We start from the raw sequence: 51,871 nt of genomic DNA, 5'->3' as shown, positions 1-51,871 counted from the left end.
CGCCGGCGGCGGCCCTGCCGCTCCTGGCGGTGGCGGTGGCGCGCGCGGACCGCGTCCGGCACCGCCGCACCGCTCGGGCGGCCGCGGACGATAAGTAAAAAAGCCGGGTTCGCCCGGTTTTTTTTCGTCCCAACACATGCTGGGCGAGCGTGAAAACAGTGTCGGATGTGCTTGACTTGCCAAATAAATAATATATGCTTGACTGGTCAAGCATATATTCATCATAAACAGGGAGTCCAGCATGGTCGCCGCACACGCCACCCCTTCCACCGATTTCTGCCTGCGCCTGGCGCGCGCCCACGCTGTGCTGATCCGGCGCTTCGACAGCGCGCTCGGCAGCTTCCACGGCCTTAGCTTCGGCGACTTCCAGGTGCTCAACCACCTGAGCCGAGCCCCGGGCGGGCGCCTGCGCCGCGTCGACCTGGCCGAGCGGCTCGGCTTGACCGCCTCGGGCGTGACGCGCACCCTGCTGCCGCTGGAGAAAATCGGCCTCGTCACGCGCCAGCCGGATCCGCGCGATGCCCGGGTCGGCTACGCCGCGGTAACGCCAACCGGCGAACAGCTGCTGCAGGACGCTACCGCCACGGTCGACCTGGTCAGCAGCGACCTGCTCGCCCGCGTGCCGCCGGACGCGTTGGCGGGCATGGCCGGGCTGCTCAGCCAGCTGGCCGGCGTCACCGCCTCGAACGCCTAAGACGATGTCCACCCCAGTTATGCACGACCCGCGCGCCGCCCGCGCCGCCTTGCTGCGCGATACCAATTTCCGCTGGATGATGGTTGGGGGCGCCATTTCGATGCTGGGCGACCAGTTCACCCTGATCGCACTGCCGTGGCTGGTCTTGCAGCTGACGGGGGACGCGCTCACGCTGGGCCTGACCATAGCGCTGATGGGCGTGCCCCGCGCCATCTTCATCCTGGTCGGCGGCGCGCTGGTCGACCGTTACTCCCCCAAGCGCGTATTGATGCTGACAAAGTACGCCAATGCCTTTCTTCTCGGCCTGCTCGCGGCGCTGGTACTTACCCATCAGGTGACGATGCCGCTGGTCTACGCTTTGGCGCTTGGCATTGGCCTGGCGTCCGCCTTCAGCATCCCGTCCGGCTCGTCGATGCTGCCGAACGTGGTGGCGCCGCACCAGTTGCAAATGGCCAATGGCATGATGATGAGCATGCGCGTGCTGACCGCGCTGGCCGGCCCGCTGCTGGCCGGCCTGTTGATCGCGTTTTCAAGCCATGACCCGGCTCCGGCGGGCGGCGCCGGCATGACCGATGCACGCGGCCTTGGCATCGCGTTCGCTCTCGATGCGGTCAGTTTCGCCGTCACGGTGTGGACGCTGCACCAAGTGCAGATGCATCCGGGCGCCGTGCGCGCCGCGCCGCAACGGGTGCTCGCCGCCGTCGGCGACGGCCTGGCGATGGTCTGGCGCGACGTCGAGATGCGCAGCGCTTTTATCTACTGGGGCGTGATGTCATTTGTTGTCGGCGGCGCCATGCAGGTGGCAATGCCGCTGCTGGCCAGCAGCCGCCTCGGCGGCGTGGCTGCGCTCGGCCTGGTGATGGGCGCTCACGCGGCCGGCAACCTGGCTGGCATGGGCTTGTCTTCGCTGAAGGGCGACTTTCGTATCGGCACGTTCGGTACCACCTTGCTGCTGCTTGACGCCGTGGCCGGTGTGGTGCTGATGTGCATGGGCAGCGTTGGCGCGGCCTGGCAGGCTGCGGCGCTGATGTTATTGCTGGGCCTGCTCTCCGGCTTTACGCAGGTAGCGGTGTTCACCTGGATCCAGCGGCGCGTGGCGCGCGAGATGCTGGGCCGCACCATGAGCATTTTCATGTTCATCCTGATGGGACTGGCGCCGCTGGCCGCCTCGCTGACCGGGCTGTCCATGCAGTACCTGGACCTGACGCAGCTGTTCGTCGGCGCCGGCCTGTTCCTGCTGGCGGGCACCCTGGCCGCGTTCGCCCTCACACCAATGCGCGTGATGAACGACTCGAAATCGGCTACGATATCGGCATTGACTCCCGACGCCTGACCGACATGCCAAAATTTGCAGCAAACCTGAGTATGATGTTTGGAGAAGTGAGCTTCATCGATCGCTTCGCTTGCGCCAGCGCGGCCGGCTTCGATGCGGTCGAGTTCTTGTTCCCGTATGCGTTTGAATCCGAGCAGATCGCCCTGCGCCTGGCGCGCAACGGGTTGCAGCTGGTACTGTTCAACCTGCCCGCCGGCGACTGGACCGCCGGCGAGCGCGGCATCGCCTGCGATCCGCGCCGCATCGGCGAGTTCCAGGACAGCGTCGAGCTGGCCCTCGATTACGCTGGCGAGCTTGGCGTCGGCCAGTTGCACTGCCTGGCCGGCAAGGTGCCGCCGAACGTGCCGCACGAGCGCGCCCACGAGACCTACATCGCCAACCTGAAGTTCGCCGCCGCCGCCCTCGCCAAGCACAGCCTGCGCCTGTTGATCGAGCCGATCAATACCTTTGACGTCCCCGGCTATTTCCTTACTGGCACGAAGCAGGCACAAGCCATCATCGACGAATGCGGCGTCGACAACCTGTTCATGCAGTACGACATCTATCACATGCAGCGGATGGAGGGCGAACTGGCCAACACGATGCGTACCAACCTGGCGCGCATCGGCCACATCCAGCTAGCCGACAATCCCGGGCGGCACCAGCCGGGCACCGGCGAGATCAACTTTCCCTACCTGTTCGGCCTGTTAGATGAGATCGGCTATGATGGCTTTGTCGGCTGCGAATACCTTCCCAGCGGTCCGACCGTGGACAGCCTGGCATGGCGCGATCAGTGGCTGGCCAGCCAACAACAACAATAATAATAACTGGAACAATCATGATCCTCGGCCTGCGCACCGTCATTTACCCCGTCGCTGACATTGCCGACGCCACCGCGTGGTATTCGGGCGTGTTCGAGCGCGCGCCGTATTTCAGCGAGCCCTACTACGTCGGCTTCGAGGTCGGCGGCTTCGAACTGGGCCTGGTCCCGGACGGCGTGCCTGGCGCCACCGGCGCCACCGCCTACTGGGGCACGGCCGACATCGAAACCGAAATGCGGCGCCTGCTTGAACTGGGGGCGTCGATCGATTCGCCGGTGACCGAAGTCGGCGGCGGCATCCTCGCTGCGGTGCTGAAGGACCCATACGGCAATCTGTTCGGCCTGATCCAGAATCCGCACTTCGACGCTGCCAAGGTCGGCTGAACTTGATATCGAGCAAGATGCAGATGGGATAGAGGGGCAAGAATGTCTCTTTCCGGCTCGCCCTCCCGCGCGGCTAGAAAGGACCCATGACCGCCCGTCACCACCTTCCCGCCCTGTTCGCACTATGCATCAGCCTGCTGCTTGGAGGCTGTGCCACGACCAACGTCAGTTGGCAGGAAGTACGCGACTTTGCCGACCAGTCCGCCAAACTGGGCGGCTATGCCGAATTGTCGACCCGCTTCCGCGACACTTATGCCCGCGAACAGTTGTACCTGCCGCCCGCCGCCGAACGGATCGGCAAGGAAACCGACGTCAAGCGACGCGCGCTGTATGAGGATTTTATCAGCGCCCAGAAAGCGGTAGTGCTGTACATGCAAACGCTGAGCCTGCTGGCAGGCGACGCCAGGTACGACCTCACTGACAAGCTCGACGATCTCGGCAATGGCATCAAGGCCAATCTCGAAAGCGGGCTCGAGCAGAAGCACGTGGTCGCCTATATCGGCATGACGCGCATGCTGACGCGGGTGATTGCTTCCGGCTACCAGGGCCGCAGTGTCGAAACGATGGTGCGCGACGGCGACCGCGACCTGCAGACCCTGCTCGACGCGATGCTGACCCTGACCCGGTTTTACGCCAAGACCAACGAGAACGAAAAGAAAACCATTCTAGGCATCTTCGACGTCGAGATCCCGTTCGCCACCCGGCCGCAAGACCGCATGCTGGTCACGCTGGCGAAGGTGCATTACCTCAACAAGTCGGCTGAATACAAGATCCTCGACAAACGTTACGAGTTGGCGGTGCAAGGCTTGACGAAAGTGTCGCTGGGTCACCAGAAGCTGCGCGAAAACCTGGGCAACCTGCGTGGCGAGGAAGTCAGGAGCATCCTGGCGAGCTACGTGCGCGACTTGCAGATAATCCGCACCGGTCTTTCCGCCAATCCAAACTGAACGGAGGCACGCAATGAGCAAAGGCATTGAGGGAAACGCTGGGCAAATCGCTGAGAAGCACATTGGGCAAAACGGTTTGGCGACGGTGCCGCAGATCGAGGCGCTGGCCGACCAGTTGTCGGTTTGCGCCGATCAGATCCACGCGCGCGTGATGAAGGACATCAAGGCCTACAATGGCAAGCCGGTTGGCGATGCCGAGCAAGCCACCGCGCGCGCCTTGCTCGACGACGAACTGCTGCTGCGCCAGCGCGCCAACAGTCTGTATGCGGACGCCGCCACCTACGTCGTCAAGACGCTCGGCAAGCCGCAGCAGCACGTGATGGAACTGACGACGGCAGCGGCCGAAAAGATTCGCAAGATCAAGATGATCGGCGACGTCGTCGGGCTGGTCGGCGGCCTGCTGTCGCTGGCCGGCGCCGCCGCCACCGGCCAACCGGTGCCGATCCTCGCCGCGCTCGACAAGATCCGCCTCCAGGTCAAGACGGTGGAGGCAACCATGCCGAAGAAGCCGCCGCTTACGCCTGCATAAACCGGTTGCCCGGCTCCCTGGCCAAAATTCGCATCAAGCCTGGCGTGCGCCCATGTTCATCGCGCCCCGATCGCGCTACACTTATCCCAGCCCAGCCACCGGCTCGGCCCTCCCTCCACGGTCCGGAAAGGGTTTCCGATGAACGGCTTGATGAATGGCCTTGAGCAGGAGCAGCTCGTACTCCTGAAATCGATGCTCGACCAGCGCCGCGCCGCGCTTGCGACCCAAAACGATGCCGACCACCACGGTACGCGCGACCGCGCGGTCGAGGAAGTGGAAACCTCGCCCGCCGACAAGGCCACGGTGCGCCTGCTCAACGATATGGCGCTGGAGGCCGCCGGCCACAACGCCGCCCAGATGCTGGTGCTTAAACGTGCGCTGATCAAGTTCGACGACGGCAGCTATGGCGAATGCGAGGAATGCGGCAACCAGATCGGCTTTTCGCGGCTGCAGGCGCGTCCCGAAGCGCCGCTGTGCATAACTTGCCAGACCATGGCGGAAAAACACAAAAGCTGAATCGTTAGCACATATGCTGGCCGCCATTGATCGCAATGTTGGCGCCGGTGACGAATCCGGCTTCTTCCGACGCCAGGTAAGCCACCAGCGCGGCGACCTCTTCGGGTTCGCCGAGCCTGCCGACAGGAATATTCGGCAAGATTTTCGACTGCATGATCTCGTCCGGCACCTGCAGCGTCATCTTGGTGCGCAGGTAGCCCGGCGACACCGTGTTGACAGTAATCCCATGACGCGCCACTTCCAGCGCCAGCGCCTTGGCAAAACCGTGCATGCCGGCCTTGGCCGCGGCGTAATTGACCTGGCCGAAGCTGCCCTGTTGCGCGTTCACCGAAGAAATATTGATGATGCGCCCCGAACGCTGCGCCATCATTGGCTCGAGTGCCTGCCGGGTTACGTTGAATACACTGTCGAGGTTGGTCTGCATGACGCTGGTCCAGTCTTCCAGCGCCATCATGCGCAGGCTGCGGTCGCGCTGAATGCCGGCATTGTTGACCAGCACATCGAGCCGCCCCATCTCGGCCAGCAGCTTTTGCATCATCCACTCAGTGTCGGCGAAATTGCCGACATCGACCTTGTAGGCGGTAAAGCGGCAGCCTTCATCGCGTTGCGCGGCAAGCCAGCCTTCCGGGGCACGATTGGCCGGCGAATACGTCGTTGCCACCTTGAACCCGGCGGCGTCAAGCCGCCTGCACAAGGCCGTTCCCAGTCCGCCCATGCCCCCCGTCACCAGCGCTACCTTGCGACTTTCCATGCTGCGCCCGCCCCATAAAAGTTGTATATTAGACAGCACGCCCGCGGCGTGAGGAACCAATTCTAGGGGGCTTACGAGGGGCGATGTTGATAAATATCAAAGATGATGACAAGCAGAAAACTTTTAAATAAGCATTGGATGGGTCAGGCACGCCGGGGCCAGCCTGCCCCGTCGGATTCCCCGTGCGAGCGGATCAAGGCCGGCCCAGCCGGGCCCGGCCAGGTCAGCGGATCAGTGCCGGTATGCTGAGCGGGTCGAAATCAACCCAGTCGCGATCAACGATACTTCCTTCGGCCCGCTCGAGGTGATGGACGCCGAGGTCGCGCAGCACCGTCAAGGCGCGATTTTCCCGCTCCTGGCCGTCATCGATCGCGACGGCCAGCAGCATGCCGGCCAGGCGCAGCTCGGCCAGGTTTTCGCCGCCCTCTTCTGGCTCGCCCTTGTCTTTCATTTTTGAAAAGCTGAACAGCGTGCCGACATGGGCACCGACCAGGCCGCCGACAATCGGCCCGACGGGACCGGTCACCACCGAGGTCGCCGCACCGACCGCGACGCCGACCGCCCCCCCCACGGAGGCGCCTTTGATTACGCCTTCCGGGGTCTCCTTGGCGCCGGCCGATTGCAGGTGGTCGCCGCCGATCGGGGTCATGTCATGCTGGCCCGGCTGGTTGACGAAAAAAGCGCTGATGTGCTCGTCGCGAAAACCGGCGTTGACCAGTTCGCGCCGCGCCTGGTCAACGTCTTCCTGGAGTTGAAAATGGCCTGCGATAATGGTGGACATGCTCTCTTCCTCCTGCATTTGATAATGTGCCAAGTATGCGCCGCGTGGCTGCCGCGCACTGTACGCCAGCGCACGTATTTAAACGGAAGTCGCGCCGCCCCTGCTTGGCCGCTTACACTTCTAGCGCCACTGGCCGTATCCGCCCGCCTCCACCGGTTGCGACGCCGGCACCGGCGCATCCTGCCATTCGCGCGGATCGATCCGGTAATATTTGCCGAACTCGGCAAACAGGGCCGGATGGCGTTCTGCCATCTGGTAGGGTTTTTCGAAGAAGGTTTCGGTGGCGACCGCAAAAAACTCCGCCGGGCTGGTCGCGCCGTAATGGTCGAGCACGCTCTGCTGATGGTAAATCGCGTCGGCGCGCAGGTCGGCGAAGTCGCGCGACAGCACCTGTGACCAGTTGCGGTAGCTCTCCCGGCTGCCCAGGTAAGGCGCGCCGTTGTTGCTGCCTGATTCGCTGTCGAGCTGGTGGGCGAACTCGTGCAGCACCACGTTCTGGCCATCGGTCCAGTCATGAGAACCGCGCCGCACATGGTCCCATGCCAGCACCACCCTGCCGTCGCCCCACGATTCGCCCAGCAGGTCCTGGCGCGTTTCGGTGACCACGCCGGCAGCGTCGACCTGATTGCGCGGCGCCAGGAACGCGGTCGGATAGATCAGCACCGTGTCGAGCCCCGGGTAGACGCGGCTGGGCCGGTTCAGCAGCAGCAGGCAAGCCTGGCCGGCAATCGTCACCCGCATCTCGTCGTCGATATCGAGTCCGTCGCAACCGATAAATTTTTTCTGGTGCAAAAATTGCTGCACCAGCCGGTGCAGTTGTTGCCGCAACTGCTCGGGAATGCGTGCATAGACCGGGATATTGCGGGCGAGGATATCGGTAAAACCGGCCGGCATCGGCCGTCCCAGCGCGCGCCGCAGCCGCCAGCCAGGCGCCAGCATTGCTGCGGCGATGACAAGCATGCCAGCGATGCTCCAGAGCAGCTCTTGCATAGGGACCGCCCTTTTTCTGTTCTTTCTGTTAACAATAATCAAACGAACCGCGCTTTGACTTACCCACAGCAAGTGGGGATAGTTATTCGCTTTTCAATTGCAGGCGACGATAGGAGGACGGAACAAAAAAAGCGCCGCTAACATGAGCGGCGCAGGTCGGTAGGGTGGGGAGCACAAAGCCGGCAAGCCAGCCCCTGGCAAGCTTAAACGTGGTCCTTGTTGGCCGATGGCGCGGCGCCAAACAAGGCGGCCACCAGCGGATCGCGGGCGACAGGGCTGCGGTTCACGCGGATCGCGTAATGCGTGTCGTCGGCCAGGATGTGGAAGTGGCGACCGGTACCGGCCATGCTCTGCTCGCGCAGGCCTGGGCGCTCCTTGCGCGGGGCAGCGCCTTCGCGTTTCGGTTGCACGATGGCGGCCAGGAAGGCCTTGACCCGGTCCGGATCGGGCGAGATCTGGTACACCGCCTTGCCCAGGTAAGTGGCGGTGCCCTCAATGTAGCGCGCCAGTTCGATGACACCGGCTTCGCGCAGGTCGCGGATATACTTGCGCGCGCCAGACGGTGAAAATTTGAGGAACCAGGCGATCTCGTCGGCCAGCATTTCGTGGGTGGACAATTCACCGATCAGCTTTTGCATGTTTTCGATGCGGCGCTGGGTGGCGGAAGTCGAGCGAACCCGCTCGATCGGCGCCATCGAAATCGGAGCACGTTCCGCCGGCTGTGGTGCGACGCGTTCGATCAGCGCCGAATTGCCAGAATTGTACGTTGCGCCCATGTCGCCTTGTCCTGCGTTGCGGTGTGTCGGTGCATGCATTTTCGAGTACTCCGTAAAAAGAGATAATCATTGGTCGGGGTCGCATGGTTGTTTGACTGCATAACAACTTTGCGGTTCCCTTTAGCTTGACGCCAGCTTGCCTGTGTCATGGACAGTGGTCTGTGCGCCATCGAACGTTTCACGACACTCTTATGCGGATGGGGTAATAAAGTCCCGGGAGTATTGTGCGTTGGCGTACAGATCAGCCGTACTTACCTCGTTATGCTGGGTCCGTTCGCGTAAAGTTGCATGCGTATCGATAACGACGTAGAAATATGCACTAACCTTCTAAAAGGAAACCACCATGAAAACCACTATTTTTGTTGCAATGCTTGCCATCGTCGGCCTGGCCGCCTGCGAAAAAACCACGGTGAACCCACCAGCGACCTCGACCACCGTTGTCACCCCGACCGTCGAGACACAGGTTGCTGTTCCTGGCCCTGCCGGCGCTACTGGCGCTACCGGCGCCGCTGGCGACACCGGCAACACTGGCAACACTGGCGCAGTCGGTGCAACTGGCGATGTCGGCGCAACTGGCGCAACTGGCAATACCGGTAGCACTGGCAAGACTGGCGACACCGTGATCGTGGTGCCAGAGAAGCGCTAATCAGTCACCAAGCACTGCGCTGTTGCATTACGGGGCGCAGCAAGGCATCAAACATTGCGCCGCACCGGGCCACCAGGCTCGTGCGGCGCGATTTTTTTTGCAAGTTCCCGCATCTGTTGATCCGGAGGGCAATCCGCTACACTTGCGCTCCTTTCGCTCAGCTTTCAAACAAATGCGCTTCAAATTCGTTTTCCTGTCGCTGATGCTGCCGCTGGCCGCCTGCGCCGGCCCCGCCGGTTCCGATGTGCTGGTCGACTTCCTGGCAATCCCCGGCAGCGCCGGACTCGGCACCATCCAGCGCTTTGCCTACACGCCCTACCGTGGCGCTACCGTCAGCCGCGACCTGGTGCCGCTGTACATGTACGAAGGCAAGCGTTTCTACCTGCACGCCACCCGCGCCGGGCTGAAACTCTCCGAGCGCAGAGATCACGACCTCGAGGTCTTCGTCGACTACCGCTTCGAGGGTTTTCCGGCCGACCAGGCGCCCGCCATCCTGCAAGGCATGGCGCGGCGCCATCCCGGCATCGACCTCGGCGTGGCCTACCGCAAGCGGGCGCCGTGGGGCAACCTGGATGCCGAAATCCTGCACGATGCCAACAACCATAGTCACGGCTCCGAAATGCGGCTCGGCTACAGCCTCGACGTCCGATCGGGCCGGCTACACCTGCGCCCGAGTGTGGCGATGGCGCGCCGCAACTCTGCGCTGAACAACTATTACTATGGCGTGCGCGGCAGCGAAGCACGCGCCGACCGTCCTGCCTACCTGCCGGGAGCCGGCGTCGACACCACGGTCAGCCTGTTTGCCTTCTATGAAATGACCGAGCGCTGGCGCCTGCTGGGCGGGGTCGGCGTCACCTGGCAGGACAGCGGTGTGCGCCATAGCCCGCTGGTCGAGGACAAGCCGCAGCCGAACGCGATGGTTGGCGCAGCCTACGACTTCGGCAGCCACAAGCCGTACTCCGAGCCGGGCCTGCCGATACACCTCAAAGTCTACGGCGGCCGCGCTACCGAATGCAATTTCCTGCCGGCTGCCACCTTCCGCTGCGGCTCGACCCGCACCCGGGACGACACCCGCATCGGGGGCTTCGACCTTGGCCGTCCGCTGGTCGAGCGCGTCAACGGTTGGCCGCTCGATTTCGTCGCCTATATCGGCGTGCAGGTCCACGACGAACGCGGCGTGGCGCCCGCCTCCCTGCAACTGAACGCACAGATCAAGGCGTATTACTATGGCTTTCCGTGGCGCGAACGCGTGCGCACGCGGGTCGGCTTCGGCGCCGGCTTTTCGATGGCCCAGCGAGTGCCGCTGGTCGAACTGCAAGACCAGGCCCGGCGCGGCCGCGAAACCTCGCGCTTCCTCAATTACCTCGATCCCTCGCTCGACATCAGCGTCGGCGACCTGGTCGGCTCGAAGCGGCTCAAGGAGACCTATGCCGGCATCGGCATCTCGCACCGCTCCGGCATTTTCGGCGCCTCCCGGATCCTCGGCAACATCAATGGCGGCTCTAATTTCTTGTATGCCTACGTCGAATCGCCGCTATAAACGGGCACCGTTGTAAATAAAAGACATGGCCTGTCCAAGGTGCGCTACCGCACCGACCAGATGAACTCGTGACCTTAATCTTTGCCCAACATCTTCGATAGGTGAAGCACAATTTACTTTAACGTTACGGGAGTTTTCTGTGAATAATTCGAAAAAAATCGCCTTGGCCGTTGCCATCTTCTGCTCTGCCGGGACTACGTTGGCGCAAGAAATCAATCCCTCCTGGTACATCCAGCCTAGCGTTGTCGGCGTCAAACCCGACCGCGATTTCGGCGTCAACGACCGCGACTATGGCGGCGCTGTGCGCTTCGGCAAGCCAATGTCGCCGATGTGGGACATGCAGGCTGGCGCCTCCCATATCCGCGCCGAAGATGGCCCCAACAATTATCGCCAGACGCTGGTCGGGGTCGATGCATTGTTGATGCTATCGCGTCAGAATTTCCGTCCATTTATCCTGTTCGGGGTCGGCGCTTCCCGCGACAGGGTCGAAAACCCGCTGCACAGCGCGAGAGGCACCAACCCCTACATCACGGCCGGCATCGGCTTCCAGCTCGGCCTCACTCCACAGTGGTCGATGCAAGCCGACATCCGCAGCGTGCGCGGGCGCTTGTCCACCAGCGACAATTTCGGCTTCACCCGCAGCAACAACAAATACGTCAACGTCGGCTTTAACTACGCCTTCAATCCGCCGCCGGCACCTTACGTCGCCCCGCCGCCACCGCCGCCGGTAGCAGAGCAGCCAGCGCCGGTGCCGGTCGCGCCGCCACCACCGCCGCCACCGCCGCCTGCGCGTTTCGAGAAGGTGACCATGTCGGCGACCGAGCTGTTCGGGTTTAACAGCGCCATGCTGAGCATGCCGCAACCGAAGCTCGACGACATCGCCGCCGCGCTCTCGGCCGATCCGAGCATCGCCGACGTCGACATCAACGGCTATGCCGACCGCCTCGGTTCCACCCAGTACAACCAGAAGCTGTCGGAACGCCGCGCCAACGCCGTGCGCGACTACCTGGTCGCCAAAGGCATCAACACCAATCGGCTGAAGGCCTACGGCAAGGGCGAAGCGAATCCTGTCGTTACTTGCAACAACAAAAAACGTGCTGATCTGATCCGGTGCCTCGAACCGAACCGGCGCGTCGAAGTCGAACAAATCACCGTCGAACGCCGCGTACAATAATCGGTTCGCGCGAACTCACTTGAATGGGCCCTGCGGGGCCCATTCGTATTGGAGAATTCAATGAATGTGAAAGAATGGCTGCCTTTTTCAAAGCATGTCGGCCTTGTGTTGCGCTGTGCAGTGAGCGAATGGATCGACCACCGCTGCGCCAGCAAGGGCGCCGCCCTGGCCTTCTACATGCTGTTTTCGATGGCGCCGATCCTGCTGCTGGTCATCGCCGTGGCCGGCTTTTTCTACGGCGCCGAAGCGGCCCAGGGCCAGTTGCTCGGCCAGCTCAAGGGGCTGATGGGGCCGAAAGGGGCAGAAGCGATCCAGCTGGTGCTGGCGGGCGCGCGCAGCCATGACAGCGGACTGCAGGCGACCATCATTGCCACCGTGTTGCTGATTGTCGGCGCCACCAGCGTCTTTTCCGAGCTGAAAGACAGCCTCGACGAAATCTGGGGCGTACCGAAGCCAACGGGCTCGACCTGGTGGGAAATCATTCGCACTCGCCTGTTGTCGTTCGGCCTGATCGTCGTACTCGGCTTTCTGCTGATGGTGTCGCTGGTGGTGAGCGCGGCGTTGGCCGTGCTGGAAAACTTTGTCGGCGCATTGTGGAAAGACGCAACCGTGGTACTGGGGTGGATCGCGTGGCTGATCAGCTTCGGCGTCATCGCGATGCTGTTCGCCGTGATCTACAAGCTGCTGCCCCGCAGCCGGCTGTCATGGCACGACGTCACCATCGGGGCGCTCGGCACCGCCGCCATGTTCGAGCTGGGTAAATTCGGCATTGGCCTGTATATCGGCAACAGTGGTGTGGCCAACAGCTTCGGCGCAGCCGGCTCGACCATCGCGATGCTGCTGTGGGTATATTATTCGGCGCAGATCTTTTTCCTCGGCGCCGAGTTCGCCCGCCAGTACGCGGTCCAGCTAGGCAGCCTGCGTGAGCCCGCCGGCGAGGAAGAACGCGCTGCGGTGGCGGCCGCCGCGCAAGGCGGTGCCGGCAAGGCGGCGCGTACGGCGTACCCGATCGGCAGGCAAAGCGAGTAGGAAAAAAGAAACAGAACATTGGAAAACAGGCGGCGCGGTGGCGCCGCCGTTACTTATTTTATTCGCCCAGCAGCTCGGCCACCACTTCCATCCCTTCCACCCGTTCGGCAACGACCTTGAGGATCACCACCACTGGCACGCCCAGCAGCAAACCCCAAACGCCCCACAGCCAGCCCCAGAACAACAGGCTGACGAACACCGCCGCCGGATTCATGCGGGCGATGCGGCCGGTCATCCAGGTGGCGACGACGGTGCCGACCAGGGTGGCGATTGCCAGCGAGGCGCCGGCCACCAGCAGCACCATGCGCAGCTGTTCGAACTGCATGAAAGCAACCATGCCGATGGCAGCCGTAATCAGCAGCGGGCCAAAGTACGGCATGATGTGCATCAGGCCGGCGAAAATGGCCCAGGCGCCGGCGTTTTCAAGCCCGATTGCCGACAGTGCCAGCCACATTAGCAAGGCCAGCAGGCTGTTGGTAACGAGCAGCATGAACATGTACGCCTGGATCGAGGTGTTGATGTCGTCGAGGATGTGGACCGTGACTTTCTTGCGCGTCAACGACGGCCCGGTCAGCTTGACCAACTTGCGCTTGAAGGTGTCGCCCGCCAGCAGCAGGAAAAACACCAGGAACACCACCATCGTGGCCTGACTGACGAAGGTGGCCAGGCCCACCGAGCCGGCCAGCACCCAGTCCATCACCTTGATGCCGCCGCCGGCCGCCGCCGCCGCCGCGGGGGTGATTTTCCTGACCGTGGCGCGCGTACCGTCGGCGCCGACGTTCGCGGTGGCCCGTTCGAACTCGCTTGCCGCCGCCTGCATCTGCTGGATCGTGCTGAACTGGCCGCCATTGCCGTCAGTGAGCAGCTTGGTCATTTTTTGTGTGATCTTCGGCAGTTCGTCGACGATATTGACGATCTCGCCCTGCACCCGGTACAGCACCGCTCCCAGCCCCGCCAGGATCGCCACCGTGACGAGGGTGGCGCCGATGGCGCGCTTGATGTGCCAGCGCTCGAGCCACTGCACCACCGGGCTCAGGGTATAGGCGATGAATACGCCCAGCAACAGGGGAACGAGGAATTTTTCGGACCATTGCAGTGCCCACACGAAGGCCACGGTGGCAACGATGCCGATGGCCATGCCGCGCGCGTTGACGTGCAAGGGAAATTTGAACGAGTGACCCGGCATGGCGGGCGCGCCGTCTTGGGCGGCAACCGCGGCGACAGAGACGACAATCTCGTCGGCGGCAGGCGGCAGGGTTTGGTCTGCAAGCTTCATGGGAGACTCAAGAAAAGAATCGCCGCCCGCAACGCCGGCCCGAGGCGGGCCCGGCGCGGACAGCGCGTTACTACATGGGTTACTTAACCCGAACGTCGTTCTTGACCGACACTACACCTTTGACGCCGCGCGCAAGTTCGACTGCTTTCTGGGCGTCCTGCGGCTGTGCCACGAAACCGGACAACTGGACGTCGCCCTTGAAGGTTTCGACGTTGATTTCGGTCGCTTTCAAGCTCGGCTCGTTAAAGATCGACGCTTTCACCTTGGCGGTGATGACGGTGTCGTCGATAAACTCGCCAGTGCCTTCCTTGGTCGGGGTCGATGCGCAACCGGCCAGGGTGGCGACAAGCGAAGCGGCAAACAGCATGGTGGCGAGGCGGCGTGTAATTTTCATGATGGAACTCCTTGGTGGTTGAACTAAAAAATGATCTGGCCTGCTCGACGGTTGTGGCGTCGTTCGCTTACTTGCCGTACTGCGACTTTGCAGTCGTCACGCAGCTATCTTTGGGCACGCCTGCGAAGGCGTCGCATTTCTCCCGCGCGACTTTGTACTCGGCCGTCCGCTTGTCGTCGCGGGCGTCGGTACGCGCTTCGATAGCGCGCTTGTCGGCTTTGGCGTCGGCCTTGGCGGCGACCAGTGTGGCCTTGGCCTGGCTGATGCAGACGTCCTTGTCGTTGCCGGCCAGCGAGCCGCACTTGGCCTTGTCGCGCTCGTAGTTGGCCGCAGCAATATTCATGCGCGAGGTGGTGTACGCCTTCAGCGTGTTTTTGTAGAAAGCGCCGGCTTCTTCCTCGGCACGTACCCGCGCCGCCTTGGCTTCCTCGACGCACACGTCTTTCGGATTGCCGGCGATCGCATTGCACCGGGCACGCGCTGCCTTGTAGGTCGCGCCGGCGGTGTCCTTCGCTTGCACGTAGGCGGCCTTGGCTTCGGTGACGGCGGCGCTGGCCGCGCCGTTACAGAACAGCGCGGCGACCAGCAGGGCGATGGCGTGGCCGGTGTTGAGGCGTTCGATCATGATTGAGCTCCGGTAGTGAATACGGTTGCTACTGTTGTACGTCAGTTACCGCCCGCCTTCTGTACGCTGGCGAACACAGCTTTCTTTATTCACGCCGCGCTGCCGTTATTACAACAGTGAACAGAGTGTAGCTGAAAAAATTCCCTGCGAGAATGTGCGGCACCGTACAGACCAAGAAAATGTTGCTGATTATCCTGAACAAACACATTTGCCAGGAGAACAACATGAAATCAACACAAACCATCGCCGCCCTTCTCATCGCCGGCACTGCCGTCTTGAGCGGCTGTGCCAGCACCACCTCGACGCCGTATAACAACGGCGGCAATAACAACGGCGGTTACAACACCAACGCGTCGTCGGGCTACGGCACGATCGATTCGATCCAGGTCGTACGCGGCGGCGGCACCAATGGCAGCGGCGCTGTCGTCGGCGGCCTGGTTGGCGCGCTGGTCGGTAACCAGGTCGGCAGCGGCAACGGCCGTACTGCCGCCACCATCGCCGGTGCAGTCGGCGGCGCAGCGATCGGCAACAACGTCGAAGCGAACCGCAACGCTAACGGCCAGGACATGTACCAGATCAATATTCGCCTCGACAACGGCGAATACCGCGGCGTCACGCAGGACAGCGTGTATGACCTGCGCGTGGGCAACCGCGTGCGCATGGTCGATGGCCGCGTCTATCGCTATTAATTTTTCCGTTCTCCGGGGACGCTTCGTTTCCGCTTGATCATTCATTTAGGAGCTCCCCATGGGGACCATTCTGTTAGTCGTACTCATCCTGATCCTGATCGGCGCGCTGCCGACCTGGAACCACAGCCGCAGTTGGGGCTACGGTCCGGTCGGCGTTACCGGCCTGATCGTCATGTTGTTGACCGGACGACTGTAAAAACCAAGCCGGCCCAGCCGGCTTTTTTATTTTTCAGCCGGCACAATAACAACAAAGGAGCTGCCATGACCCAGCCGTACCGTATTGTTACCGCCACCCTCGCCTGCGCCCTGCTGGTCTCGACCGGCGCGGCGCAGGCCCAGGCCAGCGATCCATCCACCGATTCCAACGTCCCGCCCGCCACTGCCCGGAAGCAGGCGCGCGAGATCGCCCGTGGCGACCCGTCGCGCTGGTTCCGCGAAGACGCCAGCATGGCCGCGCGCCTGGCCAGCTTGCACAAGGAAATTGGCGCCGGGCTGCAGGAAGCCCACGGCGCCTGCCGCAAGCTGCCCACCGCCGAACGCGCCGGCTGCGTCAAACAAGCGCGCGCCACTTACCAGCAGGACATGGCCGGCGCCCGTAGTCAGGTGATGGCCGACTCGGGCCGTTGAATTTTCCTCAGCCATCGTCACCGGATGGCGCCGGTCGAGGCGCCGACGATCCAGTCGGGCACCAGCTCATGTTCGTGCAAGGCCTGGTAGGCGCCGAGTGCGCCCCCGTCCTGCAGCACCAGCACCGGCACCGGCACCAGCACCGGCCCAATCCGCAGCGTGTGCGGATTGAGGGGACTGTGAGCGTTCATGCGATTTTCGGTTCGGTAACAAATGGGTAAAAAAACGGCGTCGGATCTGCGATCGCGACGCCGCCCAAGCCCCACCATATTCTCATGCCGCCCGGCGGCGCAATTCATTCGTACAGTGACTGCCGGGAACGCCGTTGCTGAATGTAAAGCCCGACGCCGGCCAGCACGACTGCCACGGCGAGCGAAGCCTTGCCGATTCGCCGGTGGCGAACGAACCTGAAGACGGTCAGCGCGTACGGCATCAGTGCGCCGACGCTGGTGCCGGTCGGGTGGAGCAGGCTGTCGACGCGCGAACGCACCGCCCAGGTGGCGTGGTCGATGGCCGAGTGGAACAAGGCGTCCGGCCGCGCCGCCTGTTTGACCTGCGCCTTGGCGTGCATGACGCCGACGCGGTGGAACTCGCCCTGGCGGATCAGCTGCGCTTTGCGCTCCTCGGCGTTGCTGGGCTGGTCCTTGAGTGCTACGGTTTTCGACTCCATGTCACCTCCAAAGTTTTTTTACAGCAGCATTTCACGGTCGTTCTTGAGTTCTTTCATTGTCTCCGGAAACGCCAGCTTGCCTTCCTTAAGCAACGCCATGCCACGGAACACGAGGAATGCGGTAATAGCGAGAAACACCAAGAACATGATCAACAGGATTTTCCATCCCATCGATTCCCACGCCAGCGCCACGATGGTGGCGGTGCCGTAGGCAATCGCAAACCAGACCGCCAGCACGGCGCCGGCAAACAGCGCCAACAGTTCGATCAGGTGGTTGCGCACTTCCGACAGCTCGATGGCGGCCAGTTCAACGCGCGATACCACCAGGCCGAACAGGTTTTTCGCCAATCCGGTCAGGCCGCCCATCAAGCCGGGGCCATGTACGATCGTCTCAGTTTTTTCCATGGCAGCTCCCGGCGCAGGTTATTTGCGGCCCAGGATCACACCGACCAGCAAGCCGACGCTGGCTGCGGCGGCAATGGTGCGCCATGGGTTGTCCTTGACATAGACATCGGCGGTCTGGGCCAGTTCCTTGCCCCTGACCATAGCTTGACCTTGTGCCTGGCTGGCCTTGTTCATCGCGGCATCGAGCATCTGCATGCCACGCCCGCGCAGCTCTTCGGCCTTTTCACCGGTCAGCGCCGCGGCGGCGGTCAGCAGGGTCTGGGCATCCTTGACCAGGGTCTTGACATCGGTATGGGCAGTGTTGACGGCGCCATTGAAAGCATCGCCGGTCGAGCGTGAAGTGTTGTCTAACATGATGAACTCCTGTGGTGGTGAATAAATACGGTGATCGTGAGCCATTGATTTTGTAAGCAATTAGTTCGGCATCAGGTCGCGCAAGTCGTCCGCGTGCTCTTCTTCGACGGCCATAATGTTGATCAGCAACTGGCGTGAGGTCGGATCCTTGTCGCCGATCGCCAGGATCATCTGGCGATACGATTCGATCGCCACCCGCTCGGCGATCAGGTCGGCACGGATCATCGCCTGCACGTCGTCCGAATCGTCGTATTCGGCATGGCTGCGCGCGACCAGGGTGGCAGGGTTGAAGTTCGGCGAGCCGTTCAGCTGGACGATGCGCTCGGCCAGCCAGTCGGCGTGTTCCTGCTCCTGCTGGGCATGCTCGAGGAATTCGGCCTTGGCCTGGCCATTGCCATGGCCGGTGACGGTGTAATAGTGGCGCTTGTAGCGCAGCACGCATACCAGCTCGGTCGCCAGCGCATCGTTCAGCATTGCAATCACCGCTTCGCGGTCGGCCTGGTAGCCTTCGGTGACGGCGCCGTCAGCGAGGTTGGCGGCGGCGGCGCGGATGGCAGCAACGTCGAAACCATGCGCCAGGGGTGCTTTGTTCTCTTCCATGATAGTCTCCTTGTTCAATAACGTAGTTTAACGGCGCGGCGCGATTGCGGCACCTTCATTCGACAAAACAATCTCGACGCGACGGTTCAGCTGGCGGGCGCTGGCTGAATCGTTGCCGGCGACCGGATAAGACTGGCCGTAACCGCGCATGGCGACGCGCTGGGGCGGGATGCTCATGCCGGTCAGGGCGGTGGCCACCGAGGCGGCGCGGCGTTCGGACAAGTCCTGGTTATGGGCAGCGCTCCCGGTACTGTCGGTAAACCCTTCGACCAGCACGGTACGGCTTGGGTTCTGGGTAAGTACGTCGGCCAGCTTCTGGACGGTGTTCATGCCGTTCGGCGTCAGGCGCGCCTGGTCGGTGCCGAACAGCACGTCACCGATCGTGATGATCATGCCGCGCTCGGTTTTCTTGGCCTGCAGGTCGGCCATCTGCGCTTCGAGCTGGGCGAGCCTGGCCTGCGCTTGGCGCGTCTGCGCTTCGGCGTTGGAAGCGGCGCGCTGGGCGTCGTTGGCCTGCGACTGGGCGGCCTGGGCATCCATCCTGGCGCGGTCGGCGTCCATCTTGGCGCGGTTCGCCTCGTTGGTGCGCGCCTCGAGCTGCAGGCGCTCGCGCGCCTGGCCCGAGTTGGCGATGTCGGCCTCGGCCGCCTTCCGGCTGGCGACCTGCTGTGCGATGGCGATCTTCTGCTTGGCCAGGTAGGCCAACTGGTCGATCTTGTCGAGGCTCTGCCGTTTGACGGCGGCGGCATTGGCCTGTTCCAGCGCATCGCTGGCAAGCTTGAATTCGAGCGGCGCATACGTCGACACTTGCGGATCGCTATTGGCTGCGGCGAAGGCGCCCCGCGCCTGGTCGAGCGTCGGCGTCGACGCCGGTATGGTACTGCAGGCGGCCAGCAGCACGGTGCTGGCGAGAATGGCGGTGTTGAACAATTTTGCACTCATGGATATTTCCTTTTTTTTCGCGCCTTTGGGCGCGTCGGAGTTGTTGCTGGTGGTTTGTCGCGCCGGGCTGATTTACCGGTTGCGGTCGACTTCCTCGCGCAGCACGCGCAGTTCGGCGTCGAGCGCGTTGGCGGCGGCGTTTGCCTTGGTCGAGTTGGCCTTGCTCTGGGCCAGCTTGGCGTCGGCCTGGGCCTGGGTCGCGAGGTCGCGCGCCAGCGTGTAATCCTTGGCCGCCAACGCCTCGTTGGCGCGCATCATCTTGGAGCGTGCCGCCATGATTTCCTGGGGGGCAAGCTCGGCGGCGCCGGCACTGACGGCGTTGTCGACTGCATTCCTGGAAACGGCGACGTCAGCGGTGGCCGGTGCTTTTTGCGAAGTGCCGCAGGCTGCCAGGGATAGCAGCGTAGCCGCGCACAGCACTGTCAACAGCCGATTGGTTTTCGTTTCCGTCATCATGTGGACTCTCCGTTAAATAATAAAAAATGTCTTAACAACGTTATATGCTGGTTCTTTGGCAAGATCTGTACGCTGACGCACATAGCCGTTAATCAACACGCCAACACGCGCGCCCGGCAATCCGTGCGCCAGCGTACATTATTCCCATGCGATTTACGCTACGCTGTTGCACTTAGCCTCTTATCATAATAGAAGGACTGCCATGCCCGACACCCCAGCGCACGATGGCGCCCCGCGAACCCGGCGTGGTCCAGGCTCGCGCACCACCAGAATCGTCCTGTGGGCGCTCGGCCTGCTCGTCGCCATCCCCGCCGTCGCCGTCGTCATCTTGCTCAATTATGACTGGAACAAGGCGCGCCCCTGGCTCAACGCCAAAACCAGCGAAGCGATCGGCCGGCCGTTCGCCGTCAACGGCGACCTGTCGCTGCAGTGGGAAAAGCCGGCCGCCACTACCGGCCGCGACGCGACCTGGCGCGACCACATTCCCTGGCCGCACCTGATCGCCAACGACGTCCACGTCGGCAACCCGGCCGGCATGCCGGCGCGCGCCATGGCCAGCGTCGGGCAGCTGTCGTTTTCGCTTAACCCGTTTGCCCTGCTGCAGCACACCATCGCGATCCCGGTGCTGCGCTTCCAGCAGCCAAAGGTCGACCTGCTGCGCAACCTTGATGGCGCCAACAACTGGACCTTCGCGCCAACGGAACAGCCGTCGACGTGGACGCTCGACCTCGAACGGGTGGTGTTGACCAAAGGTGTCGTGCATCTGGCCGATGCCATCGAAAAAGCCGACATCACCGCCGACATCGACACCATCGACGCCGACCCGCGCTACGGCATCGGCTGGAAACTGCGCGGCAGTTATAACGGCGCCGCGGTCACCGGTGGCGGCAAGGCCGGCGCCGTGCTGTCGTTGAAGCAGCAGAGTACGCCGTATCCGATCCAGGCCAGTTTCAATCAGGGCGCCACCCGCATTTCGGCCGAAGGCACCGTCACGCGGCCATCGAAGCTGGCGGCGATCGACCTCAAGCTCAAGCTGGCCGGCGCCAGCATGGCGCGGCTGTACAACCTGACCGGTGTGCTGTTGCCGGAAACGCCGGCCTTCAGCACCGAGGGTCGGCTGACCGGCACGCTCGACGCCAACAACAGCCGCTGGACCTACGACCAGTTCAAAGGCAAGGTCGGCAGCAGCGACATCTCCGGCCGCCTCGAATTCCAGACTGGCAAGCCACGCGGCATGCTGAGCGGAACCGTCGTCTCGCACGTGCTCAATTTCAGCGACCTCGGCCCGCTGGTGGGCGCCGATTCGAACGCCAGCAAGGCCGCGCGCGGCGTCAGCGCGGTGCAACCGGCCGGCAAGGTGCTGCCGGTCGAAACCTTCAACACCGCGCGCTGGAAGACAGTCGATGCCGACGTCAAGTTTTCGGCCGACCGCATCGTGCGCGACAAGCAACTGCCGATCAGCAAACTCAATACCCACCTGGTCATGAAAGCGGGCGTGCTGACACTCAACCCGCTGAACTTCACCATGGCTGGCGGCAACATGGTTTCCAACATAAAGCTCGACGGCAGCGGCCGCGAAGGCAGGGACGCCATCAAGGCCACTGCCAAGGTCACCGCGCGTCACCTGAAAATCAAGGAACTGTTCCCGACGATCGACGAGATGCAAGCTACTGTCGGCGAGATCAATGGCGACGCCCAGCTGTCGTCGACCGGCAATTCGATAGCGACCTTGCTGGCCGGCGCCAACGGCGAACTGAAAACCCTGATCAACCAGGGTTCGGTGAGCAAGATGCTGCTCGAGCAAATGGGCTTGAATATCGGCAATGTCGTACTCACCAAGCTGTTCGGCGACAAGCCGGTGCAACTGAACTGCATGGCCACCGACTTTGCCGTTACCAACGGCCTGATGCGGACACGGACTTTCGTCGTCGACACCGACGAGGCGACCATTACCGCGGACGGCACCATCGACCTCGTCAACGAGCAGCTGAACCTGACCTTGCGGCCGCAAACCAAGTCGTTGCGCATCTTCTCGTTGCGCGCGCCCCTGCACGTCAATGGCCCGTTCAGCAAACCCGACGTCAGCATCGACAAGGGCGTGCTGGCCATGAAGGCAGGCGGCGCGGTCCTGCTGGCCACGGCGGCAGCCCCGTTCGCCGCCCTGCTCCCTTTGATCAACACCGGGCCGGGTGAAAACAGTCCCTGCGGCCAGTTGCTTGCCAACGCGCGCGTCAAGCCGGTGGCGCCGCCGCCGCCGCCGCACGCCAGGCGATGAATCTGTAAGGCTTGCGAGGCTGCTTGCCATCAGAGGTGTCGACTTTACAACACTGTGTGCGTTGCCGAACAGACCTGCCTTAAGGCAAGCTTTATTCTCTGTTCATCGGACAGGCAAATGTGCCGGCCGCGACTTTAATAAAAATAAACCCCTACTAAGGAATCAACATGAAAAACCTGAAAATCGTTTCGACCCTGATCGCCGCTCTGATGCTGTCGACCATCGTCGGCTGCGCATCGACCGCGACGGACAAACGTGAAACTCCTGGCCAGTACATCGACGACACCGCCATTACCGCCAGTGTCAAGGCAGCAATCCTGAATGCACCGACCTTGAAAGTAGCGGAAATCAACGTCGAGACCTACAAAGGCGTTGTGCAGTTAAGCGGTTTCGTCAGCACGGCGGAAAACATTACGACCGCTTCGTCGGTGGCGCGTTCAGCCAAGGGCGTCAAATCGGTCAAGAACGACTTGCGCCTGAAGTAATTTTTTAATCGCATTTCGAAGTTCATTCATTTCAACAGGAGACTGTCCATGAAAACCATCAAACAGATCATCGTTAGCGCGTCGCTGGTCACCGTGGCGCTCGGCTTGGCTGGCTGTGCAGGCATGTCTGGCCAGGACCGCAACACCGCGGTTGGCGCCGGTGTCGGCGCCGTGGCAGGCAGCGTATTGACCGGCGGCAGCGCCGTTGGCACGGTCGGCGGCGCCGCGGTTGGCGGCGTGGTCGGCAACCAGGTCAAGACCACCAAGTAAATTTTCACGCCCGCATGAAAAGACGCCCCGTTCGGCGGGGCGCTTTCTTGTGCGGGCATACCACCGGGGCCGGTGCCGCAAGGGTATGACCATCATCGCCACTGCCACCAATCTTGCCCCAACCCACCAGGAGTTTTACATGCAATCAATCAAACAAATCATCGTCAGCGCTTCCCTCGTCACCACGGCCCTCGGCCTAGCTGGCTGTGCCGGCATGTCGAACCAGGACAAGAACACCGCGGTCGGCGCCGGCATCGGCGCGGTAGCCGGCAGCGTGCTGACCGGCGGCAGCCCGATCGGCGCAGTCGGCGGCGCGGCCGTCGGCGGCGTGATCGGCAACCAGGTCAAGACCACGCGCTAAGCCTTGTCTGCAGGCAGCAAGAAAACGCCCCGCAAGTCGGGGCGTTTCGTGTTGGCACTGTCTGTTCCGGGGTATCGAGGCGGCGGTATTGGTTTAAATGAACGCGGTGGCCTGCGCCGCCTCGCCTGCTTCCTTGACGATCTCGTAACATTTGCAGGAAGCGGCGGCCAGCCCGGCGACATCGAGGATCTCGATATTGCCGCGGCTGTAGATGATCAGCCCCTGCTGCTGCAGCGCGCTGGCCGCCTTGGTCACGCCAACCCGCCGCACCCCGAGCGCGTGGGCGAGAAATTCGTGGGTCAGGTGAAATTTTTCCGATTGCAGGCGATCACGCGTGATCAGCAGCGATCGGGCCAGGCGCGCTTCCAGTACATGGAAACGGCTGCACACGGCAATCTGGATCGCCTGCGCCAGCAAGGTGTCGGTATAGCGGTACAACACCCGCTGCAGCGGCGGATTACGCGCGAACTCGGTGCGAAACTGGAAGCTGTCCATGCGGCTGGCGCTGCCGGCGCGCTGGACCACGGCGCGCACCTGGGCCAACTCATGGCCCAACGCGACGGTGGCGCCGAGCATGCCTTCGCGCCCCACCAGCCCCACTTCAAGCGTCATGCGCCCCTCGGCCACACCGAGCAGCGACACTAGACTATCGTGCGGAAAGTAGATGCAGCGGATCAGGTCGCCAGGCTCGCACAGCACCTCGCCGACGTCGACCCGCACCGGTTCGAGCAGCGGCGCCAGACGCGCAAAGTCGGGTTCCGGAAGTGCGGCCAATAGCAGGTTACCTTGTTTCACGGCAGCCTCCGGGGCTGCCGTGAAATTCGACTTTCCCTCTCGGCTCGGTTGCGTATGTTGAAACATTTTTCTCGTCTGGAAGCAATAATTATCGGGAACCATGTGTTCAATGAAGCGTTATTACATTTGCCAACAATTTGAGTCAGCGTAACGGCAATAAAAGTGAAAGTATGTACGGTGACGCACGGAACGGCATCATGTTTCCAGGGAGAATAAAGTTATCGAACCGGCCTTGCGCCGCGTCCGTTTGGCGCCCGGCATGCCTGGCGAAGAACAAGAACACGACCAAAGGAAGCATCATGAATACGCCGCTCATCCCCAAGGGAAGCACCCATCACCCGATGCTCATCATCGCGGCGATCGCAGTTGTCCTGTTTTGCCTGGTCGGCACCGCCGCCATCATGGGCTGGATCCCGTCTTCGATAGGCGGCAACAATGCCGCCAGCCGCGGCGATTTGACCGAGGCCGACCGCCAGGCCCTGGCCTCGGGGATGGCAACGCCGGCGCCGGCAGCGGCAGCGGCGGGCGATTACGCCCCTGAGCCGCGGCAGGCGCGCAATGACGCAGCGTCAGCACGCCCTGTGCGAAACTACGAGCCCGCGCCGCGCCCGGTCGCGCGCGACCCGGTCGAAGTCGCGGCCGCCGCGCCGGCCAAAAACTGGTGCTCGAATTGCGGCAACGTCGAATCGGTCCGCGAAATCAATACCCGCGCCCAGGGTAGCGGTGTCGGCGCGGCAGGCGGCGCCATCCTCGGCGGCCTGCTCGGCAACCAGATCGGCGGCGGCCACGGCCGCCAGCTTGCCACCGTGGCTGGCGCGGTCGGCGGCGCCGTGGTCGGCAACCAGGTCGAAGGCAACATGAAAGCGACCCAAAGCTACGAGATCCGGGTCCGCCTCGACGACGGCAGCGCGCGCACCTTTCATCAGCAGAATGCACCGGGCTGGCGCCAGGGCGACCGTGTACGCGTGGTCAAGGGTACGCTGCAGTCGGTCCAATAAGGGGACGCCGGCGGGCTCGCCCGCCTGAACAAAAAACAAGGTCATGCGGCTATGTGCGCATGGCGTTCTTTTCTTTAGTGCAATGTGCGACAAGGAACAGAATTGCAACGTGGCAAACCTCAGACGCGATTCATGCCCATTGCGGGCGTGTTCAACCAACCGAAGGCGAGGAACGCACATGAACAAACTGACCTGGATCGGCACTATCGTATGGGGAGCTTTTGTCGGCGGCTTCGGTCTCACCGGCGCCAACGTGGGCGAAATCGCGCCGCAGGATGTCATGTTCCTCATCACCGGTGGCATGGTTACTTGCCTGATCGGCATGATCGGCCCGGTCGGCTTCATGGGATGGGTCCCCGGATTGCGCACAGAACAAAAAAGTTATTTTTAATGTACGCCAACGTACGGATCAGCCGGGAATAAATAGCGATACTGTGTTTTCGGCGACACAGTCGTTTTATCATTAACGAGGACACCATCATGCTTTATACAATTGCAATAATTCTCCTGATCCTGTGGGTGCTCGGCCTGGTCACTTCCTACACCATTGGCGGCTTCATTCACATCCTGGTCGTCGTCGCCGTCATCATGATCCTGGTTCGCCTGATCAGCGGTCGCGGTATTTAGCGCAGTATTAAGCACTATTAAGCACTATTAAGCACTATTAAGATATCCTGCCGCACCGAAGGCGAAGGCGAACACCCGCTTCGATGCCCGATCCGTTTCGCGGTCGCGCGCCGTCTTGAACGGACGCGACTATGAAGCGGATTTTATACATGAAGGAAACACCATGAACAAGCTATCCAAGCTGTCCAAATCACTGATCGGCGCCACTGTCCTGGCGCTGGCTGTCACCGGCTGCGCCGACATGAGCCAGACCCAGCGCGGCACCGCGACGGGGGCCGGCATCGGCGCCGGCATCGGCGCCCTCCTCGGCGGCACTACCGGCGGCGGCGGCGGCGGCCGTACGGCCAAGGGTGCGGTGCTCGGCGGCGCTGCCGGCGCGCTGATCGGCAATGTCTGGTCAAATCGCATGGAACAACAAAAACAGCAGATGGAGCAAGCCACCCGCGGCACTGGTGTCCAGGTCAGCCAGACCCAGGACAACCGCCTCAAGCTCGAAATCCCGAGCGATATTTCGTTCGACACGGGACGTTCGGACATCAAGTCGAATTTCCGGCCCGTGCTCGAGCGCTTCGCAGGCACGCTCAACGAGAATCCGGCCACCACGGTCACCATCATCGGGCACACCGACAACACCGGCAACGACGCCGTCAACGAGCCGCTGTCGATCGACCGCGCAGCCCGCACGCGCGACTACCTGACGATGCGCGGCGTATCGCCCGGGCGCATCATGGTCGATGGCCGCGGCGAACGCGAACCGATCGCCTCAAACGACAATCAGGCCAGCCGCGCGCGCAATCGCCGGGTCGAAATCTACGTCGCCGAACCGGCTCCGCGCGGGTAGGTAACAGGTAGCCAGCAGCGCGACGCGCTCGGCACGCAAAGCGCGCGCCAAACCAAAGCCGCCCGGTGCAAGCCGGGCGGCTTTTTCCATGGGAAATACCAACACGGCGACGAATTTGCGTGCGAGTCTGCGTGCGCTATCTGGAACCCGGGAGCGGCGGCGCGCTGGAGCCTGCTGTTCACCCCCGCGTTCGGCGCCTACATTCTTATGCGCAACTGGCAGGCGCTCGACCAGCCCGAACGGGCAGCGTCGGCCCGACGCTGGTTCCACGCCAGCCTCGCTATGCTGATGCTGATGCTGCAGAGTTTTACCAGCGCGCTGAACACCCGGCTGGGCACCGAACCGCTGCTGCTGCTGCACCCGGCCAGCCTGCTGTTCCTGCTGGTGTGGTATTTCGCCGCATTGCGCCCGCAAACCCGGCTGGTCAAGGCGCACTTCGGTGCCGGCTACCGGCGCAAGCGCTGGGACGGCGTCCGGCATACCGGTGGCCGCGCGAACGGCATTCCCGGCCGGTTCTGGTTTATGCTTGGCCTCCAGCCAATCCGACCCCGGAGCCAAGCATGACAGCTCGCATTTCCAGCTTCCTTTACACGTCCCGTGCCATTTCATCGGTGCGCCACCTCGTCCTGCCCTTCTGCGCATTCGCACTTGCCGGCGCCTTTCACAACGCACAGGCCCAGGCTTTCAAGCCCGGCTTGTGGGAGACCAACAACAAGATGGGCGGCGGCGGCGGCAAGCTGCAGGGAGCGTTGGCCATGGCGCAGCAGCATCTGGCGAACATGGATCCGGAGCAGCGCAAACAGATCGAGGGCATGATGTCGCGCCAGGGCGTCGTCATCGGCCATGACGGCGTCGTCGCCAAGATGTGCATCACCCCCGAGATGGCAGCCAGGCAGCAGTTGCCGATCCAGCAGCACGGCAACTGCAGCTATCAGCACGAGCGGCCGGTCGGCGACACGATGGCGTTTTCGTTTTCGTGCACCAATCCCAAGGCCAACGGTGAAGGCAGCGCGACCTTCGCCGGCCCGACCGCCTACACCTCGACCATGCGGGTGACGACGGACGTCACGGGCGCCAGCGAAACAGTAAACATCGCGTCTTCAGGCCGCTGGCTGGGCGCCGACTGCGGCGCCGTCCAACCGATCATATTGCCGGCCAAAAAGTAGACAAGACCGGGGGCAGGCCGATTCATGCGGTCCGGGTCGTTGCCATTGCCGCATCGAAATTTTACTTCGATGACCTCAAGTACGCCCGCAATCCATGCGTGAGGACAAAAGGAAACACGCTCGCATGATCTTCATTCTCGAATACGCGCAGGCGCGTTTTCAGGCTTGGAAACCTGTGTGATTGCAACAACCCGTCGAACTCGCGCAGATCCTCCACCATGTCGGCATTTTCCTCCGACCGCGAACGCTTCTTTCCTGGCGCCAGCCGTTCCAGAGCGCCGATACCGAAAAATACCGAAGCGGGAAGGTCCTTGTTTTTTGTGGCATAGGCCCGTTCGCGCTCAAACATCGTGCCAGCGTCGTACCACAGCGAAGGACTGCCGAGGATGTAATGGTCAAAGGTACGCGGCTCGGTCAGTAACATTTGCAGGCCGAGCAAACTGCCGTACGAATGGCCAATAAAGATTTTCCGCTCCATGTTCACACGGTAATTATGTGCGATAAATGGAAACACTTCGCCGGAAATGAACTTGCCATATGCTGCGGCTTCTCCAAATGCAGCTTGCCGCCCTAGCATGTCCGACCGGTAATTTTGGTCGCGCGGGACGGTAGGCGTGTAATCACGGCGACGACTATAAACGCCGCCATCACCCTTGGCATACGACAGGCCGACCACGACCGCTTCTTCCATCCCCGCATGCTTGTTCAGGCGCTGCGCGATATTGCGCACGATTGGAAACGCATAGTTGGCGTCAACAACAAACAATACCGGATAGCGCTTGTTGCCCTCTCGATAGGAATCGGGCAGGGCCACATAGACTTGATAGTCCCGGTTCAGCGCTTGTGCGCGGATGTCACGCACTTCGGTGTTCTCGAGAGCATAGCCGGACGGCGCGCTTGCAGTGGCGGCAAGGGCGCTGTTGACCAGGCAGCATAGTGCAATCAGCAAGTTAACCGGTTTCAATCGGGCTTCTTTCATTGATGTCATTGCGGCAGGCACACATGAGCGGAAAGTCGGTCACGACGCAGTGTACATGAAATGTTGTTTTCGCGGCAATCTTGGCTTTACCTGCGGCAACTAATACTGCTGGATAAAACGTAGAACTGATGTGTACGCTACCGTACAAAGCTTGCAGGCGCGCTCGACTATACTGTCCGTTTTGCACTGCACCATCAACCATTCATGCTTTCCATACTAAAGCGCATCTCCCCCGACAGCGGATCCATCGGCCAGCTTGCCGACCTAGTCGACAAGCTGCGCCCCGCGCACCCCGGCCAGGGCACCATCAGCGCCGCCAACGTCAACAACTTGTTGCAGCTACTTGAGCACCGTCCCGACCTCGCGGCACGGCTCGGCGCTTCCATTTGCATGCTGCTGCAACAACGCCGCCACGCCAGCCTGTACAGCGACATCGGCATCCTGTCGAACGACGGCTTCGTTTCTGAACTGAAGCGCCGCATCGTTTACCGCTTCCTGCCGCCTGCGCTCGACGATAGCTACCTCAGCGACGCCATCGACGAAATGCTGTCCTGCGACAGCGACTACCGCTGGGTCAACGCGGTACCGACCGCCGACTGGCTCGCGCTGGTCGACGTGATTACCGCCGCCACCCCGCCCGATCTGCGCGCCGGCGCGCGGCATACGCTGGTGCTGGGCATGCTGGAAGCGATCCGCACCCTGTCGTGCCGGGTCTGCGCGCTCGGCCTCGAACCGCGCCTGGTGCGCGGCAATCGCGCCATCGAAACCTTCGCTTCGCCGTTCCTGATGCAAAACATCGAAGCCAACACTTACCTTGACGCCTATGGTGCGATGCTGGCCGGGGGCGACAAGGCGCCGGAACCGGCGCGCCACCTGCTCGTCATGCTCGACCAGTGCGAAGCGGCGCTCGGCAAGATCCGCAAGAACGCCGCCAGCGACGGCACCAGCGTGGCGCTGACCTATGTACTGGTAGCGCTGACCCAAAGCATCGACCGCCTGCGCAAGCTGCTGTTTTTGGTCGACATCAGCGGCGAGCTGCCAAGCGCGCCGACGGTGGACCTGATCGCCGCCGCCACCGAAGCGTCACCGCCCGCGGCGCCGCCAACCACCCTGCGCCGCGCCGGCGCCATCACCCTGGCGCAGGAACTGGTCGAAGCACACAACACCAAGTATGAAGTGGCGAACTTGTTCGCTGACAATATCGACTTGTTGGCGCGCAACGTGACGGAAAACGCCAGCCGCACCGGCGAACATTACATCGCCGAAAAGAGGACCGACCTGCGCAACATGTTCCTGTCGTCGGCCGGCGCCGGCGTCATCGTCGCCATCATGGCCTTGTTCAAGACGCTGCTGTCCCACCTGCGTAGCGCCCCGCTGGTGGAAGCCTTCCTCTTCAGCATGAACTATTCGCTCGGTTTCATTCTGATCCACACGTTGCACTTGACGATTGCCACCAAACAGCCGGCGATGACGGCGGCGCGCATCGCCGCCGGCCTGTCGAGCACGGACGGCCGCCATATCGACCTCGACAACATGGCCGAGCTGGTCAACAAGGTGTTCCGCACCCAGTGCTTCGCCGTACTGGGCAACCTGGCCACCGTGCTGCCTGTCGCCTGGATCATCGCCACGCTGTGGCACACCGTCAGCGGCGCCCACCTGGTGAGCCCCGCCAAAGCGATGCAGATGCTGCACAACATCGATCCTTTCGATAGTCTGGCGCTGGTGTACGCGGCGATTGCCGGCGTTTGCCTATTCCTGGCCGGCCTGATCTCCGGTTACTACGATAACAAGGCCTTGTACACCCGGATGGCGCAACGGGTCAGGCAACTGCGCGGGTTGGCCGGCCTGCTCGGCCAGGCCCGGCGGGACCGGCTGGCGGTGTACGTCGAAAACAATCTTGGCGGCCTGATGGGGAACTTCTATTTCGGTGTCCTGCTCGGCACCATGGGCACCCTCGGCTACCTGCTTGGCTTGCCGCTCGACATTCGCCATGTAACATTTTCAGCCGCAAGTTTCTCAACGGCGCTCGTTGGACTCAATCATGATGTAAGCTGGCAACTAGCGGTCACATCCGTAGCAGGATTCCTGACCATCGGCGCGGTCAACCTGCTGGTCAGTTTTTCGCTGGCGCTGTGGGTGGCGCTACGGGCCCGCAAAATTCGCTTCAAGCAAGGCATCCGCCTGTTGCGCGCACTGGGACGGCGCTTCATTGCCGCCCCGATCGCGTTTTTCATCGGGCCCAGGGATTTGCCGCCGGGCCAGGCTTTCGTGGAACCACAAAAAAAACTGTAGACGGGGCTGTGATGCGTAAAACGAGCTATGGCAAATGGTTAGCCTTCGCCACCCTGGCGCTGGCGTCCTGCGCCAGCCTGCCCGAGGTCGGCGGAAACATGGCGGCGGCGGCGGCCAAGGCCAGCCCGACCGTCGCCACGCCGAAAGGCGTGCTGCAGGCGAAACAGGCCGCCGCGCTGCTGGCGCGGCGCTGGGCCCGTGCGACGCCCGACATGAAGGCGCTGGCGATACTGGAAGAAGCGGCCACCGGCGTGCCGCTGATCGCCGGCAACAAAGTCAGCCTACTGTTCGACGGCCCCGCCACCATGAAGGAAATGATGGCGGCGGTGCGCGACGCGAAGTCCAGCATCAACCTCGAAACCTACATCTTCGACCAGGATCGCGTCGGCATCGAGTTCGCCGACCTGCTGATCGAACGGCGCCAGCAAGGCATTCTCGTCAACGTGCTGTACGACGCCGTTGGCACTTTCGGCACGCCGCAAGCGTTCTTCGAGCGCATGCGTGCAGCCGGCATCACGTTAGTCGAGTTCAACCCGGTCAACCCGGCTGCGCGCAAAGGCAAGTGGGAACTGAACAACCGCGACCACCGCAAGCTGATGGTGGTCGACGGCAAAATCGCGTTCACCGGAGGCATCAACATCAGCAGCACCTACGCCGACAGTTCCTTCTTCGGCTCGCGCCGCACCCCGAACAAGGAGGACGGCAAGAAGGTCGGCTGGCGCGATACCCATATCAAGGTCGAAGGGCCGGCCGTGGCTGCGCTGCAATGGTCATTCGTTAATAACTGGGTGCGCCAGGAAGCCGGCGAGCTGTCCGAAGCGGCCTCCGAAACGACCTATTTCCCGCCCCTGGCGCCGGTCGGCGACAAGGTCGTGCGGGTGCTGGCGAGCGATCCGGGAAAAGGCTTCGAAATCTACAAGTCGCTGGTGCTGGCAATCCAGGAATCGAAGAAGAGCGTCCACATCACGTCGGCCTATTTCGTACCTGACCAGCAGATCGTCGATGCGCTGTGCGCCGCCGCCAGGCGCGGCGTCGACGTGCGCCTGGTGCTGCCGGGCGTGACCGACCATGGCCTGGTGCTGCACGCCGGGCGCGCGTTCTACGACCAGCTGCTGGCCAACGACGTCAAGATCTTCCACCTGCAAGTGGCGGTGCTGCACGCCAAGACGGCGGTAATCGACGGCACCTGGTCGACCATCGGCTCGGCCAACATCGACCGCCGCAGCTTCATCCACAACTATGAACTGAACGTCATCGTGCTCGATTCGGCCTTCGGCCAGGACATGGAAGCCGCATTTTCCGAAGATTTGCGCGACTCGAAACCGGTCAGCCGCGAAGAATGGAGCCGCCGGCCGTGGTCCGACCGCTTAAAAGAATGGGCAGCGCGCCTGACCGAGTACTGGATATAGGAATCAGGGGTCCTCGGGTTCAGACCCCGGTTCTTCCTGGTTTTTCTTTGCCAGCTCTGGCCCTTTTTCTTTAAATCAGCAACCCCCCACCATGCGCCGCCCACCTCCCGCGGCTGCGCGCAAACGACTCGGTCGAGATTTTCGAAAACCGCGCGGCCTGCACGTCCCAGCTATAGCGGTCGACTTCGACCCGTGCCGGCTCGACCCGGATCGCGTTGAAGGAATTGACTTCGCCGCGCGCGCGCGTCGAGGTGGCGGTGCCGGCCTGGATCACCAGCGCCGCGTACTCGCTGAACGGGTAGCGTTCGGCGGTACTGTCGGCGTGGCTCAGGTGCAGGTGGCCGGCCAGCAGCAGGTCGACGCCGCACTCGGCGAACGCCGCCATTGCCATCGGCGCGCGCTCGACCAGGTCGGCGTCCTTGGCGTTGCGCGGCAGGTCGAACGGGTGATGGGTGACGACGATGCGGGTGATGGCGGGGTCGAGCCCGGCCAGTTCCTGGTGCATCTTGGCTACCTGTTCCTTGTTGATGCGGCCGTCCTTGAACGTGAGCGAACGCGCCGTATTTATTCCCAGCACGGCGATTTCGCCGTCGACGTGGATCGGGTCGAGATCGTCGGTGATGTAGCGTTTGTAGCGCTTGAGCGGCTGCACGAAGCGGCGAAACACGTTATACAGCGAAATGTCGTGGTTGCCCGGCACGATAATCTGCGGCCCCGGCAAGGTATCGAGGTAGGCCCGCGCCGCGCCGAACTCCGCGCTCTTGGCGCGCTGGGTCAGGTCGCCCGACACCACCACCACGTCGGGCCCGATGGCCTCGATCTGCTCGCGCAGCGGCGCCAGCAGCGCATCGTCGACACGGCCGAAATGCAGGTCGGATAAATGAACAAGTGTACGCATGGTGCTTGCTGCTCTCCCGGGTGTTGATTCAGGTGTCGATTTCGGTGTTGGCTATTGCGGGAACGATGACGGCCAGCGCTCGCGGGCGAATCCGGTAGCGCAGCGGTGTCGCCATGACGGTCACCTCGCCGTCGGTGGCGACCCGCAAGCGTCGATGGCGCGTCCTGATGTCGAATTGATCGGACAGCATAACGTCGAAGTCGCGCTCCTGCGCCAGATGGCCCCGCAGCGCGCGCCAGGCGAAGCGAATCAGGCCGAGCCGGCCAGGGCGCTGCGCGACGTACAGGCTGAGCACGCCGGCGTCCAGGCGCTGGCGCTCGCCGATCGCCAGGCCCTGCATGGTGTATTCGTTATTGCCGATGAAGACGAACGGCGTCCTGCGCGCATGCTGCCGGCCATCGACGCCGACGCCGACGCCGACGTCGAGGAAAGGAAAGCGGCGCAGCACCGCCACGGCTGCCCACGCCGCCGCCAGCCATTTGCCACGCCCTAACCGGTGCTGCTGTTTTTCGCGGTCGCGCACGATGTCCGGATACAGGCCGAGGCTGGAATTGTTGATAAAAATCCGGCCGTTCACTTCGCCGACGTCGATCTCGATGCGCCTGCCCTCGGCGACGTTGCGCACCGCCTCGTCGAGCTCGAGCGGAATGCCGAGGTCCTTGGCGAAATGGTTCAAGGTGCCCAGCGGCAGCACGCCGAAATCCACCCCGCTGCCGGCCATCACCGACGCCACCGCATTGATGGTGCCGTCGCCGCCGCCGGCAACGACCACTTGCACGCCATCGGCGATCGCCTTGCGCGCCGCCGCGATCATGTCCTCGCCGTTTTTCGCCAGCGTGACGTCGGCCTCGCAGCCGTAGCCACGAAATTTCGCCCGCAGCTCGCTCGCTGCGTCGTCGCCATGGCCGGCGCCGGCGCTGCCATTGATGATCACTGCAATGCGTTTCAGGTCGATCTCCTTGGGCTCATCCTCTTGCTCATTGGCGGACACTGCCCCTGCCCCTGCCCCTGCCCTGGCGGCGCCGACGCAAGGTCGAGATCGCGGTGATGGAAACTGCCAGCCACGCACTCGCTGACGCTGTCGCCGCCAACACGTCCGACAGGTAGTGCACGCCCAGGTACATCCGGCTGGTACCGACCACCCCCACCATCAGGCAGGCGCAAGCGGCAATCAAACCCCGCGCGCGCCAGCTGCGATGGTGAACCCACAGCCAGCATGCCAGCAAACCGTACAGCAGCGCCGCGTTTGCCGTATGTCCGCTGGGAAAGCTATACGTCGACAAGGTCAGCAGCGGGTTGTCGAAACTCGGCCGCGCACGCTGAAAAACATACTTTAGCAGCACGTTCAATAACATGCCGCCCGGCAGAGCCACCAGGGTCGTGATCAGCCAGTAGCGCTGGTGCGACAAATAAAACCAGGCCGCCAGCATCAGCCCCAGGATCGGGGCGCCGGCCATGCCGTGGATGTGCGTGATGAACAGCATCACCTGCGTCATCGGGTGACTTGCGTTGGCGTGGAACCAGTGCGCGATTGTCACGTCGAGGACCGTCAGCGCCTCGTGGTTGACAACTTCTTCGGCGATGCCGCCGAACAGCCATGCCGCGCAAACGATCAGCACGCTGCCTACCGTCAGGTGGAGCCCGGTTTCGCCTTCAGGCGACAGGCGCGCGGCGAGGAATCGATGCAGCCGGGGGAACAATAAAGCAGACATTAATCTAAGGCCCTTGGCGAAAAAACCACAGTTTCAAGAATTACTGTTTATTCGTACAGTTACTGTGTATTCATACAGTAGTTATGCTATTCTGGACTCTCTGGATTAACAAAAAACCAAAAAGGAAATCGTCATGACAGTCCTGAACAGCTCTTTCGGCGTGCAATACGCACCGACCCCTTTCATGCTCCGCTTCGGCCGCCGCGAAGTGTTGGTCACCCGCGATTTCCGCAAGCGTTTTTATGCGGTCAACCCGTTCATCGAATGCGATACCGGCGTCGAGCCAGGCCACCTCGAAGTGTTGCTGATGCGCCGCTGGCTGCTGATCCTGTCAAAGGCGCACTAGCCTGCTGCTGCTACTGCTGCTGCAACAACAACATTACGGATCAAAAAACAGATATCGACAACTGATTTCATTCCTTCCATTTCGGAACCGAGGGATTTACGCTACCGCTTTCCTCTTCCCGAAAGAAACGAGATGTTGCTTAAAAAACTGAGCCAGTCGATGGTCGCCATTGTACTGCTGGCAGGAGCTGCATCCGCCGCCGATATCACGCTGCTCAACGTGTCGTACGACCCGACGCGCGAACTGTACCAGGACTTCAACGCCGCCTTTGCCCGCCAGTGGAAAGCGAAGACCGGCGACAGCGTCAGGGTCAAGCAATCGCACGGCGGCTCCGGCAAGCAGGCGCGCTCGGTGATCGACGGCCTCGAAGCCGACGTCGTCACGCTCGCGCTCGCCAGCGACCTCGATGCTATCAGCGAACGCGCTCTTCTCGCGCGCGAATGGCAGAAACGGCTGCCGCACAACAGCGCGCCGTACACCTCGACGATTGTGTTTTTGGTCCGTAAAGGCAACCCGAAAGGCATCAAGGATTGGGCCGATCTGGTCAAGCCGGGCGTGTCGGTGATCACGCCCAATCCAAAGACGTCGGGCGGCGCGCGCTGGAACCACCTGGCCGCGTATGGCTACGCGCTCAGGCTGCCGGGCGGCTCGGAAGCGAGCGCGCGCGACTTCATCGGCAAACTGTACCGCAACGTCCCCGTGCTCGACTCCGGCGCGCGCGGCGCCACCACCACCTTCGTCGAGCGCGGCATCGGCGACGTGCTGCTGGCGTGGGAAAGTGAAGCCTTCCTGGCAATCAAGGAACTCGGTCCGGGCAAGGTGGAGATCGTCGCGCCGTCGGTCAGCATCCTGGCCGAGCCGCCGGTGGCGGTGGTCGACAAGGTCGTCGACAAGCGCGGCACCCGCAAGGTGGCCGAAGCTTACCTGCAATACCTGTACAGCGACGAAGGCCAGGAAATCGCCGCCAAGCACTACTATCGCCCCGCGGTCGACAAGTTCGCCAAAAAATATGTGAACCAGTTTTCGAAAATCAAACTGTTTACCATCGATGACGTGGCGGGCGGCTGGACCAAGGCGCAAAAGGCCCACTTCGCCGACGGCGGCGTGTTCGACCAGATCTACCAGCCGGACCGTAAATAGACGGCAAAGCGGCGCGGCCACCGCCAAACTTTGCAGCCTGCCTGCGCCGCACGCCGCACGCCGAGCCGAGAAACAGCAGCGCGATGACGACACCGACTGCGATGTCCGGCCAACGAGACTGGAGCAGGCAAGCCGCACCCGCGGCCCCGAGCACAGCGCCGTTGGCAAACAAGTCGTTGCGCGAACACAGTTAGGTGGAGCTCATGTTCAAGTTGTCGCCGCGGTGACTTTACAGCATGGCGAAACACACCAGGTTCGTTGCCGGGGCGGCCGCGCCGACCACGCTCATCATGCCGCTGCTGGGCATGATCAGGGCGTTGACTACCAGCACCACCCAGAGGACGTGGGCCTGGGTTTCCCGCATCGCCGTCAGCGCACGGCGTTTGCTTTCACAGCAATCACTCATTCTTGATGCCTTCATCCCGGGTAATTCGGACCGGCAAAACAAACCCATGCGCAATGCGGCCCGCCTGGCTGCCCAACTTGACATGTGCGGCAACAAGCCGGTAACCGGGTTATCATTAATCCATGCCCGACATCCAGGCCCACCCCAATATCCAAGGAACTGCACGCGATGACACGACTGACCGCCAACGACTTTGATCCTGAAGTATTAAAATTGTTTGACCAGTACGTGCATGGTCAGCTCGACCGTCGCGGTTTCCTGTCGCAGGCCGGACGCTACGCCGTCGGCGGCGCGACCGCTGCCAGCCTGCTGGCCACGTTGTCGCCCAGCTTTGCGGCCCAGCAGGTGGCAGCCGCCGATCCACGTATCAGGGCCAGCTTTGTCGAGTATCCCTCGCCGCAAGGCAATGGTACCTTGCGCGGCTACCTGGTGCAGCCGGCTAACACCAAAGGCAAGTTGCCGACCGTGCTGGTGGCGCACGAGAACCGCGGACTCAACCCGCATATCGAAGACATTACGCGCCGGCTGGCGCTAGACGGTTTCATCGCCTTCGCGCCCGACGCGCTGTTCCCGCTGGGAGGCTATCCGGGCGACGAAGACAAGGCGCGCGCGCTGTTTGCCAAGCTCGACCAGCTGAAAACCCGGGCCGATTTCGTCGCCGCGGCGCAGGTGCTGAAGGCCCTGCCGAACGGCAATGGCAAAGTCGGCGTGGTGGGGTTCTGCTGGGGCGGCGGCATCGCCAACTACCTGGCAACTGTCATGCCCGACCTGGCGGCGGCGGTGCCGTTCTACGGCGTCCAGGCGCCGGCCGTGGACGCCGCCAAGATAGAAGCGCCGCTGATGGTGCACGATGCCGAAAAGGATGAGCGGATCCGGGCCGGCTGGCCGGCCTACGAGGCGGCGTTGAAAGCGGCCGGCGTGCGCTACCAGTACTTTGTCTACGCTGGCACCGAGCACGGGTTTAACAACGACACGACGCCACGTTACGACGAGGCGGCCGCCAAACTGGCGTGGCAGCGCACTGTCGATTTTTTCAAGAAGCATTTGGCCGCGTAACCATCGAGAGAACTGAACGGCCAGGCAGCGCGCTATCGAAGCGCGCCGCCTTATTTTCGTTTTATGCCCTTGTCACCCTTCGGTGGGCTGCTGGCCAGGAAGTCAATGTCCTCATCGGTCAAGGCGACGTCGCCAAGCGACTGGATCGAATCGGTGTCGATGTCGATGTCGGCGTCATTGCGCGCCGACGTGTCGCGCCCGGCGCTGGCGCGTTCGCCGGTGCCGCCGGAGTCGGTGTCGCTGTCGAGATCAACGTTGCCGATGTCTGCACCGGCGCTGTCAAGCCCGCTGCCGGTTTCGCTGTCCTCGCTGGTACCGCGTTCGAGGCCGGGCTTCTGGTCGTCATCGATGCCCAGCGCAAAGCCGGGGCCGCCCACCACGTCGCTGCCGGAGTCGGACGTGTCGCTCGGGCCGAGTGCGCCGGTGCCGTGGCCGCTGCCGAGGTTGCGCTCTGGTGGTGCCGGAAAGTTGTCCGGATCAAGTGTGCTGGTGCCGCTCATGTCGTCTCCCAAACGTTGCGTGAAACCCAAGTTGGAAGCATAACGAATTTCCCGATTATCTGGCGCGCTCCATGCGTTCCGTCACATCCATGCCGACGCCGCGAAAACCGGTGAAACGGCTGCTGGCGTCGAACATCGGCTCGCCGCTGACCTGCAGGTACTGGATGCTGCCGTCGGCCAGGGTGCGGCTGTAGATCAGGTCGAGGAAAGCCTGGCGATTGGCAATGTTGTCGTCGAGGATGGCGTGCTGTTCCGGATTCCACCCTTCGGCGACGCCGGCGTCGCCGATCCCGAGCATTTCGCGCACCGGCCCGGAACTCTGGGTCAGGTTGCCGTCGGCATCCTGCTCCCAATACCAGTCGGACGACAATTCGGTGAAGCGCTGGAAACGCGCTTCGCTGGCGCGCAGCTCGGCGGTGCGCTCGAGCACGGTCTGCTCGAGCACCTTGTTGTGATTGGCCAGCTTGCGGTACAGCAGCCGCACCTCGAGCATGTTGTGGATGCGCGTCTGCACTTCCACCAGGTCGAACGGCTTGCTGACGAAGTCCTTGGCGCCGGCTTTCAGCGCGCGCAGCTTGTGGCCGGGCTGGGCGGTGATGACCAGCACCGGCAGGTAGCCGTCGGTTTCGATTTCCTTGAGCGCCTCGATCACCTGGAAGCCATCCATGTCCGGCATTTGCAAGTCGAGCAGGATCAGGTCGTAGCGGTTGGCGCGGTGCAGTTCCAACACGGCGCGCGGATCCTGCGTGCTGGTGATGTTGGTGTAGCCGACGTTGCGCAGCACCTGCTCGAGCAGCATCACGTTCGCTTCCAGGTCGTCCACGATCAGGACACTGGCATTCAGTATTTCGCAGGCTTCAAGCATTTGGTATTCCCAGAAAAATCATCGACGTGCTTTTCAATGCCGTCATTGCTGTCATTGCCATCATTGGCCCGGCTCGGCCGACGCCGCCAAGCTGTGCGCGTCGGCGTGACGCAGCGCGACGTCGAGCGCATCCATGAATTCGCGCACCCGGATCGGTTTGGTGAGGTAGCGGAAGAAGCCTGCCTCCAGCCCTTTTTCGATATCGCGCGGCACCGCGTTGGCCGACAGCGCCAGTACCGGGATGTGAGCGGTGAGCGGGTCTTCGCCGAGTATCTTGAGCGCGCCGTAGCCGCTGATGCCGGGCAGGTTAATGTCCATCAGGATCACGTCGGGCAGGTAGGCGCGCGCCAGTTCAATGCCGAGGTGGCCGTCGATGGCGGTAAGCAGCTTGAGGTCGCCGCGGCGGGCGATCAGCTGCTCGACCAGCGCCAGGTTGGCGGGGTTGTCTTCCACGTACAGCAGTGTCGGCTGGTCGGGCGGCTGGCGTGCTTGGCCGCGCCGCTCCAGCAAACCATCGTCGATGTTGTCGAGCAAGAGAGACGGCACCGCCGCGGCGTCGAACTCGACCCAGAACACGGTGCCGACGCCGACGCTGCTTTCGACGCCGATCCGGCCGCCCATCAGTTCGACCAGCTGCTTGGTCACCACCAGGCCGATGCCGGTGCCCTCCTCCGCGCCTTGTTCCTGGCCGATGCGGTTAAATGGCTGGAACAGCTGCTCGAGCTGGGCCGGCGCCAGGCCCGCGCCGGTATCCTTGACAGTAATGCGTACCCGGTCCTTGCCGCTGACCACGCATTGCACGATCACCGAGCCGCCGGTGGTGTTGTATTTGACCGCGTTCGACAGCAAGTTGATCATCACCTGCTTGACGCGGGTGCGGTCGGCGTGGATGAAGAACAGGTTGTCGACCTGCGGGAACGTCAGCGTGATGCCGCGCTTGGCAGCCTGCGGCTCGATCATGCCGCGACAGTCGAGCAGCACGTCGGTCAGCGACATCGATTCCTGCGACATGGTGACCTTGCCCGATTCGATCATCGCCAGGTCGAGAATTTCGTTAATCAGGCGCAGCAGGTACCAGCCGCCCTTGAGGATCTGGTTGATCGAGCGCTGCTGGTGCTGGGCCGGCGCCGGCACTTCCGACGCCATCAACTGGGCGAAGCCGAGTACCGCGTTGAGCGGCGTGCGCAACTCGTGGCTCATGCTCGACAGGAATTCGGACTTGGCGCGGTTGGCCTTCTCGGCGGCGCCCTTGGCCGCTTCGAGCGCCGTGTTGGTCTCGAGCAGCGTGTCTTCGAACTGCTTGCGGTCGGTAATGTCGCGCGCCGCCGCGAACACGCCTTGCAGCTTGCGGTCGCGGTCGTGGAAGGTGGTGGCGTTGTACGACACTACCGTGTGCTTGCCGTTGAGGGACAAGGCGGTCAGCTCGTAGTTGGTGACCTTGCCCTGGCGCAGCACGCGGGCGATGGCCTCGTCGGCCCGCTCCGGCTCGGTGAAATACGTCTTGAAAGGCGCGCCGATCATCTCGTCGCGGGTGCGCCCGGTCAACTGTTCCATCTGGCTGTTGACGTCGCTGATAATGCCGCGCGGGTCGGTGGTAATCAGCGCATCGATGTTCGATTCGATCAGCGAGCGGGTATAGAACTGCTGGTCGCGCAGGCGCTGGTCAAGCAGGGCCTGCTCGGCCTCGACCTGTTTGCGCGCCGTGTTGTCGGTGCCGATCAGCAGGTAGCCGATGACTTTGCCGGCGGCGTCGCGCAGCGCGGTGACCGACACCAGCGCCGGGAAGCGGGTGTTGTCGGCGCGGATGTAGGTCAGCTCGTAAATATCCTCGATGCCGCGCGACGCTTTGTACACCAGCGCTTCGAAGCCCGGCCGGATCGGCGTTTCGAATTCGGCGGTAAGGGCGGCGGCGCGCGCGATCAATTCCCCCGCATCCGAAATATTGGCCGGCGTCAGCTTGTCGATGACGCTGGCAGCCACGTAGCCGAGCATGCGCTCGGCGCCGACGTTGAAAATCTGGATCACGCCCTGAGCGTCGGTGGCGATGCTGGAAAAGTTGGCACTGTTAAAAATCGCGTCCTGCAGCGCGCCGGTCTTGAGCAGCGGCGCTTCCATCATCGCCCGCTGTTGCGCCGTGCGCAGCCGCATTTCGAACTGGACCTTGTAGAACAGCAGCGCCAGGAACAAGGACAGCAGGATGATGCTGGTCTTGATCAGGTTGACGGCACCGGGCGACTCGACCACGTACGACAGCGCGATACCGCCGACCAGCAGCAGCACCGCGAAGGTGGCCACGAAGCCGATCAGCATCAGCCTCTCGACCGGGGAATTTTTTAACATGACTTTTTCACAATCTTTTAGCTTCCACTGTTCCGACAAAGAGCGCTAGCCTCGGCTCCACAAGGTGACGGCAAACCTGCGTCGTCAGGCAGCTTGGCGGTGGCGCACGTCCGACAGCAGTCGCGCAAATTCTTTCTTGACCACTTGGTAGCACTCGCAGACGTCCTGCTCCAGCCCTTTGCGGTCGAGCACGGTGATGTGGCCGCGCCGGTAGCTGATGTAACCGTAGCTTTGCAGGCGGCCGGCGGCCTCGGTGACGCCTTCGCGCCGCACGCCGAGCATGTTGGCGATCAGCTCCTGCGTCATCGTCAATTCCTTCGGCCCGAGGCGGTCGAGCGTCAGCAGCAGCCAGCGGCACAATTGCTGCTCGACCGTGTGGTGGCGGTTGCACACCGCCGTCTGCGACATCTGCGTCAGCAGTGCCTGGGTGTAGCGCAGCAGCAGGCGCATCAAGGGGCCGGCGCGGTCGAATTGTTCCAGCAGCACAGCGGGCGGCATGCGGTAACCGAAGCCGCCGGTCTGCACCACCGAACGGCTCGGGGTGCTGTCGCCGCCCATGAACAGCGTCACGCCGAGCATGCCTTCATTGCCGACACCGGCGATCTCCGACGAGCCGCCATTTTCCAGCAGGTAGTGCAGCGAGATGATCGAGGTGGTCGGAAAATAGACGTACTGCTGCTTGTCGCCCGACTCGACCAGCACGTCGCCCAGCTTCATGGGAACCAGTTCGAGGTGCGGGAAAATGCGGTCATATTCAACCTCCAGCAAGGCTGCCAGGAGATGATTTTGATTTGGGTCTTGCTTGCTAGACATACCAATTCGCCCGCTTTCGGAGAGGATCGACAGGGTACCACGGTGCCCCTGCTCTCTACCCGAATATATTGCACACTAGAACCAAGGTCCGTTCGGTACCGAACATAGCACCCCAGCGTTCAAAATCCGTGGCGCATTCCCAGGTTCAGTGCCGACGCACCCGCCCCGCGCGGCCCGGCGTAGCCGGCGCCGTCGCGGTTGGTGATGCGCGAATACGACGCGTAGAAATCGGTGCGGCGCGTCAAGCTATAGCTGGCGCCGACGGCGAACTGGTTGGCGTCGCGGTTCGCCAGGTCGCGGTCGTTTTTGCGGATGTAAGAAGCGAGCAAGGTCGCCGGCCCGCACGGCAGCGCCAGGCCGACCAGCACATCGCGGCTGTCGGTTGACAGCGTCGATGCCATCGATGCGCTGTACGGATCGTCAGGGTTGAACAAAGGCGTGCTGCCGAGGCCGCGAGTGACGCTGTAAGCGGCGTACGCCGTGGCGCTGCCGAAGCGCAGGTTGGCGGCCAGGATCGAGTTTTTCGCGTCCAGGCGGTTGCCCATCGGCATCGCCGGCGCCACCGGCGCCACGTTGCGGTTCTGGTGGGCCGCGCGGATCGTCAGCGGCCCGTGTTCGACGCCGACCGAAACCCCCAAGGCGCGGTTGCCGGAGCCCGTGCTGGAGCGCGCGTCGGCGCCCCACGAGGCGCCCGCGGACACGCCGCGCACTTGCCGGCCGTCGACATTGATGCTGTTGTCGACCTGGCGCCCCGTGCCGCCCTTGAACGGGGCGCCGGCCTCGGTGAGCGCGATGGTGTCGAGATCATGCTGGCGGCCCACGGTGACGGTGCCGTGATTGCCAGTCAAACCGGCATAGGCCTGGCGGCCGAACAGCAGCCCACCCTGGCCGGCCGCGCTTTGGTCCGCGCTTTGGTCCGCGCTCTGGGCGAAAGCGCTGCCAACGGCGACAACGAGGGCGACAACAAGGACGGCTGGGTTCATGACAGTGCTCCGGGCCAGGCGCAAACGCGTTCACATGGACGTTAACCGCTTCTATTGTCCGCCGATCTGTCGGCCAGCCCACGTACCGGGCACAACATTTCGCATGTTATCGCGGACCCGGCTTGCCGCTCGAATTGTTGCGTGGCAAACGTACGGTAAAGGTCGTGCCCTGCATCTCGCTCGAACTGACGACGATGGTGCCGCCGTGCGCCAGGGCGATCTCGCGAGCAATGAACAGGCCCAGGCCAAGGCTGGTGCCGGGGCGCGCGTCGCCTTCGGCCGGCAATTGGATCAGCGGGCGGAAGATCGACTGCAGCGAATCGGCCGGGATGGTGTTGCCCTGGTTGGTCACCTCGATGATGACGGTGTCGGCGTCGGCGCGCGCGCGCAGCAGCGCCGGCGCCGACCTGCCGCCATATTGGGCCGCATTGATCAGCAGGTTGGTCATCAGCTGGTGCATGCGCACACCATCGTACTGGCCAACGAGGTCGCCAACCAGCGCGACGTCGAAATCGCTGCCCGGATGGGTCGCCAAAGCATCCTCGACGGCAGCTTCGCAGATGGGCCGCAGGTCGGTGTCAAGCAGCATGGTGGGCATGCCGGCGCCGAGCTGGGTGCGGGTGTAGCCGATCAGGTCGTCGACCATGATGCTCATCAGGCGGGCGCAGCGTTCGATCCGCAAGCCGATGGGGCCGACCTGCGCCGCCGGCGTCGCTTCGCTCATCAGCAGCTGGCCGGCCATCGACAGCGTCGACAGCGGCGCCCGCAAGTCGTGGCCGAGCACCGCCAGGAACAGTTCGCGGGTATGGTCGGCACGCGCCGAATACGTCACCACCGACTCGGCCAGCGCCTGGTCGATCGATTCGTTAAAGCGCACCATCTCGTCGTTGGTGGAGCTCGACATGGTGCTCACCTGCGGCAGCCACAGGCGCAGCACGGTGGCGCGCAGCGCGCGAAATTCGGCGCTCAGCTGGACCAGCGAAAAATTACTGTCGTGCCGCAAGCCGCCATGGATCGACGCCGCGCTCGCCGCGCCCTCCGGCTCCGGCGCCAGTCCCTGCGATTTCTGCAGTTGCTCTTGCGCGTTCTGGCGCGTCCTGATGTCGAGCACGATGGCCGTCAGGATGCCCTTGGCATGGTCGCGCAGCGCCAGCGGCGACATCTGGCTCGCCGCCGGCTCCAGCGTGGTGGCAAACGCTTCCCACTCCGACAATATGCAGTCCATGTTCTCGGTGATGAAGGTGGCAAGTTTCATTGGGACTTTCGTTAATTCGTTTGGCATTGTATGCCGGAATCTACTCTTTTCCCGGAAACTTCCTGCCGCGGATCACTCCACGCAACGCCTCTGGTAAGCGCCTGCTGCCAATCCTGATCGGACGCTGCGAAGTGGTCCGGATGCACGATCGTGCCTCAGCCGTCGCCCGCCAGTTGCTCGACACTGCTGCCCGCATAGTCGAACACCCGGCCGTTGAATTAGTTCAGCTTGCCGTCGGCGGTGACAGTCCGCATCTGGTCCGGCATCGCCTGGGCCAGGGTGCGAAAGCGCAACTCGCTGGCGCGCGCGCGCCGCCAGGAACCGCACCGACAACCGCTCGCCCGAGAGGCGCCGTGCGCGCGCTTCGAACGCCCGGCCGATGGCCGGCACATGCACGTCGAAGTCCGTTGCCTCGCCCGTGGCCAGCACGCGGGCATAGGTATCGACCAGCGACTGCGGCATGCCTTTGATCTATGGCGCACCGCGCCACGCCAATCGGCTTGGTGTTCGGTACCGAACAGACCCGACAGGCCGCCGGCGTCATCCTCACTGCATTACAATTCCCCCATTTGATTATTTACCGAGAGCGACCATGACCACCGATCCAAGCACCAACGAACTGAGCGCAGACCAGGCCCACATCAGCGACGCTGCCGCGAACAATATCACCCGTCACGAATGCCACGCCGAACTGGCTGCCTTCGTCGACGCCCTCACCATGCAACGCCCGGTGCCGGTCGAAAAAGTAGCCAAGTTGCTCGAACACAGCATGAAGGATTCGATGACGGCCAGCACCAGCCTGATCGAAGACCAGATGCGCCTCGACCATTGGGATGTCGACCTGGCCGCTGGCGAGACGCTGGGCGCGTTGGCTTACCGCGCCCAGCGCTTCCTCGAAACCCCGGAAGGCGTGCGCCTGTACAATTTTTTCGCCAAGACCTACGCCAAGACCACTGGCGAAGTGTACGACTGACTTCCGGCGGCGGCGAATGCCGTCACGTGTAGCCGCGAAACAGCGCGCACACCCTGAACGCTTCGGCCGAAGGAGCGACCTGTTTCGCCTTGCAATAACGGGTCACCAGTTTCAGCAACTCCTTCATGTCGCGTCCGCTCGCGTTCGGATACGCCGTCGTCAGCGCCTCGATCAGTTCGTCCGGCAGGTCCGCGCCGAACTGGTCGGCCAGCAATTTCCACAGCCGCATCGCGTCCGGTTTGGGCGGAGTTTCGTAATGGATCGTCGCGATGCAGCGCGACAGGATCGCATCGTCGACGTCGCCGACCCGGTTGGTCGTCATGAACAGCAGGCCGTCGAAATACTCGAGCGTGCGCAAGAATTCCGCAACGATGGCGTTATGTTCGAGGTCGTTATCGCGCCGGCGGATGTAGACGTCGGCTTCGTCGAGCAGCAAAATCGCTTCCCAGCGCATGGCGCGCCGCAGGATGCCCGAGAGCGTTGCGCCGACCGAGGCCGCCGTCGTCCCGAGCTGGCCGGAATGCACGCGAAACAAAGGCTTGCCCACCACTTCCGAATAGATTTCCGCGGTCAAGGTTTTGCCAAGTCCGGGCGCACCCTGGCAAAGAATCGTCGTGCCGCCCGATTTGCCGGGCACAAAATCCTGCACGAAAACGTTCATGTTCGACGTCAGGATGTCGATCAAATCCTGGTGATGATGGGGCAGCACCAGCTTGTCGCGCAATTCGGGCTGGTAGCGGTACTCGGTCATGTGCTGCACGTGCACCCAGATAGTGCGGTGCCACTCGAGATGAAACAAGTGCACGTAGCAATGCAGCGGAATGGTGTCGAAACCGGTGGCGACGCCGGCATCGCGCCAGAAATCGGCGTCGCTGACAATCTCGAAGCGCCGCTCCAGGGTTTCCTCATCGTTGACGCAGCGCGCGGTCGTGCCGTTGCCAATGCGCGTCAATTCGGCGCCGCCTTTATCGTCGACGGTAAACGCCGCTTTCGTGACGACGAACTGCGCGCCGAAGCGCGGCTGAAAGCGCAGGAAGCGCTGCGCGTGCCCCGCGTATTCGGCCTTGAATTCCCCGCATTCCTTGAAGAACCCGACCTCGGCCAGTAATTCGGGAATCGTGCGGTTGACGATGTCGTGACGGTTAATGACGAGCGACGTCGTCATGCCTGAGCGGCGTTGGTGATGTTCGGTGCGCTCGGAATTGGCCGACTGCATCGTGTTGGCCAGCATGTGAACGACAACATAGGGCATGCCCTGCTCCGGCTCGACGTAACGCAGCCGATGCACCAGCCACGGCACCAGGGTGCCATCCTTGTTGCGCCGGTACAGCCAGCCGTCGATAGCATCGCGGGCCAGATACGCCACCAGCCCCGGCACCAGTTGTTCCAGCGACGGGATGGTGCGTGCCTGCGGCGCGTTACGGATATTATCGAGCGCCAACATCTGGAATATCAACCCGCGCTCGTCCTGCGCCTTGCTCAGTGCGTACAAGGTATTGAGCGCATGTCCATCGAACAATGTGCTCGACACAATCATGTTGCCGTGACAGATGCCGTGCTCGTTCAACAGTGTTGCCAGCTTCGACCCTGGTTCAAGCATCCCGTGCAAGGTACGTGCCAGCGGCTCCGGTATTTCAAAGTCCATTTACAGCACTCCCATTGGCTTACCTGAGAAAAAATTCGACCGCCAGGCCGATAATGGCCGGTTCGATCACGTGCAAACCGTTGAATTCGACATACTGCACGGCATAGCCGGCGCTCTTCAATTTGGCGGCGTTGGCCCGCCCGCTCGTCCCGATCGGCAGTTGCTCATCGACCAGGCCATGCGCGATGAATATGTCAGGCGTACCTTCCTGCGTAAAGATCGACATGAAGCCGCCGGAGAAAGCGACGACGTGGCTGGCGACGTCGCCATTCGTAATGCCGGTCGACAGCGCATAGCTGGCGCCATCGGAAAATCCGCCGAACGCCAGGTGAGCGCGGTCGATGCGGTAACGCGAAGTGACTTCGACCAGCGCCCGGTGCAAGCGCTCGAGGTCAGGACCGTGGCCGCCGATCACGATGTCCCAGGTCGCGAACATCGAATGCGGCGCCAGGACCAAAAACTTGTGGCGCTCGGCATGTTCTTCAAGGAACGGCAGTACTTTCTCGGGAAACCCGCCGGCGCCATGAAACATCACGAACAGCGGCACTTGCGCGTGTTCGTCGAGACCGGTGGGCACGAAGAGCACGGCGTCGCGGTCGGCGGCGATGCCGAGGCGGTTGCGGCCGGGGGGCAAGCGGCTTCGGCTCGGCTCGGCGGGCGTGAACGAGAGGCGGCCGAACAGGGAGGGGTCGAGCATGGCGGGAACCGTAGCTGGGTGCGGGGCACAATGGCTACCATTATGCAATAAATCGAATCAGGGTGGGGGTAAGGAAACCTGGCAACGGCTTTGGCAAAAGCAGACGTTCAAAAAGCTGAATAGTTCGCCGTGCTCGCGGATATTCCAAACTGCAATTAGTTTATCCGAAGAATAAAAATCGATCTAGCCTTGGCTTTGTGCCATCTCAACCGCACCAATTGAAAAAATATTAAGGTTATTGATTGCGAAACCCAAAACAGAGATATTTAAATACTTTCTTGGAGATATCGAATGTCCTTTCAACTTCATAACCGTCGTACGTTTATTAGGACTTCAGCATCTGCTGCCGTGCTATTTTCCATTCCGCATCTCGGCTTTGGCCAGACCGCCACCGCCATCCGGCTTGAATGGCAACAGTTTAAAAACACGTCGCAATATGCATCTTTTCGAAACGCAGTGGGCTTGATGAGGGCGAACAATAATGCTGCCAGTCCGTCATCCTGGGCATACTGGACCAATGTCCATGTAAATCAATGTCCGCACGGCACTCCATATTTTCTAGCCTGGCATCGTGGTTATCTGTATTATTTTGAGCAGCAGTTGCGCCTCGTTAGCGGCGACAAGTCGCTCTGTGTACCGTACTGGGACTATTACAAATTTCCAGATATCCCGGCGGAGTTTACCGACCCATCCACAGGCAATCCCTTGTATATGCCGCGCACCGGCACCAATGTCTACAATGCCCTGACACTGGCGCCATTTGCTCCCGATGTCTGGAATTTCCAGCGCGGCACCACCAATGCATTCGAAACGAACATCGAGTCGGGACCGCATAATCCGGTGCATAACCTGATCGGCGGCGAAATGGCGAATATGACGTCGCCCCGCGACCCGATCTTCTATCTGCACCATGCCAACATTGACCGGCTCTGCCACGCGTGGGCCCTGCCTGATGGCAAAGGGATACCGGGCACCGCCAATCCGCATAGTGCCGCGACAAGCAGCCCCTACTGGGCAGGCGATTTTGCCTACGCGCCCGGCCTGACGATGCCGCGCTACCGAACTTACTATCCCGGCTGGCTGAACTTCGACTACAGCGACAACACGAAGCCGACGGCGCTTCCGGCGTTGGCGCAGGCAAACATGATGCAGGCCCAGGTGTCGCCAGTGCTGACCAACCTTGTGACCGGCAAGTTCGCCGCGACGGCTGCGAGCGCCGTTTCGGGCAAGCGCCGCTCACTGGGCGGGGTGGCCGAGGTGGTGCTTGCCGAATCGTCGGTCAGCGCGCGCTTGCCACTGTCCGCGTCGAGCCTGCGAATGCTGCAAGACACCATTACCGTGGCAGTCAAGCCGCCGCCACAGATCCCGCCTGACACGTTCCAGTCGGTCGTCGTGGTGCTGGATAAGCTGTTACTGCTCGGCAACGGCAAAAAAGGAGGGTATTACTACAAAATCTACATCAATCTGCCGTCTGTCGGCGATGCCGGAGATGGCAGCAGGCACTTCCTTGGCACGGTAGGTGCATTCGAAGTCGCCGGCGCCGCGCACCATGGGCCAGCCACGCTCGAGTACCAGGCCACCGAAGTGCTGGCGAAGCTCTCCGAGGCCGAGCTGCAGGATATCACCGTCTCCCTGGTGCGGGTCGGCGGCGAGAATGCGCCGCGCGGAGCGGTACTGAAGTTAGAGGAAGTACGGATCGAACTGTCGACCGACGCGCCGTGGGAACGCACTCCCCCAACCCGTCTGGGACCATGCTACTGCTGATTCGGCAAGTCAAGCGATGCCGAAAGCGAGGTGGTCAGCGTAACGCTCGCGCCCTACCGACATTTATGCATCCGCGCCGCGCGCCTCGAGCACGACGCGGTGGTGGTTTGGCAGCTTGTAGGTCGTGCTGCATATTACAGGGGCTGTCGACGGATGTCGGGCTGCTTGCGCCAGGCAATAAATCAGAGAATTTGTTGCCGTGATGGACCCGCTTGGATCGGGAAAATCGACGCTGCTCAATGTCCTGGGCGCGCTCGACCGGCCCGACGCTGGCCGCTACCGTCTCGGCAACGACGAAGTAGGCGAGCTCGACGATGACGCCGCCTCAGTCCTGCGCAACCGTCGCATCGGGTTTGTATTCCCGTCGTTCCACTTGCTGGCGCGCCTGACGGTGCTTGAAAACGTGTTGCTACCGCAGCGTATTGGCCTGGGTAACCGCCTCGATCACCGGCCCGGCGAGTTGTCCGGCGCCCAGCTGCAACGCGCAGCGATTGCGCGTGCCCTGTACCTCTCCCGGCGCACTTACGCCCGAAGCCGATAGGTGCTTGAATCACAATTCTTAAAAGCTATTAAAATGTCGCATGATAGATAAGCTTCATTGACATTTGGTGCGACGCACAATAAACTCGTCTTGTCTCCTCCGACTCCGATGGAATCGGACTTGGCCCGCACCTTGGTAGCGGGTTTTTTTTGACCAAAATGTTGAGCTGGTTGACGATGGTTGTATCGACAAGCTCTTCTTTGTGAGGCCATCACCTCGCGACGGAAATATTGAGGTATTTAACACCATTGCTGTCCCCGAATACAGCGCTTTTTCGCCCGCACGTCGCGCGAAATTCTCGTATCGGAAGATTTGTTGCACTGCCGCATGTTCGCAGCACTCATCTCGTGAATTTCACTACGATCCATTCATTTTTGGTGCAGAGCGGTCAGTCACCCAAGCTACAAAGACGCCTTCAATACGGCTGACATCTGTTTCCGGCAAGCGGTAATCGACCTGCGGCGCCTGGGCTGTACCGGCGCGGGTCTCTTGTACCGGGCGCATCGTCATCAAGCCATACACTTGCTGTCTGGGGATTGGGTGTGCAGTGAGCCTGAGCCGAAGCCTTGTGGTTGTAAGACCAAAGAGAATTGATTCAACGGGTTGTTTATCGCCGCCTCATGGACCCGTTTGGCCACGTCCGCATCGGCGCTTGGCATCGTGGATACAAACCGCCGCTTGTAGCTGGCCGTGAACTTACGGCGGCGCGCGACGGCGACAACCTCGGCACTCTCACGTTCATCATTTTGTTTTACCGCTGGCGACATCTGGTTTTCCATGTGATAGCAACTTCCTTAATTAGCTTGATGAAGTTATCTCACAGCAGTTTGACACAGGGGGGATACGGGATTTCCACGTTCCGCTTGCAAAAGTACGTCAACTTAGGCGCCTGCTGTTGGCCGGGAAGTGCATGGGTCACGAGGACGTATTTACCAGACGCCGCTCCCACCTCCGTTACCATTTTGGTTCAAGCGTAGTAGCCACTTCCGCTTGTCATGTGTTACGACCTTTATCGCAGATTCACTTGTGTTCGCCATATTGACTATCTAGCACTCATCCGGCGCGTGGCTGCCAGAAGGGTATGTCTCTTACGATTGATACCCCGCACCTTGCGATGCTTCGTTACGTTGTCAGGACCGCTCTTTATTCAGGTCCCTAGATTCATCCGGTGACACGGATGGTTCCCTCCTGTTGAAGTGAGAACAACTTCTGTAAGCGACTTCGTGTCGCAAGGTAGACCCACATATAGGACTGGTTTTGCGCGCGGCGCCCGTCTTCCTTGAGCACCTGCACCGTGGTTTCATCGCCGTGGATGACTGGGCAGGCCAGCAGGACGCGCCGCATGGCCTGGTACAGCGGCGCGAACAGCACGCCCGACTTGATGGCCCATTGCGACAGCGTGGTGCGCGCCACGTCCACCTCGCCGCGCAGCAAGACCTCGTGCAGGCGATACATGGGCAGGCCATCGGCGTACTTGGCGGTGAGTATCGTAGCCACCGTCGCCGGGCTGGC

General features: G+C 62.3%; 63 protein-coding genes and 1 pseudogene. 32 read left to right on the top strand and 32 right to left on the bottom strand.

The features are described from left to right. The first annotated feature begins 241 nt into the window (after positions 1 to 241). From CR103_RS17245 to CR103_RS17215, 7 genes are all read left to right on the top strand, one after another. A complete protein-coding gene (locus tag CR103_RS17245; protein WP_099917172.1) occupies positions 242 to 694 on the top strand; it encodes a MarR family winged helix-turn-helix transcriptional regulator in 453 nt (150 codons plus the stop codon). 4 nt (positions 695 to 698) lie between these two features. Further along, on the top strand, positions 699 to 2,027 hold the full coding sequence (locus CR103_RS17240) for an MFS transporter (protein WP_229443357.1): 1,329 nt from the start codon (positions 699 to 701) through the stop codon (positions 2,025 to 2,027). Positions 2,028 to 2,032: 5 nt separating this feature from the next. Then, a complete protein-coding gene (gene hyi, locus CR103_RS17235) occupies positions 2,033 to 2,827 on the top strand; it encodes a hydroxypyruvate isomerase (protein WP_099917170.1) in 795 nt (264 codons plus the stop codon). 17 nt (positions 2,828 to 2,844) lie between these two features. Further along, a complete protein-coding gene (locus CR103_RS17230; protein ID WP_099917169.1) occupies positions 2,845 to 3,210 on the top strand; it encodes a VOC family protein in 366 nt (121 codons plus the stop codon). 86 nt (positions 3,211 to 3,296) lie between these two features. Next, a complete protein-coding gene (locus CR103_RS17225; protein WP_099917168.1) occupies positions 3,297 to 4,157 on the top strand; it encodes a hypothetical protein in 861 nt (286 codons plus the stop codon). Positions 4,158 to 4,170: 13 nt separating this feature from the next. Further along, a complete protein-coding gene (locus CR103_RS17220; RefSeq protein WP_229443355.1) occupies positions 4,171 to 4,686 on the top strand; it encodes a hypothetical protein in 516 nt (171 codons plus the stop codon). Between the two features lie 138 nt (positions 4,687 to 4,824). Then, positions 4,825 to 5,202: a TraR/DksA family transcriptional regulator gene (locus CR103_RS17215; protein WP_229443353.1), complete on the top strand. Its 378-nt coding sequence runs from the start codon at positions 4,825 to 4,827 to the stop codon at positions 5,200 to 5,202. A 4-nt stretch (positions 5,203 to 5,206) separates the two neighbouring features. Here CR103_RS17215 and phbB read toward each other — a convergent pair whose 3' ends face one another. The 4 genes from phbB to CR103_RS17195 all read right to left on the bottom strand — a co-directional run bounded on the left by phbB (position 5,207) and on the right by CR103_RS17195 (position 8,539). Then, entirely contained in the window at positions 5,207 to 5,953 is a 747-nt protein-coding gene (gene phbB, locus CR103_RS17210; protein ID WP_099917167.1) for an acetoacetyl-CoA reductase, read from the bottom strand. Between the two features lie 223 nt (positions 5,954 to 6,176). Continuing rightward, positions 6,177 to 6,734, bottom strand: a complete 558-nt coding sequence (locus CR103_RS17205) for a hypothetical protein (RefSeq protein WP_099917178.1) — start codon at positions 6,732 to 6,734, stop codon at positions 6,177 to 6,179. Between the two features lie 120 nt (positions 6,735 to 6,854). Beyond that, positions 6,855 to 7,724: a M90 family metallopeptidase gene (locus CR103_RS17200; protein WP_099917166.1), complete on the bottom strand. Its 870-nt coding sequence runs from the start codon at positions 7,722 to 7,724 to the stop codon at positions 6,855 to 6,857. Between the two features lie 203 nt (positions 7,725 to 7,927). Beyond that, positions 7,928 to 8,539 (bottom strand): winged helix-turn-helix domain-containing protein, encoded by a 612-nt coding sequence (locus CR103_RS17195; protein WP_229443336.1) that lies wholly within the window; start codon positions 8,537 to 8,539, stop codon positions 7,928 to 7,930. 304 nt (positions 8,540 to 8,843) lie between these two features. Between CR103_RS17195 and CR103_RS23900 the strand changes: the two genes are divergently transcribed. The 4 genes from CR103_RS23900 to CR103_RS17175 all read left to right on the top strand — a co-directional run bounded on the left by CR103_RS23900 (position 8,844) and on the right by CR103_RS17175 (position 12,889). Then, on the top strand, positions 8,844 to 9,146 hold the full coding sequence (locus CR103_RS23900) for a hypothetical protein (protein ID WP_099917164.1): 303 nt from the start codon (positions 8,844 to 8,846) through the stop codon (positions 9,144 to 9,146). A 172-nt stretch (positions 9,147 to 9,318) separates the two neighbouring features. Further along, on the top strand, positions 9,319 to 10,686 hold the full coding sequence (locus tag CR103_RS17185; protein WP_099917163.1) for a MipA/OmpV family protein: 1,368 nt from the start codon (positions 9,319 to 9,321) through the stop codon (positions 10,684 to 10,686). A gap of 139 nt (positions 10,687 to 10,825) precedes the next feature. After that, complete coding sequence (locus CR103_RS17180) at positions 10,826 to 11,860, top strand: OmpA family protein (protein WP_099917162.1); 1,035 nt, start codon at positions 10,826 to 10,828, stop codon at positions 11,858 to 11,860. A gap of 60 nt (positions 11,861 to 11,920) precedes the next feature. Next, entirely contained in the window at positions 11,921 to 12,889 is a 969-nt protein-coding gene (locus tag CR103_RS17175; RefSeq protein ID WP_099917161.1) for a YihY/virulence factor BrkB family protein, read from the top strand. Positions 12,890 to 12,947: 58 nt separating this feature from the next. Here the strand turns inward: CR103_RS17175 and CR103_RS17170 are convergent, their stop codons facing one another. The 3 genes from CR103_RS17170 to CR103_RS17160 form a co-directional block, all read right to left on the bottom strand. Next, a complete protein-coding gene (locus CR103_RS17170; RefSeq protein WP_099917160.1) occupies positions 12,948 to 14,165 on the bottom strand; it encodes an AI-2E family transporter in 1,218 nt (405 codons plus the stop codon). A gap of 79 nt (positions 14,166 to 14,244) precedes the next feature. Beyond that, positions 14,245 to 14,559 carry a BON domain-containing protein gene (locus tag CR103_RS17165; RefSeq protein ID WP_099917159.1) on the bottom strand — a complete coding sequence of 105 codons (315 nt, stop codon included), beginning with the start codon at positions 14,557 to 14,559 and terminating at the stop codon, positions 14,245 to 14,247. A 67-nt stretch (positions 14,560 to 14,626) separates the two neighbouring features. Next, positions 14,627 to 15,184, bottom strand: a complete 558-nt coding sequence (locus CR103_RS17160) for a hypothetical protein (RefSeq protein ID WP_099917158.1) — start codon at positions 15,182 to 15,184, stop codon at positions 14,627 to 14,629. A gap of 224 nt (positions 15,185 to 15,408) precedes the next feature. On the opposite strand from CR103_RS17160, the gene CR103_RS17155 reads away from it, so the two are divergent. The 3 genes from CR103_RS17155 to CR103_RS17145 all read left to right on the top strand — a co-directional run bounded on the left by CR103_RS17155 (position 15,409) and on the right by CR103_RS17145 (position 16,500). Further along, the gene (locus CR103_RS17155; RefSeq protein WP_099917177.1) at positions 15,409 to 15,873 is read left to right on the top strand and encodes an outer membrane lipoprotein; all 465 of its coding nucleotides are present in this window, start codon (positions 15,409 to 15,411) and stop codon (positions 15,871 to 15,873) included. A 58-nt stretch (positions 15,874 to 15,931) separates the two neighbouring features. Then, positions 15,932 to 16,069: a DUF3309 family protein gene (locus CR103_RS17150; protein ID WP_099917157.1), complete on the top strand. Its 138-nt coding sequence runs from the start codon at positions 15,932 to 15,934 to the stop codon at positions 16,067 to 16,069. 65 nt (positions 16,070 to 16,134) lie between these two features. After that, a complete protein-coding gene (locus tag CR103_RS17145) occupies positions 16,135 to 16,500 on the top strand; it encodes a hypothetical protein (RefSeq protein ID WP_099917156.1) in 366 nt (121 codons plus the stop codon). 23 nt (positions 16,501 to 16,523) lie between these two features. Here the strand turns inward: CR103_RS17145 and CR103_RS17140 are convergent. From CR103_RS17140 to CR103_RS17110, 7 genes and pseudogenes are all read right to left on the bottom strand, one after another. Then, a pseudogene (locus CR103_RS17140) lies at positions 16,524 to 16,691 on the bottom strand (patatin-like phospholipase family protein); the annotation flags it as partial. 104 nt (positions 16,692 to 16,795) lie between these two features. Continuing rightward, entirely contained in the window at positions 16,796 to 17,170 is a 375-nt protein-coding gene (locus CR103_RS17135) for a hypothetical protein (protein ID WP_099917155.1), read from the bottom strand. Between the two features lie 18 nt (positions 17,171 to 17,188). Continuing rightward, complete coding sequence (locus CR103_RS17130; RefSeq protein ID WP_180279440.1) at positions 17,189 to 17,575, bottom strand: phage holin family protein; 387 nt, start codon at positions 17,573 to 17,575, stop codon at positions 17,189 to 17,191. Between the two features lie 18 nt (positions 17,576 to 17,593). Further along, a complete protein-coding gene (locus CR103_RS17125) occupies positions 17,594 to 17,929 on the bottom strand; it encodes an ElaB/YgaM/YqjD family protein (protein WP_099917154.1) in 336 nt (111 codons plus the stop codon). A 60-nt stretch (positions 17,930 to 17,989) separates the two neighbouring features. Continuing rightward, positions 17,990 to 18,529 carry a ferritin-like domain-containing protein gene (locus CR103_RS17120; RefSeq protein WP_099917153.1) on the bottom strand — a complete coding sequence of 180 codons (540 nt, stop codon included), beginning with the start codon at positions 18,527 to 18,529 and terminating at the stop codon, positions 17,990 to 17,992. A 27-nt stretch (positions 18,530 to 18,556) separates the two neighbouring features. After that, positions 18,557 to 19,471, bottom strand: coding sequence for an OmpA family protein (locus CR103_RS17115; protein ID WP_099917152.1), 915 nt, complete (start codon positions 19,469 to 19,471; stop codon positions 18,557 to 18,559). A 72-nt stretch (positions 19,472 to 19,543) separates the two neighbouring features. Further along, positions 19,544 to 19,927, bottom strand: a complete 384-nt coding sequence (locus CR103_RS17110; protein ID WP_099917151.1) for a DUF4398 domain-containing protein — start codon at positions 19,925 to 19,927, stop codon at positions 19,544 to 19,546. 202 nt (positions 19,928 to 20,129) lie between these two features. Between CR103_RS17110 and CR103_RS17105 the strand changes: the two genes are divergently transcribed. The 4 genes from CR103_RS17105 (at position 20,130) to CR103_RS17090 (ending at position 23,318) form a co-directional block, all read left to right on the top strand. Next, on the top strand, positions 20,130 to 22,202 hold the full coding sequence (locus tag CR103_RS17105) for an AsmA family protein (RefSeq protein ID WP_099917150.1): 2,073 nt from the start codon (positions 20,130 to 20,132) through the stop codon (positions 22,200 to 22,202). 167 nt (positions 22,203 to 22,369) lie between these two features. Beyond that, on the top strand, positions 22,370 to 22,687 hold the full coding sequence (locus CR103_RS17100; protein ID WP_099917149.1) for a BON domain-containing protein: 318 nt from the start codon (positions 22,370 to 22,372) through the stop codon (positions 22,685 to 22,687). A 48-nt stretch (positions 22,688 to 22,735) separates the two neighbouring features. After that, entirely contained in the window at positions 22,736 to 22,957 is a 222-nt protein-coding gene (locus tag CR103_RS17095) for a YMGG-like glycine zipper-containing protein (protein ID WP_099917148.1), read from the top strand. A gap of 139 nt (positions 22,958 to 23,096) precedes the next feature. Then, positions 23,097 to 23,318: a YMGG-like glycine zipper-containing protein gene (locus tag CR103_RS17090; protein WP_099917175.1), complete on the top strand. Its 222-nt coding sequence runs from the start codon at positions 23,097 to 23,099 to the stop codon at positions 23,316 to 23,318. A 93-nt stretch (positions 23,319 to 23,411) separates the two neighbouring features. Here CR103_RS17090 and CR103_RS17085 read toward each other — a convergent pair whose 3' ends face one another. Then, complete coding sequence (locus tag CR103_RS17085) at positions 23,412 to 24,113, bottom strand: Crp/Fnr family transcriptional regulator (RefSeq protein WP_229443334.1); 702 nt, start codon at positions 24,111 to 24,113, stop codon at positions 23,412 to 23,414. Between the two features lie 299 nt (positions 24,114 to 24,412). Between CR103_RS17085 and CR103_RS17080 the strand changes: the two genes are divergently transcribed. From CR103_RS17080 to CR103_RS17060, 6 genes are all read left to right on the top strand, one after another. Next, positions 24,413 to 25,111 carry a glycine zipper 2TM domain-containing protein gene (locus tag CR103_RS17080; RefSeq protein WP_099917146.1) on the top strand — a complete coding sequence of 233 codons (699 nt, stop codon included), beginning with the start codon at positions 24,413 to 24,415 and terminating at the stop codon, positions 25,109 to 25,111. Positions 25,112 to 25,289: 178 nt separating this feature from the next. Then, positions 25,290 to 25,502: a hypothetical protein gene (locus CR103_RS17075; RefSeq protein WP_099917145.1), complete on the top strand. Its 213-nt coding sequence runs from the start codon at positions 25,290 to 25,292 to the stop codon at positions 25,500 to 25,502. Positions 25,503 to 25,591: 89 nt separating this feature from the next. Beyond that, positions 25,592 to 25,738, top strand: coding sequence for a lmo0937 family membrane protein (locus tag CR103_RS22210; RefSeq protein ID WP_143752660.1), 147 nt, complete (start codon positions 25,592 to 25,594; stop codon positions 25,736 to 25,738). Between the two features lie 163 nt (positions 25,739 to 25,901). After that, the gene (locus tag CR103_RS17070; protein WP_180279439.1) at positions 25,902 to 26,579 is read left to right on the top strand and encodes a YiaD family glycine zipper/OmpA-like lipoprotein; all 678 of its coding nucleotides are present in this window, start codon (positions 25,902 to 25,904) and stop codon (positions 26,577 to 26,579) included. A gap of 207 nt (positions 26,580 to 26,786) precedes the next feature. Then, positions 26,787 to 27,143 (top strand): hypothetical protein, encoded by a 357-nt coding sequence (locus CR103_RS17065; RefSeq protein WP_099917144.1) that lies wholly within the window; start codon positions 26,787 to 26,789, stop codon positions 27,141 to 27,143. Then, complete coding sequence (locus tag CR103_RS17060) at positions 27,140 to 27,745, top strand: DUF3617 domain-containing protein (protein ID WP_099917143.1); 606 nt, start codon at positions 27,140 to 27,142, stop codon at positions 27,743 to 27,745. The genes CR103_RS17065 and CR103_RS17060 overlap by 4 nt, the downstream gene beginning before the upstream one ends. A gap of 61 nt (positions 27,746 to 27,806) precedes the next feature. Here CR103_RS17060 and CR103_RS17055 read toward each other — a convergent pair whose 3' ends face one another. Further along, a complete protein-coding gene (locus CR103_RS17055; RefSeq protein ID WP_099917142.1) occupies positions 27,807 to 28,724 on the bottom strand; it encodes an alpha/beta hydrolase in 918 nt (305 codons plus the stop codon). Further along, complete coding sequence (locus CR103_RS22205; RefSeq protein ID WP_143752659.1) at positions 28,696 to 28,926, bottom strand: hypothetical protein; 231 nt, start codon at positions 28,924 to 28,926, stop codon at positions 28,696 to 28,698. The genes CR103_RS17055 and CR103_RS22205 overlap by 29 nt, the downstream gene beginning before the upstream one ends. A gap of 2 nt (positions 28,927 to 28,928) precedes the next feature. On the opposite strand from CR103_RS22205, the gene CR103_RS17050 reads away from it, so the two are divergent. Together CR103_RS17050 and cls are read left to right on the top strand one after the other, a co-directional pair. Beyond that, a complete protein-coding gene (locus CR103_RS17050; RefSeq protein ID WP_099917141.1) occupies positions 28,929 to 31,016 on the top strand; it encodes a site-specific recombinase in 2,088 nt (695 codons plus the stop codon). 11 nt (positions 31,017 to 31,027) lie between these two features. Continuing rightward, positions 31,028 to 32,425 (top strand): cardiolipin synthase, encoded by a 1,398-nt coding sequence (gene cls / locus CR103_RS17045; protein ID WP_099917140.1) that lies wholly within the window; start codon positions 31,028 to 31,030, stop codon positions 32,423 to 32,425. Between the two features lie 70 nt (positions 32,426 to 32,495). Here cls and CR103_RS17040 read toward each other — a convergent pair whose 3' ends face one another. Genes CR103_RS17040 through CR103_RS17030 form a run of 3 tightly spaced genes read right to left on the bottom strand, consistent with a single transcriptional unit; the run spans position 32,496 to position 35,035 of the window. Then, the gene (locus CR103_RS17040) at positions 32,496 to 33,323 is read right to left on the bottom strand and encodes a metallophosphoesterase family protein (protein ID WP_099917139.1); all 828 of its coding nucleotides are present in this window, start codon (positions 33,321 to 33,323) and stop codon (positions 32,496 to 32,498) included. Positions 33,324 to 33,351: 28 nt separating this feature from the next. Next, positions 33,352 to 34,314 (bottom strand): diacylglycerol/lipid kinase family protein, encoded by a 963-nt coding sequence (locus CR103_RS17035; protein ID WP_229443332.1) that lies wholly within the window; start codon positions 34,312 to 34,314, stop codon positions 33,352 to 33,354. Next, complete coding sequence (locus CR103_RS17030; RefSeq protein WP_099917138.1) at positions 34,301 to 35,035, bottom strand: phosphatase PAP2 family protein; 735 nt, start codon at positions 35,033 to 35,035, stop codon at positions 34,301 to 34,303. The genes CR103_RS17035 and CR103_RS17030 overlap by 14 nt, the downstream gene beginning before the upstream one ends. A gap of 133 nt (positions 35,036 to 35,168) precedes the next feature. Between CR103_RS17030 and CR103_RS17025 the strand changes: the two genes are divergently transcribed. After that, positions 35,169 to 35,381 carry a hypothetical protein gene (locus CR103_RS17025; protein WP_099917137.1) on the top strand — a complete coding sequence of 71 codons (213 nt, stop codon included), beginning with the start codon at positions 35,169 to 35,171 and terminating at the stop codon, positions 35,379 to 35,381. Between the two features lie 132 nt (positions 35,382 to 35,513). Next, a complete protein-coding gene (locus CR103_RS17020) occupies positions 35,514 to 36,521 on the top strand; it encodes a sulfate ABC transporter substrate-binding protein (protein WP_099917136.1) in 1,008 nt (335 codons plus the stop codon). 229 nt (positions 36,522 to 36,750) lie between these two features. On the opposite strand, the gene CR103_RS22830 is transcribed toward CR103_RS17020, so the two are convergent. After that, positions 36,751 to 36,927, bottom strand: a complete 177-nt coding sequence (locus CR103_RS22830) for a hypothetical protein (protein ID WP_180279438.1) — start codon at positions 36,925 to 36,927, stop codon at positions 36,751 to 36,753. 168 nt (positions 36,928 to 37,095) lie between these two features. On the opposite strand from CR103_RS22830, the gene CR103_RS17010 reads away from it, so the two are divergent. Then, positions 37,096 to 37,983, top strand: a complete 888-nt coding sequence (locus CR103_RS17010) for a dienelactone hydrolase family protein (protein WP_099917135.1) — start codon at positions 37,096 to 37,098, stop codon at positions 37,981 to 37,983. A 50-nt stretch (positions 37,984 to 38,033) separates the two neighbouring features. Here CR103_RS17010 and CR103_RS17005 read toward each other — a convergent pair whose 3' ends face one another. The 7 genes from CR103_RS17005 to CR103_RS22825 all read right to left on the bottom strand — a co-directional run bounded on the left by CR103_RS17005 (position 38,034) and on the right by CR103_RS22825 (position 45,131). Then, the gene (locus CR103_RS17005; protein ID WP_099917134.1) at positions 38,034 to 38,483 is read right to left on the bottom strand and encodes a hypothetical protein; all 450 of its coding nucleotides are present in this window, start codon (positions 38,481 to 38,483) and stop codon (positions 38,034 to 38,036) included. 55 nt (positions 38,484 to 38,538) lie between these two features. After that, the gene (locus tag CR103_RS17000) at positions 38,539 to 39,348 is read right to left on the bottom strand and encodes a response regulator (RefSeq protein ID WP_099917133.1); all 810 of its coding nucleotides are present in this window, start codon (positions 39,346 to 39,348) and stop codon (positions 38,539 to 38,541) included. A gap of 60 nt (positions 39,349 to 39,408) precedes the next feature. Further along, positions 39,409 to 41,496, bottom strand: coding sequence for a hybrid sensor histidine kinase/response regulator (locus CR103_RS16995; RefSeq protein WP_307719719.1), 2,088 nt, complete (start codon positions 41,494 to 41,496; stop codon positions 39,409 to 39,411). A gap of 276 nt (positions 41,497 to 41,772) precedes the next feature. Then, a complete protein-coding gene (locus CR103_RS16990) occupies positions 41,773 to 42,501 on the bottom strand; it encodes a Crp/Fnr family transcriptional regulator (RefSeq protein ID WP_099917131.1) in 729 nt (242 codons plus the stop codon). A 119-nt stretch (positions 42,502 to 42,620) separates the two neighbouring features. Then, positions 42,621 to 43,484 carry a porin gene (locus tag CR103_RS16985; RefSeq protein WP_099917130.1) on the bottom strand — a complete coding sequence of 288 codons (864 nt, stop codon included), beginning with the start codon at positions 43,482 to 43,484 and terminating at the stop codon, positions 42,621 to 42,623. Positions 43,485 to 43,590: 106 nt separating this feature from the next. Beyond that, on the bottom strand, positions 43,591 to 44,739 hold the full coding sequence (locus CR103_RS16980; RefSeq protein WP_099917129.1) for a sensor histidine kinase: 1,149 nt from the start codon (positions 44,737 to 44,739) through the stop codon (positions 43,591 to 43,593). Between the two features lie 218 nt (positions 44,740 to 44,957). Next, a complete protein-coding gene (locus CR103_RS22825; protein ID WP_180279437.1) occupies positions 44,958 to 45,131 on the bottom strand; it encodes a hypothetical protein in 174 nt (57 codons plus the stop codon). Between the two features lie 200 nt (positions 45,132 to 45,331). Between CR103_RS22825 and CR103_RS16975 the strand changes: the two genes are divergently transcribed. Beyond that, positions 45,332 to 45,712 carry a hypothetical protein gene (locus CR103_RS16975; RefSeq protein WP_099917128.1) on the top strand — a complete coding sequence of 127 codons (381 nt, stop codon included), beginning with the start codon at positions 45,332 to 45,334 and terminating at the stop codon, positions 45,710 to 45,712. 22 nt (positions 45,713 to 45,734) lie between these two features. On the opposite strand, the gene CR103_RS16970 is transcribed toward CR103_RS16975, so the two are convergent. Then, entirely contained in the window at positions 45,735 to 47,357 is a 1,623-nt protein-coding gene (locus CR103_RS16970) for an ATP-binding protein (RefSeq protein WP_099917127.1), read from the bottom strand. 19 nt (positions 47,358 to 47,376) lie between these two features. Continuing rightward, complete coding sequence (locus CR103_RS16965) at positions 47,377 to 48,054, bottom strand: alpha/beta hydrolase (protein ID WP_099917126.1); 678 nt, start codon at positions 48,052 to 48,054, stop codon at positions 47,377 to 47,379. Between the two features lie 291 nt (positions 48,055 to 48,345). Between CR103_RS16965 and CR103_RS16960 the strand changes: the two genes are divergently transcribed. Together CR103_RS16960 and CR103_RS16955 are read left to right on the top strand one after the other, a co-directional pair. Beyond that, positions 48,346 to 49,818 carry a tyrosinase family protein gene (locus CR103_RS16960; protein ID WP_099917125.1) on the top strand — a complete coding sequence of 491 codons (1,473 nt, stop codon included), beginning with the start codon at positions 48,346 to 48,348 and terminating at the stop codon, positions 49,816 to 49,818. Between the two features lie 202 nt (positions 49,819 to 50,020). Next, positions 50,021 to 50,359, top strand: coding sequence for an ATP-binding cassette domain-containing protein (locus CR103_RS16955; RefSeq protein ID WP_099917124.1), 339 nt, complete (start codon positions 50,021 to 50,023; stop codon positions 50,357 to 50,359). A 509-nt stretch (positions 50,360 to 50,868) separates the two neighbouring features. On the opposite strand, the gene CR103_RS16950 is transcribed toward CR103_RS16955, so the two are convergent. Further along, entirely contained in the window at positions 50,869 to 51,138 is a 270-nt protein-coding gene (locus CR103_RS16950; protein ID WP_099917123.1) for a hypothetical protein, read from the bottom strand. Positions 51,139 to 51,520: 382 nt separating this feature from the next. Continuing rightward, positions 51,521 to 51,871: IS66 family transposase (locus tag CR103_RS16945; RefSeq protein ID WP_143752658.1), on the bottom strand; the 351-nt coding region annotated here is incomplete at its 5' end.

Origin of the sequence: Massilia psychrophila (assembly GCF_002760665.1) — a bacterium.
In the GTDB taxonomy this organism is placed as follows: Bacteria; Pseudomonadota; Gammaproteobacteria; order Burkholderiales; family Burkholderiaceae_D; genus JAFCUW01.
This window is presented reverse-complemented; position numbering and strand designations above follow the sequence as displayed.

What these genes read in the sequence shown, in the direction of transcription:
- CR103_RS16965 (WP_099917126.1), bottom strand. Translation starts at nt 48,054, where the DNA reads ATGCTCGACCCCTCCCTGTTCGGCCGCCTCTCGTTCACGCCCGCCGAG.
- CR103_RS17155 (WP_099917177.1), top strand. Translation starts at nt 15,409, where the DNA reads ATGAAATCAACACAAACCATCGCCGCCCTTCTCATCGCCGGCACTGCC.
- CR103_RS17050 (WP_099917141.1), top strand. Translation starts at nt 28,929, where the DNA reads ATGCTTTCCATACTAAAGCGCATCTCCCCCGACAGCGGATCCATCGGC.
- CR103_RS17030 (WP_099917138.1), bottom strand. Translation starts at nt 35,035, where the DNA reads ATGTCTGCTTTATTGTTCCCCCGGCTGCATCGATTCCTCGCCGCGCGC.
- CR103_RS16975 (WP_099917128.1), top strand. Translation starts at nt 45,332, where the DNA reads ATGACCACCGATCCAAGCACCAACGAACTGAGCGCAGACCAGGCCCAC.
- CR103_RS16995 (WP_307719719.1), bottom strand. Translation starts at nt 41,496, where the DNA reads ATGCGGCTGCGCACGGCGCAACAGCGGGCGATGATGGAAGCGCCGCTG.
- CR103_RS17070 (WP_180279439.1), top strand. Translation starts at nt 25,902, where the DNA reads ATGAACAAGCTATCCAAGCTGTCCAAATCACTGATCGGCGCCACTGTC.
- CR103_RS17215 (WP_229443353.1), top strand. Translation starts at nt 4,825, where the DNA reads ATGAACGGCTTGATGAATGGCCTTGAGCAGGAGCAGCTCGTACTCCTG.
- CR103_RS17020 (WP_099917136.1), top strand. Translation starts at nt 35,514, where the DNA reads ATGTTGCTTAAAAAACTGAGCCAGTCGATGGTCGCCATTGTACTGCTG.
- CR103_RS17115 (WP_099917152.1), bottom strand. Translation starts at nt 19,471, where the DNA reads ATGAGTGCAAAATTGTTCAACACCGCCATTCTCGCCAGCACCGTGCTG.
- CR103_RS17105 (WP_099917150.1), top strand. Translation starts at nt 20,130, where the DNA reads ATGCCCGACACCCCAGCGCACGATGGCGCCCCGCGAACCCGGCGTGGT.
- CR103_RS17040 (WP_099917139.1), bottom strand. Translation starts at nt 33,323, where the DNA reads ATGCGTACACTTGTTCATTTATCCGACCTGCATTTCGGCCGTGTCGAC.
- CR103_RS16960 (WP_099917125.1), top strand. Translation starts at nt 48,346, where the DNA reads ATGTCCTTTCAACTTCATAACCGTCGTACGTTTATTAGGACTTCAGCA.
- CR103_RS17145 (WP_099917156.1), top strand. Translation starts at nt 16,135, where the DNA reads ATGACCCAGCCGTACCGTATTGTTACCGCCACCCTCGCCTGCGCCCTG.
- CR103_RS17185 (WP_099917163.1), top strand. Translation starts at nt 9,319, where the DNA reads ATGCGCTTCAAATTCGTTTTCCTGTCGCTGATGCTGCCGCTGGCCGCC.
- CR103_RS23900 (WP_099917164.1), top strand. Translation starts at nt 8,844, where the DNA reads ATGAAAACCACTATTTTTGTTGCAATGCTTGCCATCGTCGGCCTGGCC.
- CR103_RS17165 (WP_099917159.1), bottom strand. Translation starts at nt 14,559, where the DNA reads ATGAAAATTACACGCCGCCTCGCCACCATGCTGTTTGCCGCTTCGCTT.
- CR103_RS17000 (WP_099917133.1), bottom strand. Translation starts at nt 39,348, where the DNA reads ATGCTTGAAGCCTGCGAAATACTGAATGCCAGTGTCCTGATCGTGGAC.
- phbB (WP_099917167.1), bottom strand. Translation starts at nt 5,953, where the DNA reads ATGGAAAGTCGCAAGGTAGCGCTGGTGACGGGGGGCATGGGCGGACTG.
- CR103_RS17195 (WP_229443336.1), bottom strand. Translation starts at nt 8,539, where the DNA reads ATGCATGCACCGACACACCGCAACGCAGGACAAGGCGACATGGGCGCA.
- CR103_RS17220 (WP_229443355.1), top strand. Translation starts at nt 4,171, where the DNA reads ATGAGCAAAGGCATTGAGGGAAACGCTGGGCAAATCGCTGAGAAGCAC.
- CR103_RS16985 (WP_099917130.1), bottom strand. Translation starts at nt 43,484, where the DNA reads ATGAACCCAGCCGTCCTTGTTGTCGCCCTCGTTGTCGCCGTTGGCAGC.
- hyi (WP_099917170.1), top strand. Translation starts at nt 2,033, where the DNA reads ATGCCAAAATTTGCAGCAAACCTGAGTATGATGTTTGGAGAAGTGAGC.
- CR103_RS17130 (WP_180279440.1), bottom strand. Translation starts at nt 17,575, where the DNA reads ATGGAAAAAACTGAGACGATCGTACATGGCCCCGGCTTGATGGGCGGC.
- CR103_RS16950 (WP_099917123.1), bottom strand. Translation starts at nt 51,138, where the DNA reads ATGGAAAACCAGATGTCGCCAGCGGTAAAACAAAATGATGAACGTGAG.
- CR103_RS17200 (WP_099917166.1), bottom strand. Translation starts at nt 7,724, where the DNA reads ATGCAAGAGCTGCTCTGGAGCATCGCTGGCATGCTTGTCATCGCCGCA.
- CR103_RS17125 (WP_099917154.1), bottom strand. Translation starts at nt 17,929, where the DNA reads ATGTTAGACAACACTTCACGCTCGACCGGCGATGCTTTCAATGGCGCC.
- CR103_RS17055 (WP_099917142.1), bottom strand. Translation starts at nt 28,724, where the DNA reads ATGAAAGAAGCCCGATTGAAACCGGTTAACTTGCTGATTGCACTATGC.
- CR103_RS17160 (WP_099917158.1), bottom strand. Translation starts at nt 15,184, where the DNA reads ATGATCGAACGCCTCAACACCGGCCACGCCATCGCCCTGCTGGTCGCC.
- CR103_RS17025 (WP_099917137.1), top strand. Translation starts at nt 35,169, where the DNA reads ATGACAGTCCTGAACAGCTCTTTCGGCGTGCAATACGCACCGACCCCT.
- CR103_RS17120 (WP_099917153.1), bottom strand. Translation starts at nt 18,529, where the DNA reads ATGGAAGAGAACAAAGCACCCCTGGCGCATGGTTTCGACGTTGCTGCC.
- CR103_RS17240 (WP_229443357.1), top strand. Translation starts at nt 699, where the DNA reads ATGTCCACCCCAGTTATGCACGACCCGCGCGCCGCCCGCGCCGCCTTG.
- CR103_RS17205 (WP_099917178.1), bottom strand. Translation starts at nt 6,734, where the DNA reads ATGTCCACCATTATCGCAGGCCATTTTCAACTCCAGGAAGACGTTGAC.
- CR103_RS17100 (WP_099917149.1), top strand. Translation starts at nt 22,370, where the DNA reads ATGAAAAACCTGAAAATCGTTTCGACCCTGATCGCCGCTCTGATGCTG.
- CR103_RS16970 (WP_099917127.1), bottom strand. Translation starts at nt 47,357, where the DNA reads ATGGACTTTGAAATACCGGAGCCGCTGGCACGTACCTTGCACGGGATG.
- CR103_RS22825 (WP_180279437.1), bottom strand. Translation starts at nt 45,131, where the DNA reads ATGTGCCGGCCATCGGCCGGGCGTTCGAAGCGCGCGCACGGCGCCTCT.
- CR103_RS17175 (WP_099917161.1), top strand. Translation starts at nt 11,921, where the DNA reads ATGAATGTGAAAGAATGGCTGCCTTTTTCAAAGCATGTCGGCCTTGTG.
- CR103_RS16980 (WP_099917129.1), bottom strand. Translation starts at nt 44,739, where the DNA reads ATGAAACTTGCCACCTTCATCACCGAGAACATGGACTGCATATTGTCG.
- CR103_RS17230 (WP_099917169.1), top strand. Translation starts at nt 2,845, where the DNA reads ATGATCCTCGGCCTGCGCACCGTCATTTACCCCGTCGCTGACATTGCC.
- CR103_RS17170 (WP_099917160.1), bottom strand. Translation starts at nt 14,165, where the DNA reads ATGAAGCTTGCAGACCAAACCCTGCCGCCTGCCGCCGACGAGATTGTC.
- CR103_RS17150 (WP_099917157.1), top strand. Translation starts at nt 15,932, where the DNA reads ATGGGGACCATTCTGTTAGTCGTACTCATCCTGATCCTGATCGGCGCG.
- CR103_RS16955 (WP_099917124.1), top strand. Translation starts at nt 50,021, where the DNA reads ATGGACCCGCTTGGATCGGGAAAATCGACGCTGCTCAATGTCCTGGGC.
- CR103_RS17110 (WP_099917151.1), bottom strand. Translation starts at nt 19,927, where the DNA reads ATGATGACGGAAACGAAAACCAATCGGCTGTTGACAGTGCTGTGCGCG.
- CR103_RS17075 (WP_099917145.1), top strand. Translation starts at nt 25,290, where the DNA reads ATGAACAAACTGACCTGGATCGGCACTATCGTATGGGGAGCTTTTGTC.
- CR103_RS17005 (WP_099917134.1), bottom strand. Translation starts at nt 38,483, where the DNA reads ATGAGCGGCACCAGCACACTTGATCCGGACAACTTTCCGGCACCACCA.
- CR103_RS22830 (WP_180279438.1), bottom strand. Translation starts at nt 36,927, where the DNA reads ATGAGTGATTGCTGTGAAAGCAAACGCCGTGCGCTGACGGCGATGCGG.
- CR103_RS16990 (WP_099917131.1), bottom strand. Translation starts at nt 42,501, where the DNA reads ATGTCTAGCAAGCAAGACCCAAATCAAAATCATCTCCTGGCAGCCTTG.
- CR103_RS17225 (WP_099917168.1), top strand. Translation starts at nt 3,297, where the DNA reads ATGACCGCCCGTCACCACCTTCCCGCCCTGTTCGCACTATGCATCAGC.
- CR103_RS22205 (WP_143752659.1), bottom strand. Translation starts at nt 28,926, where the DNA reads ATGGTTGATGGTGCAGTGCAAAACGGACAGTATAGTCGAGCGCGCCTG.
- CR103_RS17060 (WP_099917143.1), top strand. Translation starts at nt 27,140, where the DNA reads ATGACAGCTCGCATTTCCAGCTTCCTTTACACGTCCCGTGCCATTTCA.
- CR103_RS17095 (WP_099917148.1), top strand. Translation starts at nt 22,736, where the DNA reads ATGAAAACCATCAAACAGATCATCGTTAGCGCGTCGCTGGTCACCGTG.
- CR103_RS17135 (WP_099917155.1), bottom strand. Translation starts at nt 17,170, where the DNA reads ATGGAGTCGAAAACCGTAGCACTCAAGGACCAGCCCAGCAACGCCGAG.
- CR103_RS22210 (WP_143752660.1), top strand. Translation starts at nt 25,592, where the DNA reads ATGCTTTATACAATTGCAATAATTCTCCTGATCCTGTGGGTGCTCGGC.
- CR103_RS17080 (WP_099917146.1), top strand. Translation starts at nt 24,413, where the DNA reads ATGAATACGCCGCTCATCCCCAAGGGAAGCACCCATCACCCGATGCTC.
- cls (WP_099917140.1), top strand. Translation starts at nt 31,028, where the DNA reads ATGCGTAAAACGAGCTATGGCAAATGGTTAGCCTTCGCCACCCTGGCG.
- CR103_RS17090 (WP_099917175.1), top strand. Translation starts at nt 23,097, where the DNA reads ATGCAATCAATCAAACAAATCATCGTCAGCGCTTCCCTCGTCACCACG.
- CR103_RS17065 (WP_099917144.1), top strand. Translation starts at nt 26,787, where the DNA reads ATGCGCAACTGGCAGGCGCTCGACCAGCCCGAACGGGCAGCGTCGGCC.
- CR103_RS17010 (WP_099917135.1), top strand. Translation starts at nt 37,096, where the DNA reads ATGACACGACTGACCGCCAACGACTTTGATCCTGAAGTATTAAAATTG.
- CR103_RS17245 (WP_099917172.1), top strand. Translation starts at nt 242, where the DNA reads ATGGTCGCCGCACACGCCACCCCTTCCACCGATTTCTGCCTGCGCCTG.